Source organism: Pseudobutyrivibrio ruminis HUN009 (assembly GCF_000703005.1).
GTDB classification, from domain to species: domain Bacteria; phylum Bacillota; class Clostridia; order Lachnospirales; family Lachnospiraceae; genus Pseudobutyrivibrio; species Pseudobutyrivibrio ruminis_A.
This window is the reverse complement of sequence record NZ_JNLH01000001.1, coordinates 2,275,414-2,333,084: the sequence shown is the minus strand read 5'-3', so window position 1 is coordinate 2,333,084 and position 57,671 is coordinate 2,275,414. Positions and strand designations below refer to the sequence as shown.

The following is a 57,671-nucleotide window of genomic DNA, read 5'->3' as shown; positions in this document are numbered from 1 at the left end:
TGGCCTTGTAAAAGTAACTGATGTTGAAGCTTATGGCGGAGATCGTCGAGCATTAAAATCTTATGTAAATAACAATAAACTGATGAGAGTCGGTCGAGGACTATATCAGATTACAGATCAATGGGAAGATGATTTATATATTCTTAGCGTAAAATATTCCAAGGGTATAGTGTCTCATGAGACAGCATTATACATTCATGGATTTACAGATCGAACTCCTGCTATATATTCATTTACATTTCCTCAGGGCTATAATGCACCATCTTTAAAAAATGAAAACGTGATTATAAAAAGAGTAGTACAAGAAAAATACTCTTTAGGATTGAGTGATGCACTGTCGTTCAGTGGGAATCCAATTCGAGTCTATAATATAGAAAGAACTTTGTGCGATATTGTTAGGGGCGAAGGTTCTGATATTCAAATTGTTCTTGACGCAATGAAGAGATATGCAAAATATGAAAATAAAAATATCAATCTTTTAATGGATTACGCAGAACAATTACATGTTAAGAAAAAGATTTTGCGATATATGGAGGTACTACTATGAAAAACATCGGCGAAGCCGATTACAATCCTTCCTTACTCGCGTCAGCGAGTGGTCTGTGGAGCTCGGGCAGACCTGGCCCTGGAAGGGCCTGCTAGGAATGGTACAATTATACATGAGGGGGATTTTTTCATGAAAACATTTATTATTTATTATTCCCATGAGGGAAATACAGATTTTGTTGCTAAAAAAATTGCGGATAAGATAGGTGCTGATAAATTAAGATTAGTTCCTGTTAAAAAGTATCCAGAAAAAGGATTTGCAAAATTCTTCTGGGGTGGGAAGAGTGCTGTTATGGCAGAAACTCCTGATTTGGAACCATATTCTATAGATTTAGCTTCTTATGAGCAGATAGTATTTGGTTTTCCGGTTTGGGCTAGCAATATTACTCCACCACTTAGAACATTTATAAAAGAGAACCCTGGGATTAAGGAAAAGAGAATTGCAGCATTTGCATGTCAAAGTGGAGCTGGTGCAGAGAAAGCCTTTGGAAAATTGAAGGAGAGCATTGGGATAGATTCGCTTGCTGCTACACTTATTCTTATTGATCCAAAGGACAAGCCTAGTGATGATAATGATAAAAAAATAGAAGATTTTTGTAAGGAAATCTTTTAAGGTGAAAAATATAGAAAAGCAGTAGAAGGTGAATAGTCTTATGAGCAGTTTAAAATTGATAAATGGATCTTGTGCAGACCAAAAGGTTGATGCAGTTGTTAATGCTGCCAATAGATATTTAGCTGCCGGTGGTGGTATATGTGGTGTTATCTTTAGCAAAGCTGGAATGAGGGAACTATCAGATGCTTGTGATAAATGCAATCCACCTTTAAATGATGGTGAAGCAGCTATTACTCCAGCTTTTAATATGACTAATTGTAAATATATAATTCATGCAGTAGGTCCAAATTTTGGAGCTACTCCAAAAGCATTTAAGGAATTATTTGAAGCTTATTACAATTCGCTGGTTGTTCTTAAGGATAATGGTCTTCATAGTATTTCATTCCCTTTAATAAGTTCAGGAATATTTGGCGGTAGTTTAGCAGATGCTCCTGGAGAGTCAGCTAAACAATGCAAGAGAGCATACGAGAGTTTCACTAAGGATTATCCAGATTATGACGTGGATGTATTACTTTGTGCTTTTACAAGTAGTGAAATGAAATCAGCTGAGGCGCAAATATAGGAAATACGGTAAAATGTCTCAGTAATCATTGCTTTTATTATTGCTATAGTTGAAGTTTTATGAATTATCATGTCAGTGTGGCATAACTTTTTGATTGTTTTTCAAATCCTACGGGCAGACCTGGCCCTGGAAGGTCCTGCTAGGAATGGTACAATTGTTTTTGTTGCTAAAAAAATTGCGGATAAGATAGGTGCTGATACATTAATAGAGGATAAATGGCGGAATAATGCGAAATACAGAATTTGAAAAGAGTCGACGGTTTTACGAGAATCAAGTGGCTCCTATGATACATGAAAAGTTTCCTAAATATGAATCAAGAATAGCGGTAGGCTTAGTTGGCGAGGGATCCGATTGTTTTGGTTATGATGATTACATGTCTCGTGATCATGATTTTGGTACTGGTGTATGCCTATGGCTTACCGACGAGGACTTTGATGAAATAGGATGCCTCTTATCTATAGCATATAATGAGCTTGCTATGCAGTATGGTGGTGAAAAGCTTACAGAACGACTTCAAGAGCGAAGAGGGGTTATGACTATAAGGTCATTTTACTCAAACATTCTTTATATTGATTGCAACACTAAAGACTGTATTCTTACGGAAAATGATTGGCTTAATCTAGAACACAGTTGTCTTGCTACAGCAACAAATGGAGAGGTCTTTAGAGACGATTTGGGGGAATTTACAAGATTCAGGAATCTTCTTTTAAGCTATTATCCAGATAGCATTTGGAGAAGAAGAATAGTAAATGAGCTTCATCAGTTTTCAGCAGCTCTTCAGGTAAATTATGCTAGATGTATGACTAGAAATGATATAGTGGCAGCGGAGCTTTGTAGAGCAAAAGGCCTTGAGGCAGCTATGGAGCTATACTTTTTGCTTAATAGAAAATTTGCGCCATACTATAAATGGACTTATAGAGCATTATCTGAACTAGATAATGACGGTGAGTATGCAATGCTTGTCAAAAAGCTTGCTTCTACTGTAAGTGATGATGCAGCATGGAGATTTAATACATATAATCCTAGAAGCATCAATATGAAAGATAAGGTAATAGCTACTGCTGAAGAAATAGCAAAAGCCATAGTTGAGCTTCTTAAGAATAACGATTTGATAGAAGGTGGCGACTCTTACTTGGAAATATACATCGATGAAATATTAAAGATTTATAAAGGGGAATAAAAGTAGAGGATTAATAGTATGAAAAGATTGGTTATTATCACATTATGTATTGCTTCAATTGGTTTAATGGCATGTAAAGAGGCTGAGCGAGATGAAATAAATGAACCAATTTATTCTCCAACTGAAGAGATAGAGGTTGAGGTACAGGAGCTAGAAGAGCCAGTTCAGGATTACAGCATGTCTTCTTTGATAGTAATGGTTGAAGAAGGGACCACTGAAGAGCAAATCCAAGAGATTTGTAATGCTTATAACCTTGAGGTTATGTATAAGTACGATGTGATATCTGGATATGCATTGTCTATAAAAGATACAATTAATGACCAGCAGTTAGATTCCCTCATTGAATCAATAGAAAGCTATAACTTTGTTACTGCTGTGGAGAAAGATTCGATTATTCAGCTAGATGACATGGAGGAATAATTCAGAAAGGTAATCAATTTACAGGGGAAGAATATGGTAAATAGGAAAAGATGTACGCAAAAAGAAATAGGAATAGTAAAAGAAGTACGGGGTAAAAGCAATCATGTCACCTTAATGACTGTTGCATATTTGATTGATGGCGTAGAGTACGAAATCACAGAAAAGTTAAAATATAAAGGCGAAGCTATAAAAATAGGGCCTATTCCTATTGGACAAAGACGTTTCCCTGTAATAGGAACAAAAAAGGTGTTGGATGAAGTAGAAATTTGCTATAATCCTGAAAATCCTGCCGAGGCTTATATAGTCGGAAACGATGGAATTTGGACAGCTTAAATATGGATATGGAAGTGCACTAGTCAACTAAAAGTAAGACAAAGTGTCTACTTTTAGTTGACTAGTGCATTTAGGTTTAGCGGCAACAGCAAGACTTATTTACTTACTCGAAATAGTATAGAGTCATGATTTATTAAAGTGGAGGATAATTATGGCATTTATTGGAATTGTATTAGTAACATTATTGATGATGGCAGCATTCTTTGCAGTTGTGGGAGTTGTACTGTTTCTCATTGGCCTGGCTATCACAGCTATTATCAGCAGTGCTGTCCTTGCTAACACTGGCAAGCCTCTTAGTGAATCTAAGAGAAAGAAAACCTTAGTTATAGTACTTCTTATTGCTGCTGCGCTGGCGCTGATTCCATCAGGCTTTGTAATCTATCAGTTTGTAGCTATGTTTTTGATGTAGGTGGCTGCCTTAGGGCTTTTGGGCGAGCTGGAGTTGGAAAAAGGTTAAAGAACTTTAAGCATATGGAAGTTAAGTATTATATTGGGTTAGAATGGGGGATATCAAATAAATGCCTAATGAAAATGGTACATGGGTAATGTATGGAGTGGAATGGGATGATCCAGAATGTTTACATACAGTTGATGAAGCAATTGAATATATAAATGAAATCGGATTTCTGCCTCTATTTAAGAATGAAATTCCCGGATTTTCACTAGAAGAGCGCACAGTTCCTGAATATTGGTGGAGTGGCAATCCAACACTTGATCCATGGGAATGGAGAGAAATAATAGCACGTCGTGGTGACATTGCCTATGGTAAGTTTTTCAATAAGAAAGCTGGATTTATTTCAAAGGGATGGTTTCCATATTTTGCTAACTACAGGCGTGATGGCTATGATTTTGATGCTCTATGGGATGATGAAAAAGCTTCAAGACGCCAAAAGAAAGTTATGGATGTTTTAGAAATCTGTGATGAAATATATTCTAATGAATTGAAACAAAAAGCAGGCTTTGGCAAAGGCGGCGAAAAAGGCTTTGATGGTACAATCACTGACCTTCAGATGATGACATATCTTACAGTACGTGATTTTAGGCAACGCAAGAACAAAATAGGCGAAGCTTATGGCTGGCCTATCGCCATATATACTAAGCCTGAAAATATCTATGGGCGTGACCATGTGTCATCTTTATATAGTATGAACCCGGCAGAATCTGGAAAAGCTATAGCTGAGCATATTATGGAAGTATATCCTATAGCCACTGAAAAACAGATTAGAAAGATTTTACGGGGAGTGATAACTATATATAATACATAATCGACGAAAGGGAAAGAGTAATGCGCAAATTAAGATTAGTTTATGCTCTTTTAGCCATTCTTTCAGCATTGTATTCAATTGCTGTATATATGGTGGGAAGTGGTACATTTTCATTTATTATATGGGCCTTTGCAGCTATATTTTTCGGCTTTATGTATCTGATGGACAAGAAAAACTTATGGCCTAAAGTACCTAAAGCGATAAGACTTGCTTTCAGAATTATTGTAGCCACTGGCATCGGCATCTTCATCATATGCCAAGGGTGCATCCTCACTCAGTTTTTTTCAAAAGGAGAGAACGGAGCAGATTACATTATTGTCCTGGGGGCGCAGATGAAAGACTGGGGACCAAGTGTAGTATATAAGGCAAGGCTTGATTCTGCAGTTGATTATTTGAATAGTAATCCTGACACGAAGGTAATTGTTACTGGCGGCCAGGGCGTCAACGAATCCATTTCCGAAGGTGAAGGCGGGAAAATTTATCTTATTGAACAAGGCATATCAGAAGATAGAATAATAGTTGAAAGTGAGTCACGAGATACAGATCAAAATATCAGCAATGCAATGAATCTGGTGGAGGTATCTGATGATATGAAAATCGGAATCGTCACAAACAATTTCCATGTATTCAGAGGAGTGATGATTGCAAGGCGCTACACCGATGCTGATGTGACAGGCATTGCTGCGTTTACGGAGTACCAGTATCTTCCAAACAATATGGTGAGGGAGACCTTTGGGATTTTGAAAGATATTTTTTAGAAGATAGTATATAATCGTTATATTATTAATTTAAAGAAGGAATAGTTTATTATGAATTTATCTATTATACATCATGTGGCTATAATCGTTTCTGATTATGAAAAGTCCAAGGATTTCTATGTTAATAAGCTAGGATTTGAAATCATCAGAGAAAATTTTAGGCCTCAGAAGAACGATTGGAAGTTAGATTTGAGGATAAATGAGTCAACTGAACTGGAAATTTTTGCACCTCAAAATCCGCCTAAAAGACCATCATATCCAGAAGCTTGTGGCCTTAGGCATTTAGCGTTTGCAGTTGATGATATCGTAAATACGGTAAATGGATTGAATGCCATTGGAATCGAATGCGAGCCCATCAGGACTGATGAATTTACAAATAAAAAAATGACATTCTTTTTTGATCCAGATGGATTACCACTAGAATTACATGAATAGATTGAGAGGATAGTTTTATGTATTATGTTCCAGATGGCACAGAATTAGCAGGCTTTTATGAATGCTCTGAATGTGCAAACAGATTTTTATCAGTTCAGGTTGGTCCTAGTTTGGTTTGTCCTTACTGTGGCAAGGAGCCAGATATGGAAATCGGTCCAGATGAGCCAATGCCAGTGGTCAAGGAAACAGCAAAGCTTTTGCAGGTTGTTAGAGGCGAAGAAGAGGTTGAGCGTATGGACGCACTTCTTTCATTAGCTGTCACCGGTGGCGATTATAATTGGATGTAGAAAGAATGGAGATATAAATATTTATGGGATTTTTTTCAGAGATAGATGGAGAGCTTAAGCCATCGGATGAATATTTAACTACTCATAAGCTGGAGGGCTATGAAGACTGCGACATGGAACACGACGACTACGAAGTAGAGGATGACGAAGTGGCCATGTCACTTATGAGGAAATGCAAGGATTGCGGCAAGGCATTTACGTTGGCTGGCGCCATTAAGGAATTTGATTCCTATTTTGATGGCGAGTTTTTCTACATGGAAGAATTCGTCGGCCAGGTTTGTGGCAAATGCGCTATTGCTGATGTAGAACAGGATTTTGATTAGGCGAGGCTGAGGCCTCGCCTTTTTTTCAATCACATCATCCGAATAGATGATGGCAAGGTGGTTTCATCAGATTTCTGTAATTGCGCCATGGATTTACGCATTGATAAGGACTATAATCTAGGTAATAGATTAGAGGAGGATAATGAAAATGCAGTTTGAAACATTACAAAAAGACATGGTTGCAGCAATGAAGGCAAGAGATAAGGCAAGAAAAGATGCCATTTCTTCATTGGTTTCTGATGTAAAGAAGGCCGCTATCGACGCTGGCACTAGAGATAACATTGCAGATGATTTGGTAGATCAGGTTATTCTCAAGTCATTAAAGACAGCAAAGGAGCAGCTCGACACATGCCCAGCTGAGAGAACAGATTTAAAGGAAGAGTACCAGTTTAGATATGATGTAATCAAAGAGTATGCTCCAACAATGATGAGCGAGGATGAGATTCGCGCATTCCTTCAGGCAAACTTCGCAGAGGTGCTTGCTTCAAAGAATAAGGGCGCAATCATGAAGGAAGTAATGCCAGCTCTTAAGGGCAAGGCAGACGGAAAAGCCATCAATATGATTGTTGCTGAGCTTTGCAAATAAGTTTTTTGCTTGGAATTCTTGGGATTTGTTGGGCAAAAGTATTAAATTTGTTATTTTTTTCGTTTTAATACTTGCTGAGATTTTGTTATTATACAATCAATAAATAATGTGGAAGAAAAGATGCCTCTAAGGTATTAAATTCAGTAATTATTGAATTTTAATACTTAGGGGCATTTTGAATATATGCTTTAAAGGGCAATTATGGTATTAAAAATTAAATATAATGTATTTTAATACTTTTGATTTTCAAAAATAGATTTATATCTATGGATTAAGCAGTAAAATAGCTAAATACTTTGAACTACAATGGCGTAAGACATCATTATCTTTGAAATGATACATAACTCCTATTTAATAACTGCGATTATAAAGAAATTATTAAAATTGCAGTTCTCACCTAGAATTATTAGCAATAAAACAGTACTATTGTTATATTAATTGCGTACAATAAAAGGAGGATAATTACTTATGGAGTTTAATACAAACATTTTTGAGCAGTACGATAAAAAGTGGGCATTGCTTACTGCGGGAGATAAAGATAGATTTAATACAATGACAATTAGCTGGGGCGGCCTGGGAACTCTTTGGAATAAGCCAGTTGCTACAGTTTATGTTAGAACATCACGCTACACAAATGAGTTTATGAAAGACAACGATTATTTCACTGTTAGCTTTTATCCAGAAGAATACAAAAAGACTTTGGGTGTTCTTGGATCAAAATCTGGTCGCGATATGGACAAGGTTCATGAATCTGGTCTTACTCCTGAGGAAGTTGAAAATGGAATTACATTTGCAGAAGCAGAAGTTACTCTTGTCTGCAGAAAACTTATTTGCCAGAGACTTGAGACAGATAATATGATTCCTGAAATTGCAAAGCAGTTTTATGAGAATGAAGCTCAGCACGAGATGTATATAGGAGAGGTAGTGGGAATCTTTTAGACTAGATTATTATGAGATTCTTGAGCTTAAAAGTAACTAAATAATATTGCTTTTCTTATTGAGAAAAATGCTCAATAAGGTGAGCTAAATATCCTTGAATATGATAAGGAGTTCTGTTAATCTACTTGTAGTTAGTAAAGGCTAACCATGTGTAAATCATTGCGGAACTCCTTTTTGTATTGTTAAGCGCAGCTGCTACCTGCCTTAACAATATGGAGTTCTAAAAAACAAATTCATGTGAAAGGATGGATAGGTATGGATTACTTAGAAATTGAAAAGGTTATTGGTAGAGAAATCCTCGACTCAAGAGGAAATCCTACTGTTGAATGCGAGGTCACACTTGTTGATGGAACAGTTGGACGCGGAATGGCTCCTTCAGGTGCATCTACAGGAGAGTTTGAGGCACTTGAGCTTCGTGACGGCGATAAAGGAAGATATTTAGGCAAGGGTGTTACTAAGGCAGTTGCAAATATCAATGGACCTATTGCAGATGCAATTTGCGGTTTAGATGCTTCTGATATCTATGCAATCGACGCAGCTATGATTAAGGCAGATGGCACAAAGGATAAGTCAAACCTTGGTGCAAACGCAATCCTTGCAACATCAATTGCTTGTTGTAGAGCTGCAGCTACATCGCTTGATATTCCTCTTTACAGATTCCTTGGTGGTATTCAGGGAACTAAGCTTCCAGTTCCAATGATGAACATTTTGAATGGCGGTGCTCACGCTGATAGCGCGGTTGATACACAGGAGTTCATGATTATGCCTGTTGGAGCTCCTTCATTCAGCGAGTGCTTACGCTGGTGTGCTGAGGTATTCCATGCACTTAAGGCAATCCTTAAGGAGATGGGAGATGTTACAGCTGTAGGTGATGAGGGTGGTTTCGCTCCTAATTCACTTAAGAATGATGATGAAGCTATCGAAGTTATCTTGAAGGCTATCAAGGCTGCAGGCTTTGAACCAGGCAAGGACTTCATGATTGCTATGGATGCTGCATCTAGCGAGTGGAAGTCAGAAAAAGGCAAGGGCTTCTATCATCAGCCAAAGTCAGGTAAGGACTTTACAACAGACGAGCTTATCGATCACTGGGCAGCACTTGTAGACAAGTACCCAATTATCTCTATCGAAGATGGTCTTGATGAGGAGGATTGGGAAGGCTGGAAGAAGATGACAGCCAAGATTGGTGATAAGGTTCAGCTTGTTGGCGATGATCTTTTCGTAACAAACACAGAGCGTCTTTCAAAGGGTATCGAAAACGGATGCGGTAACTCAATCCTTATTAAGCTCAATCAGATTGGTTCAGTTTCAGAGACACTTGAGGCTATCAAGATGGCTCACAAGGCTGGCTACACAGCAATTTCATCACACCGTTCAGGTGAGACAGAAGATACAACAATTGCTGATTTAGCTGTAGCTTTGAACACATGCCAGATTAAGACTGGTGCTCCTTCTAGAACAGAGCGTGTTGCTAAATACAACCAGCTCCTTAGAATTGAAGAGCAACTCGGTGACGCAGCAGTTTACCCAGGAATCAAGGCATTCAATGTAAAATAATTCCTATTTGCATTAAAAAAGCAGGTTTTCTCACTTTCGAGTAAACCTGCTTTTTATTATGACTTCTTGCTGACAGAAAAATGAAATTGTCAGCAAGAATCCTGCTTTGCAGGACAAGAAAATAGATGAATCTATTTTCTTGGTATTTACGATTTCTGTTTTTCTGATGAAAAACAAAAATCTATGCTTTATTGGATTTCTCACAGATGTAATTCCATTCGCAGTCACCACAAATCTTGGTTCTGAGACCAGTATCAATTATCTTTGTTTTTACAGTTGAAATGAAGTCCTGGTATGTCATCTCTGTACCATTTTCTATGCCACATGTCTCTAGCACAGCATTATCGTATTTACGAACTTTATCCTGTGAAGTACAAATGCCAGATTCGTTATTAGGACAGTTCTTGCAGACTATATCAGTCTCAACCTTCAGCGTAATCAGCTGAGCTGGATCATCCTCCATCTCATAAATGATGCGCCCCATATGATCAGTGAAATCCTCGCTATATCCCTTTCCCTCATAGAATTGAAAGCACATTCCATGGTGTGGTCTAAGTATTTTGCTCATGATGCCTCCTCCCTTTAGGATTTCTAGTATAGCACAATGTTAAGGCTTTGGCAGAATTGCCTTTTTTGTTCTTTCAACCTGCAACGCCACAGCATATCAGTCTAAGGCCCAGCATCAAGGCCTTCGGCGCTTCGCCTCTTGACCCTGTTCCTTTGACTGATATGAGGTAGTCAAGCAGGTTTGAAACTGGGACTGTGGCAAAGCCACTAGTACCGGTGAAGGGTCTTGGACACGAAGAATATAGAAAAGGCTGAATCTTCGTGTCTACAAAAAAGCAGAAAGACACGAAGAATTGTGAAATCCTGAGATTTTCGTGTCTGAAAAAGATCGGAAAGACACGAAGAATTGATAAAGCCTGGAATTTTCGGGTCAAAAAAAGAGTATGTAGACACGAAAAAAAGAGTATTTAAGTAATTTACGTGTCGAAGGTAGAGATTTTCGACACGAAGAAATGGAGTATAGAGGAATCTTCGTGTCGGAGCAAGGGACCAGCGACACGCGAAAGTAGGAAAAGTGAAAATCTGCGTGTCTTCTAGAAGGGTGAAAAGCACGCGGAAAAGTGAAAATAATGAAAACGCGTGTCTAACAGAAGAGAGAAAAACACGCGGAAATAGAAAAAATGAGAATCCGCGTGTCTGGTAGAGGAAGAAAAGACACGCCAAAAGAGAGAAAATGTAAAACGTCGTGTTTGGAAAGTGGAAACTTGACACGCGGAATCGAAGTTATGAAGTGGTAACGTAAAAGTAGACACTACACGCATTATGTAGACATCTGTATTTTATAAAGGTAACATCTATTTATAAAAGTATTCTTGTTTACATAATCAAAGACAGTGAGGTGCTATATGCGATACTCTAAAGAACAAAAATTAGACATAGGACGCCAGATTTATAACCATGAATTAACCAGAGCGGAGGCAATGGAAAAATATGGTTGTAAAGGAACTTTTCTGGATACAAGCATCAGAGCTTATAAAGAATCCATTGGGGTTCCTACATCTACAACAATCAATGGAAAAAAATCTAAATGCAGCAATATAACTGAGCTTTCTTCCAAAGAGGCTGATATTGATGCATATATGGCAATGTCTAAAGAAGAACTTATTGATGAACTTATCAAAGCCAAAGCAAATGAACTGCGAGCAAAAAAAGGATACGAAGTGAAAGGAGTTGGTGTAGACAAGGAGTTCATTTCTTTAAACAACAAGAATACGAAATAATTTTTGAACTGTCTGGCAAGTTCCCTGTAAAACATTTATGTAAGGTACTTGATGTTAACCGTAGTGGCTTTTACAAGTGGAAAAAGCGCCTTGAGCATCCTTCTGACAAAATGAAATCATTTGTCAGTGACATGCTTGTGTTCAAAGAATATCATGCTAAGTATCCATCTCACGGATACCGTTGGCTTAATGCAAAAATAAGACTTGATACAGGTCTCATTATGTCTGATCAACGCGCTCACAGGATATGTAAAGCGGCTGGGATAACAAGTATTGCAAAGCATTATAGATACAAAAAGCCAGGAGATCCATACAAAGTATTTCCAAATCTTTTATTAAGTGGCATGAATATCAATGGTCCAATGGAATGTGTTGTAAGCGATATGACCGCATTCTGTCTTGGTGGAGTTTACTATGAGCTAACACTTTATATGGATTTATGGAACAATGAGATTCTTACTTATTCATTGTCATCAAAGCGTGGAGATAGACGAACGTATATCAGCGGCCTTAATGAGCTTATAAATATCAAATCTCAATACCCTGACCTTCAGATGATTCTGCATACCGACCAAGGGTCCGTTTATGCATCTAAAAACTTTAATGAAATACTGCCACTTTATAACATAATTCACTCTATGTCCCGTGCGGGAACTCCTACTGATAATGCTGCTATGGAAGCGATTAATGGTTGGATTAAGGCAGAGATATTTAGTGATCTACATATAACAAGCAATGCCACTATTGAAAAAGACATTGCCAGCTACATAGTGTTCTTCAATGAAGAACGCCCTGCCTACTCTCTGAGTTATCTGACTCCAAAACAGTATCGAGAGTATTACAGTGGAGAAACTATGTGTAAAAACACGTAAACCTGTCTACTTTTGCTTGACTAGTGCAGTTAAAGCTAATTCGCGTGTCTGAGGCCTACAAAAGTGACACGCGAAAATACTGAAAGAACAAATCCGCGTGTCTCAGCTCGGTTAAGTAGAACAGTGGCTTCGCCACAATTCCAGTTTCAAGCCTGCTTGACTAACATGTATCTGCCAAAAGTTATGAAGTCAAGGGAGCGAAGCTCCAAAGGCTTGCCCTTGACTGAAATAACTTGGCAGATATGATGTGTCTAGCAGGTTGAAACAAAAGATGTTCATTTATAAAGTAATGAATTAGAATATCTTTTATAATTGGTTCAATATATTACGGAACAACAGGAGCAACAAATGAACAAAAGCCAAGCGCGTAAAATCCTGGGGCTGGATGGCAGCGAGGATAAGCGCGAAATAAAAAAGAAATATAGAAAGCTGATGCATGAGCATCATCCGGATAATAGCGATTCTGATGATAGTAAGCTGGCGGCGAAAATAAACACAGCCTATGAGCTGATTATGAAGGATTATGCCGACAGCGCAACCAATTCTGGAAAACAAAGCAACAAATCGAATCGCAGCGCCACGAAAAGAACATCTCGCCCACAGCACAGGCCTTGGTCCGCAAAGGAAAACAAGAATGCCTTCTGTGCTAGGCCCATACTACATGAGGTGGAGGATTTCGAAGGGAATAACTTAGGCACTATCGAGATTGCCAGAGGCAAATACATATGGACAAAGGACGAAGAGTTTTCCATGTTTTTGAAAAGCCTTTATGAAACAAGCAAGGAGCTACTTGATAATGCCAGACCATCCTTGTTCTTTGAATTGCCAGAGATAATAAAACAAAAATACCTGGCGGATCTCGCTTACTTGCTGACAGGCCAGTTTATAGATAGCACGTTGACTTTGAATGAACTGGCACTTGTGGATGCAGATTCATATAAAGTAAATGCCATGATAGAGCTGGAATCTGGAGTCACCACGCCAAAGGTAGGCAGCGTGCTTTATCCTGCAGGGGTTTCAAACCACAGATTGTATCTAAGAAATAAAGCAGGAGAGATAGTTGGATATCTTAGCTTCAAAGATGACAGGCTTTACTATGTAGTTATCCCGCTTTTTGAGCAGAAGAAAGCACAGGTGAAAATGATTGTGGCAGACAGTGTTCAGAGGAATCGACGAGGAAATAAGTATGCTGATATAGACCTTTGGATTAGAGTGTTGCCAACAGAAACATCTGAAATTGAAAGCACAAACAATCAGATTAGAGATTTGCTAGAAAAGTATGCTCACGAAGGTTTCTAACATATCGTAAATGCATTAGCCCATATACGCAAACTATCAGAAAAACAAAAATCTATGAAATAATAGTGAACTTTTACTTATACCCCTAGCATGAGATTTTTGTTGTGCTATTATGTTATAAATGATGTACACAATGCTAAATAAATGAGGAGAAATAATATGAAAAATAAGGTATTTACTATACTGACTTGTTCGATGTTATTACTTTCAGCTTGTGGAGCAAACAATACTGATAATAGTGTTGATACTGAAACTGCAGGGGAGGTGGAATCAGCAGAGACACAAACAACAGAGGATGATGCCGCAGTGGCTGAAACAGGAGAGGTTCTTTCAAGTTCACTGTTTTCAATTACAATGCCTGCTGAGCTTGAAGGCGTATATGAGTCAGAAGTTGAAGATCAGCAGATTACTCTTTACCACAAAGAATCAAAAGATGCTGGCTTTAATGGTATGGCATATACGATATGGGCTAGAGAGATGCCACCAGAGTTCTACGGTGGTCCCTACATGAAAAAGGGTGAACTTACTGATGCAGATGGAAAGCAATACGAGGTTGTATTAGGATATGCAACTGAAGTTCAGTGGGACTTTGAAAAGTACACTGAGATGCCAGAGGACTTCGAAAAGCTATACAATACAGCAGAGGATGTTGTTGCTAACATGACAGGCGTCAATGGTGCAACTTTTGAATACTTAGCCGGCACAAAGGGTGAAGATCTTTATGGCGATGTAGTTGCAAAATACCAGACAGCTCTTGATGAGGGATGGGATGCATCGAAATTCGAAGATAACAATATGAGCCCAGAATTCTATAGCATTTCGCTGACTGATGGTGCATCAGGTATCGGAATTGCTTACTATGATACTGATAAAGATGGTGTGGACGAATTGTTCGTTGGAACACTTGTTGATGACGAGCTTAGAGGTTCAATCTACGATATCTACACAATGGTGGATGGAGCACCTGCTCATGTGGCTACTGGAACAGCCCGCAATCGATTCTATGTTTACAGTGAAGGTATGATTGTGAATGAGTATTCAAGCGGTGCACTTGAAAATGGAAAGCTTGTATATTGCATGGAGCCAAACTCTTCTGAACTGATGTATCAATGGGGAACCAAAATCGATGCTTATACAAATGAAGATCAGCCTTGGTTTATAAGTTATACAGAAGATGAATGGGAAAATGTTACCGAGGATGAATTCAATGATAGAGAAGCTGCATCAGAGGATTACACAGACCTTGAGTTTAAGGCTTTATCAGATTTATAAATGATAAAAATTAAGGGTACGTACTTTAATGTACGTACCCTTTTTGTTTTAGTTAAGAATCTTAATTCCACCAAGAATAGGAACTGGTTTTTCTTCGTCATTGCAAGCACCAACTAATGCCATAATCCAAAGAACAACCATAACAATCCACCAAACCCATCCAAGTACTGGAATAGCACATGCGAAGAAGAAGAGGTTGATTACAAGAGCTTGATTGATGTGGAACTTAGCTCCCTCACGATCACCTACAAGAACTGCGATTAAGAATCCAATCCATGTAAGATATGCAACAATACCTGTTGTGTGTGCGCTCATGCTAGCTGATGAGCTTGTTGTGATAGGTGTTGCATTAAGCAAATCAGCTTTTTTCTGCTGGAATTCTTCCTCTGTGATAACTCCCTGGTCAAGCAAATCCTTATACTTTTGGATTTCTTCTGCTGCTGAAAAATTACTCATATCTTTCCTCCCTAATTTAAAATATCTGTCAATTATTGTATCACTCTTTGTATGTTGCGTCAGTAATAATTTAAAATTTTTATCAATCTAAAAATATTCCTTTTTCAACTACTTAAACGTTTACGAAAATCTCACCATTTATTAGAATATAACTAGTTTAATAACATATTAAGGAGAAGGATATTATGAGAAAATTTGATGGTTACATCCATGGAATTAACTTGGGAGGTTGGCTGTCTCAGTGCGTTCACACAAAGGAGCACTATGATTCATTTATTCACGAATCAGATATCGAAACAATCAAGAAATGGGGCATGGACCATTTCAGAGTTCCTGTGGATTACGAGCTTGTAGAACGTGGCGCAGGAGACTATAAGGAAGAGGGCTTCCAGTACATCCAAAATGCAATCGACTGGGCTGGCAAAAATGGCCTGAATATGGTTCTTGATTTGCACAAAACAGCAGGCTTCAGCTTTGATGCAGGTGAGGCAGAGACAGGCTTCTTTGAAAACGAGGATTATCAGGAGCGTTTCTATCTTCTTTGGGAAGAGTTTGCAAAGAGATTTGGCAAATATTCTGACCGCCTCAGCTTTGAGCTTCTTAACGAAGTTACTGAAAAAGAATACTGTGATACATGGAATAGAATTTCACGTACATGTGTAGAGCGTATCAGAAAGTATGCTCCAGACATCAAGATTCTCATCGGCGGATATTACAACAACGCAATCGAATCCCTTAAGGACATTGCGCCACCTTATGATGAAAACATTGTATACAATTTCCATTGCTATGAGCCACTGATATTCACACATCAGGGAGCACATTGGATTCCAACAATGGACAATGATTTCAGAATGCCATTTGATGTTACATACAAGGAGTACAAGCAGAATACTCGAAACAATCTTGAAGGCTTCACTATTAACTTTGATTCTTACAACGAGAATGATAAAATTGGAATAGAGTTCTTTAGAGACTTAGTGAAGGAAGCCGTTCGTGTGGCAGATGAAAGAAACGTGGCTCTTTATTGTGGAGAGTTTGGCGTAATCAATCTTGCATCTCCAGAGGATAGTAAGAAATGGTACGAAATGATTTGCAAGTGCTTCGATGAGTATGGCATCGGCCGTGCAGCATGGAGTTTCAGACAGATGGATTTTGGTATCGAAGATGAACACATGGCTTCCGTTAGAGACGATATTTTGAAAATGATTTAATAGGAGGCTCAATGAAAACAGCACTTATTACAGGAGCAACATCGGGAATCGGCCTTGAGTTTGCAAAGCGACTTGCAGACAGGGGCTACAGATTGATTGTCACAGGACGAAGAGTAGAGCGACTTAATGAACTAGCAGAGCAGGTAAATGTTCCTGTGGAAATAATCTCTGGCGACCTTAGCAAGAAAAAGGAATGCTTCGCCCTTCTTGATAAGCTTAAGGAGGAGCGTATTGATGTATTTATCAATAATGCAGGCTTTGGCGTGGCAGGCTCATTCCTTGAAACAGATATTGATAGAGAAGTTTCTATGATAAAGGTCAATGATGTTGCAATGCACATTCTTTTTAAGGGAATTCTTCAAAAGATGGATGCAGATGGTGCTGGTCAGATTTTAAATGTAGCTTCATCAGCGGGGCTCCTTCCAGGAGGTCCATACATGGCTGGCTACTACGCAAGCAAGGCATATGTCACAAGTCTTACTCGCGCTGTTGCAGTAGAGCTCAAGGAAAAAGGCTCAAAGGTAAAGGTTTCGGCTCTTTGCCCAGGGCCAGTAGATACTGAGTTCAATGACAGAGCAGATGTAGTTTTTGCATTGAAGGGAATCAGCCCTGAAAAATGTGTGGCTGAAGCACTTAAGGGAATGGATAGAGGTAAAACAATTATCGTGCCAGGCTTTGGCATGAGACTTGCCATGGCTTTCCAGCATTTGCTTCCAATTCCAATCCTTGTTAAGCTTACAGGCCATCAGCAGAAAAAGAAACTTGGCTAAAGGGTTGCATTTTTTCAAGTATGGGTTTATCATACAGAGGCTTTAAAAATTAAATAGGACAGTTCGTTTGTACCATCCTGTCCCTAAACAAAACCAGGACTAATTTTTTCTTTATGAAATCAATTAGGCTGTGGGTGCGCATCTACAGCCTTTTCTTTTTGAGAAAATCAGGTCCTGTTTCCGGAGGAAATCAATGTATTATTTAACTGCAGAAGCATCATTCGACGGCGCTCATTTTTTGGCCGGCTACGAAGGCAAGTGTTCTAATCTTCATGGTCATCGCTGGAGAGTGATTCTAAAAATAAAGGCTAGCGAGCTTCAGGCTGAGGGTCAGCAGCGCGGCATGGTTGTAGATTTTGGTGATGTAAAAAATGCTCTCAAAAAAGAGACAGATTTCTTTGATCACACATTTATATATGAAGAAGGATCACTAAAGGAGACAACTGTTGCAGCTCTCAATGAGGAAAACTTCCTTATGAGAGTGGTTCCTTTCAGACCTACAGCAGAAAACTTTTCAAAGTATTTTTATGAGAAGTTTGAGGAATACGGCTTTGAGGTTGCTGAAGTGACTGTATATGAAACTCCAAACAACTGCGCAAGCTATAGCAAGTAGGAGGAGTTATGTCGGTATTTAATGTAGTAGAAAAATTCGTAAGCATAAACGGTGAAGGTCAGCATGCCGGTGAGCTTGCAGTGTTCATCAGGCTTCGTGGCTGCAATCTTAGCTGTAGCTATTGTGACACCAGATGGGCTTGTACAGCAGATGCTCCTGCAGAGGAAATGACAGAAACACAGATTGTGGACTACGTCATCTCTACTGGAGTGAAGCGTGTTACTCTTACAGGCGGTGAGCCACTTCTTTCGCCACATGTTATTGATTTGTTAAAGGCCTTTGCTGCCAACCCTGATATTTTTGTTGAGATAGAAACAAATGGAAGTGTTGATATACATCCATTTGCTTGTATAGATAATCCGCCAGCATTCACTCTTGATTACAAGTTGGCAGGTTCGGGAATGGAAGATAAAATGCTTCTTTCAAACTTTGATGTTCTTACAGCAAAGGACACAGTCAAGTTTGTTTGTTCTGATGTAAGTGAACTTGATAAGGTTTGTGAGATTGTTGATGATTATCGTATTTCCGATAAATGTACTTGCTTGATAAGTCCTGTGTTTGGACGAATTGAGCCAGCAGACATGGTTGATTATCTGATTGACCACAAAAGAAATGATATAAGATTGCAGTTACAACTTCACAAATTCATTTGGGATCCAAATAAACGAGGTGTTTAAGAGAGGTAAATCATGGCTATAAATAAAGAGCTTATTAAAGAAAGCATTAGAAATATTATTATTGCCCTTGGTGATGACCCTGAAAGAGCAGGACTTAAGGAGACTCCTGATAGAGTTGCTCGCATGTACGAAGAAGTTTTTGAGGGCATGAATTACACAAATGAACAGATTGCAGAGATGTTCAACAAGACCTTTGATGAGGATTATTACGATGAAACAAATCAGGATCTTGTTTTTGTAAAGGACATCGAAGTTTTCTCATATTGCGAGCATCATCTTGCGCTTATGTACGATATGAAAGTAAGCGTTGCCTACATTCCAAAGGGCAAGGTCATCGGTCTTTCAAAAATCGCACGTATTGCTGATATGGCTGCGAAGCGTCTTCAGCTTCAGGAACGTATCGGCAACGATATTGCAGAAATCATCCAGATGGTTACAGGCTCTGAGGATGTAGCAGTATTTATTGAGGCAAGTCATAGTTGCATGACTGCCAGAGGAATTAAAAATGCCAGTGCAAAGACCCATACACAGACATTAAGAGGTCGTTTCAAGACTGACAGAGATTTACTTCAGAGATTATTATAAGGAGAATTGAAATGAAAGCTTTAGTACTTGTTAGCGGAGGCTTGGACAGCACAACTTGTCTTGCCTTGGCAGTAAAAGAATATGGACATGAAAACGTGGTGGGACTTTCTATTTTCTATGGTCAGCGTCACGATAAGGAAATCAAAGCAGCGGATGATGTTTGCGAATACTACAAAGTGGAGCATATCACACTTGATTTATCTACAATGTTCCAGTTCAGCGATTGCACATTGCTTCAGCATTCTGACGGAGAAATCCCAGAGGAGTCATATGACAAACAGCTTGAAAAGACAGATGGCAAGCCAGTAAGCACCTATGTGCCTTTCAGAAATGGATTGTTCCTTTCTAGCGCTGCAGCAATTGCACTTTCTAAGGGGTGCTCGAAAATCTATTATGGTGCTCATGCTGATGATGCAGCTGGTAACGCATATCCGGATTGCTCAAGCGATTTCAACAACGCTATGAACACAGCAATCTACGAAGGAAGTGGAAAGCAGCTTTCAATCGAGGCACCGTTTATCAATAAGAATAAAGCTGGTGTTGTAAAGGTTGGCATGGAGCTTGGAGTTCCTTATGAACTCACATGGTCATGCTATGAAGGCCATGACAAGGCATGCGGAAAATGCGGTACATGTATCGACAGAATTGCAGCCTTTGAATTAAATGGAATCAAAGATCCGATTGAGTATGAGAATTAATTAGGAGGTCTACTATGACAGATAGCAGAAAAGAAGAAGGAACACTTACACTTTTAGGAAATAAAAATAACGTATACCCAGACAACTACGCACCAGAGATGCTTCAGACATTCATTAATAAGCATCCTGAGAATGACTATTTTGTAAAATTCAACTGCCCAGAGTTTACATCACTTTGTCCAATCACTGGCCAGCCAGATTTTGCAAACATCATCATCTCTTATGTGCCAGGTGAAAAGATGGTAGAGAGCAAGTCATTAAAGCTTTACTTATTCAGCTTCAGAAATCACGGTGATTTCCATGAGGATTGCGTAAACATCATCATGAAGGATTTAATAAAGCTTATGGATCCTAAGTACATCGAAGTTTGGGGTAAGTTCACTCCAAGAGGAGGAATCTCTATCGACCCATATTGCAACTACGGTAAGCCAGGAACTAAGTGGGAAAAGGTTGCAGAGGACAGACTTTTCAATCATGATATGTATCCAGAAAAAGTAGATAACAGATAATAAATATGATAAATTTAAAGGCAGACAGATAGTCTGTCTTTATTTTATTTCTGGGAGATTTTTATGAGAATATTAATTACAAATGACGACGGTATAAATTCAGATGGAATTATTCGTTTGGCCAGAGCAGCTAAGGAGTTTGGTGAGGTTTGGGTGGTTGCACCTGAAAGCCAAAGAAGTGCAGCAAGCCACAGCATTTCCCTTCATAATTCCATTGATGTTTACCCATGTGAGGAATTTCCTGTAGAGGGTGTTTTTGCATATTCTTGCAGTGGAACACCAGGAGATTGCGTTAGAGTTGGCGGATTGAGCGTTATGCCTGAGCGCCCCGATGTGATTCTTTCAGGAATTAATTTTGGATACAATTGTGCTTCGGATATTCAGTATTCAGCTACCTGCGGAGCAGCCTTTGAGGGAGCCTTCCAAGGGTATCACGCAATAGCTCTTTCGGAAGGAGCTTGTGATTGCCATCAGGTAACTGACAAATATATAAAGCAGGTTTTAAAGAAGCTTTTGGCGGAGCCACTTGCTCCAGGAATGATTCATAATGTCAACTTCCCAGGATGCGAATTATCAGATTGTGGGGGTATTTTATACGACAGAAAAGTTTCCCGAGGAATGTTTTATAAAGACTCCTATGATGTGGTGGAAAACCTTGATGATGGCGGCGTCAGATACATGGTAAATGGCTGCTATACACCGGTTGCAGAGGAGGGCACTGACTTTGATGCAATCCTTAATAACTATGTGTCTGTCGGGGTTGTAAATAATGTAGGTTATTGATATAATTACGATAGTTTTTCTATGATTTTTAGGAGGCAGATATGGCAGAGAACAAGAATTTTGTTATAAATATTAATGGCGATGGCGGTGTAAACATCTCTGAAGAGGTTGTTGGTATTATCGCTGGCCTTGGTGCAGTTGAGGTTGATGGCGTTGAGTCACTTGCAGGCAACCTTACAGCTGAAACTATTTCAAAGGCAGGTCAGGGAAAGCTTGCAAAGGCTATCAGAGTAGTAGACAGCGAGCCAGGCAAAATCTCAGTACACATGGCTATCAATATGAAGTATGGCTACGAAATCCCAAAGGTTTCAGGCATGGTTCAGGAAAAGGTTAAGTCAGCAGTTGAGACTATGACAGGTCTTGAGGTTACAGCTGTAGATATTCGTATCGCAACTGTTAGCGTTGCAGCAAACAATTAATTAGGATTTATTTATTTTTTATGCATATTAATGTATAATTATGGGGTGCTATTTTAAGTAGCACCCTATATTAGTCTAAACTATTAGATTTTCAGGAGTTTGTATTTATGAATAGACATGAAATTAGAAAAGAAGTTTTTAAGGCTGTATTTATGAATGAGTTTCATGATACAGAGGAAATGGATAGCGTAATCAGCACATTCCTTGGCGGCCGTGACAATGCAGAGGCAGAGGATCTTGCTAAAAACAACAAGACAGCTGAGGATGAGGAATACATCAAGACAAAGTCTGAGGATATCATTGCTAAGATTCCAGAAATCGACGAGCTCATCAACAAGTCAGTTGACGGCTGGAAGACATCACGTATGGCAAAGGTTGATTTAACACTTATCAGACTTGCTTTATACGAAATCAAATTCGAGAATCTTCCTGTTGGTGTTGCTATCAATGAGGCAGTTTCACTTGCTGATGAATTCGGTACGGATTCTTCTGCAGGATTCGTTAATGGAGCACTTGCTAAATTAGTATAATGAATAAAAATGTATATAGTGTATCTCAGATAAATACATATATTGAGCGTATGTTTTCTGATGATTTTATGCTTGGAAACCTTTCCTTATCAGGGGAGGTTTCTAATTGCAAATACAATCATACAGGACACATATATTTTACTTTGAAGGATGATAAATCATCTATTTCATGTGTAATGTTTGCTGGCAAGCGAGCAAAGGGGCTGAAGTTCAACATGAAGGATGGCGACCAAATAGTGGTTACCGGATATGTTGGAATCTACGCAGCGGCTGGCAGATATCAAGTGTATGCAAACGAGATAGAGCTGGCGGGAGTTGGCGATTTATATCAGCGTTTCGAAGCATTAAAGCAGGAGCTTGAGGAAAGCGGAATGTTTGATGCTATGTACAAAAAGCCTATTCCAAGTCATGCCATGAGAATCGGTATCATCACAGCTCCTACAGGAGCGGCTGTTCACGATATCATCCGTGTATCAAAGACACGAAATCCTTTTGTAGAATTGATTCTTTATCCAGCACAGGTTCAGGGTGAGGGGGCAGTGCCTTCCATCATCTCTGGAATCAATTGTCTGGATGAGATGAATCTGGATGTTATCATCCTAGGTCGTGGTGGTGGTTCCATCGAAGACCTTTGGGCCTTCAATGAGGAGCCGGTAGCACGAGCTATTTTCAAAGCCAACACACCAATCATATCTGCCGTTGGCCACGAAACGGATTTTACTATTGCAGACTTTGTTGCAGATAAAAGAGCAGCAACGCCTTCTCAGGCTGCAGAGCTTGCAAATTTTGTTTACGAGGATTTTGCAAGGACTTGCGAAAGGTATTCTGACAGACTTAACAGCACATTGGATTTTAAGCTTTCATCCATCACAGCTCAGCTTGAGAATTACAAATTACGATTACAATCTCTCAGGCCAGAGAACAAAATCAAGGCAAATCAGGACAAGCTTAACCACTTGTACGATAGGCTTAATAGTCTGATGAATGCAAAAATAGAACGCTACGAAAGCCGTTTGATAGCAGCTTCAGGTAGATTGGATGGTCTTTCTCCAACCAAGCGATTGGCTTCCGGTTTTGGTTATGTGACAGGCCCAGATGGAAAAAAGGTTGATAGCGTATCAAATCTTTCCATTGGAGATAGCCTTAGTATCAGAGTAAAGGATGGTATGCTGGAGAGTCAAATCACCAGCATTTCCAAGGATAAATAGGAGCACGTATGGCAGAAAAAGAAATAAAAGAGACAACAATCGAAGAAAGCTTTCAGGCTCTCGATGAGATTATCACAAAGATGGAATCAGCAGATGTTACTTTGGATGAATCCTTTGCTTTGTATAAAAGTGGAATGGAAGAGCTTCAAAAAGCTAATTCTAAAATAGAACAGACAAAGAAAGCTGTCATGGCAATCAGCAAAGATGGCGGTCTTGAGGTGTTTGAGGGGGTTGAGTAAAATGGACATTAAAAACGAACTTAGTGTTAGGGCAGAATCAGCACAGGATGTTGTGTGCAGATTTTTGCCAGATGTAGAGGGTTTACAGGGCATTATATTTGATGCCATGGAATATGGGGTAACAGCAGGTGGTAAACGTCTGCGTCCAATCCTTATGAACGAGACATTTCAGCTTTTCGGTGGTAGTGGCGATGTTATCGAGCCATTTATGGCTGCCATTGAAATGATTCATACATATTCGTTGATTCACGATGACTTACCAGCTATGGATAATGATGAGCTTCGTCGTGGAAAGCCTACGGTGCATGTGGCATACGGTGAGGCAATGGGCATACTTGCAGGAGATGCTCTTTTAAACTATGCTTTCGAGACTGCATTAAATGCTTATGATGCAGATGTAGACGTAGTTAGAGTTACTGAGGCAATGCGTATTCTGGCCAGAAAAGCCGGCGTATTTGGTATGATAGGTGGCCAGGTTGTAGATGTAGAAGCAGAAAAGAAGCAATTGGAAATGACAGAAGACAGGCTTCATTTCATCTACGAGCTTAAGACTGGTGCTTTGATTGAGGCATCTATGATGATAGGTGCTGTTTTAGCAGGGGCCAGCGAGGATCAGGTTTCTCTTGTTGAACGAGTTGCCGGTAAAATCGGCATGGCTTTCCAAATTCAGGACGATATCCTTGATATCGAAGGAGATGAAGCAAAGCTTGGTAAGCCAATTGGTTCAGATGAGAAAAATGAAAAATGTACTTACGTTACATTTGCAGGTATAGAAAAATCCAAGGAAGAGGTAAAGCGTCTTACAGATGAGGCGGTTGAGGAACTTAATAGCTTAGACAATCACAACGAGTTTTTAAATGAGCTACTTAAATACCTTGTCTACAGAGACAATTAAGATAGATTATGGTTCTTGAAAAAATAAAGCAACCTAATGATATAAAGAATTTAACAGAGGAAGAAATACAGGCACTTCCAGCTGAAATCAGAAGCTTTCTTATTGAGCATCTTTCAAAGACTGGTGGTCATTTGGCTTCCAATCTTGGAACTGTAGAACTCACAATTGCTCTTCATATGCTTCTTGATTTCCCAAAGGATAAGCTTGTTTGGGATGTAGGTCATCAGGCATACACCCACAAAATTCTTACTGGCAGAGCAAATGAATTTGATCATCTCCGTCAGTACGGCGGAATCAGTGGATTCCCTAAAAGAGTTGAGAGCCCTTGCGACAGTTTTGATACAGGTCACAGTTCCACATCTCTTTCTGCAGCTTTAGGTTATTGCATGGCAAGGGATTTGGCAGGTGATGACTATAAAGTTTGCGCCGTTATTGGTGATGGAGCTCTTACTGGTGGACTTGCTTACGAAGCTTTGAATAATGCTTCTCGTTTAAAGAAGTCCAACTTCCTTATCGTTCTTAATGATAATGAAATGTCCATCTCTAAAAATGTAGGTGGTATGTCTACAAATCTTGAGCGTCTTCGTACTAGCTCAAAATACGTAGGCCTTAAAAATAACGTACTTTCATCTTTGGAAAGTTGGCCAAATGGTGAGCGCATCATCAGAAAGATTCGTAGCACAAAAAATGGTATCAAGTCTTTGATGGTTCCTAACATGGTTTTTGAGGATTTAGGAATCATGTATCTTGGCCCAGTTGATGGCCACGATATTAAGGCGATGATGGAGACATTCAATATGGCTATGGGTATCAACGGCCCAGTGCTTGTTCACGTTATTACTAAAAAGGGTAATGGTTATGAGCCTGCGGAGCGTCATCCATCCAGATTCCATGGTACCGATATTTTCGAAATCGAGACAGGACTTCCAAAACGCAATCCAAATCCTGGTTACACAGATGTATTCTCCACTGTAATGCGTAAGATGGGAGATCGCAACCCAGAGGTTGTAGCTATTACAGCAGCTATGGCTGAGGGCGCTGGATTAAAGCGTTTCAGAAATATGTTCCCAGACCGATTCTTCGATGTGGGAATTGCAGAAGAGCATGCGGTTACATTTGCGGCTGGCTTAGCACTTGGCGGTCGCATTCCTGTATTTGCTGTATATTCATCATTCTTACAGCGTGCATATGATCAAATCCTTGAGGATGTTTGCTTGCAAAATCTTCATGTGATTTTTGCAATTGATAGAGCAGGTCTTGTTGGTGCAGACGGTAGCACACATCAGGGTATATTTGATGTTTCATTCCTTACAGCTATGCCCAATATGACAGTGATGGCTCCAAAGAACAAATGGGAGCTTTCAGATATGATGAAATTTGCAGTGGCTTACGATGGCCCAATCGCCATTAGATATCCTAGAGGTGAAGCATACTGCGGATTAAAGGAGCACAGAGCTGAAATCGTCCTTGGTAAATCCGAGGAGATAAAAGCAGGTTCAAAGGTAATGCTTTTTGCGCTTGGTTCCATGGTGAAAAAGGCAGAGGAAGTGGAAGAGCTTCTAAAGGCCCAGGGAATCGATGCTGGTATCTGCAATGCCAGATTTGCAAAGCCACTTGACCAGGCTTATCTTGATAAAATCAAAAACGAATACGATTTAATTGTTACATTGGAAGAAAACGTTATCACTGGCGGATTCGGTCAGCAGGTTCAGGCTTATCTTGATGATAATGGCTATAATGGTCAGGTTCTTAAGATTGCTGTTCCAGATGAGTTTGTTAGACATGGCAGTGTTACACTTTTGTTTAAGGAGCTTGGCATGGATGCTGAGTCCATTACAAATCGTATTTTAGAAAAATTAGGATAGTAATATGAAAGAAAGACTTGATATAGTATTAGTAGATAGAGGGTTTGCTCCTTCTCGTGAAAAAGCCAAAACCATGATTATGGAAGGTAATGTTTTCGTTAAAGGAAACAGAGAGGATAAAGCAGGCACTAAAATAGATGTAGATGCAGATATCGAAATCCACGGACAGCAGCTGAAATACGTTAGCCGTGGAGGTCTCAAACTTGAAAAGGCTATGACTCACTTTGATATTTCCTTAGATGGAAAGGTTTGTATGGATATCGGCGCATCCACTGGTGGATTTACTGATTGCATGCTTCAAAATGGAGCTACAAAGGTATTCTCTGTAGATGTTGGATATGGACAGTTCGCTTGGAAGCTTCGTCAGGATCCTAGAGTTGTTTGCATGGAAAAGACAAACATCAGATATGTCACTGTAGAGGACATCGGCGAGCAGCTTGATTTCGCTTCAGTTGATGTATCATTTATCAGTCTTACAAAGGTACTTGGCCCAGCAAAGGCACTTCTTAAGGATGATGCAGAAATGGTTTGCCTCATCAAGCCACAGTTTGAAGCTGGACGTGAAAAGGTTGGAAAGAAGGGCGTTGTCCGTGATCCAGCTGTTCACGAAGAAGTTATTAATACAATTATTGATTTTGTAAAAGAAATTGGTTTTTATGTTCTTCATTTGGAATATTCCCCAATCAAGGGACCAGAAGGAAACATAGAATACCTCATTCATATATCAACACAGGAAAAACAGGGGGATGCTATTGATGTTGCTGCAACAGTAGCAGCTGCACATGGTAGCTTAGACAAATAATGAAGAATTTCTTAATTGTTGCAAGGTCTTTTAGTGATTTACATGAAAAATACATCAACATTATTCGTGATTACATTTCTGCACATGGCGGAATGTGCATTCTTGATCTGGACACTTGCCCAGACAGCTCTGAAACACAGGTAACTGTTGGTGATAATATTGAATGTATCATTACTGTCGGTGGCGATGGAACAGTAGTTAGAGTTGCCCAGAATGTTACAAATCGAAAGATTCCTATCGTTGGTCTTAACTGCGGCCATTTGGGCTATCTTTGTGATATGACTGTTGATAATGTAGAGCACTGCTTGGATCAATTACTTAGCGACAATTATAAGATTGATGAGAGAATGATGCTTGAGGGTGATTGTTCTAGTGATGAGGACAATCGTTTTAGAGCGTTAAATGATATTGTAGTTGCATCTGATGCTGCAGGGCTTTATGTGTTAAACCTTACAGTAAAGGTAAATGGAATTCAGCTGTATTCCCACAATTGTGATGGACTTATTGTTTCCACACCTACAGGCTCAACTGCTTATAATCTTTCTGCCAACGGCCCTATTGTTAGCCCTCATGCAGATTGCATTGTTTTGACACCAATCAACCCTCATACACTTAATTCACGAAGCATTATTTTGGCCTCAAATGATGAGGTTGAAGTTAGTATAGAGGCTCGTCATGAAGAGGACGAACCAAAAGCAAACATTATTTACGATGGAACTCTTAGACAAACTCTCAAAAAGGGTGAGGTTTTAAAAATCCATCGTTCAAAGATTACATCCAACATGGTTATGTTAGAAAACGTTAATTTCTTGGAACGTATTCGAGCTAGGATGCAGGAGATTTAAATGAAGATTGAAAGACAGGCAAAGATACTAGAGTTAATAGTAAAAAATGAAATAGGAACTCAGGAGGAGCTTACAGCTCGCCTTGAGGAAGCTGGATTTAACGCCACACAGGCTACAGTTTCCAGAGATATACGCGAAATGAAGCTTACAAAGGTTGCCGATGCAGCTGGAAAGCTACGTTACGTTGCTTACAAGACTACCGAGGATGATATGAATGAAAAGTATATTCGTATTTTCTTGGATGGTTTTGTTTCAATGGACAACGCTCAGAATATTTTAGTTATCAAGACTGTTTCAGGTATGGCTATGGCTGTTGCGGCAGCTTTGGACCATATGGATTTTGCAGAAATAGTTGGCTCAATAGCAGGTGACGATACTATTATGTGCGCTGTCAGAAGCATTGATGATACTGTCGTTTTAATGGGGAAACTAAAACGAATCATCGAGAAATAAAAGGTTGGTGCAAGGATCCTTTTACACAGAAACGCGGGCATAGAAAAGGAGAATTAAATGCTAGCTAGTTTGCACGTTAAAAACTTAGCCCTTATTGATGAAGAGGAGATTATTTTTTCTAAGGGGCTTAATATCTTATCGGGAGAAACCGGAGCAGGTAAATCTATCATTTTGGGAGCACTTCATTTAAGTCTTGGAGACAAGGCATCTAAGGATTTTCTTAGAGATGCTGATTCTGAGGCATTTGTGGAAGCTGTATACCTTATCAATGATGAAAGTACAAAGGAAGCTCTGAGAGAAATGGGAGTGGAGCCATACGATGACGAAGTGATTATGTCTAGAAGAATCACTGAATCTCGCGCCGTTGGAAAGATTAATGGCGAGCAGGTTCCAGCTGCAAAGATGAAAGAAGTTGGGGCGTTGTTACTTGATATCTACGGACAGAAGGAACATCAGTCACTTCTTAATACAAAGCGCCACATGGAGCTTTTAGATGAGTTTGCTAAAAATGAAATTGGCGATTTAAAGGATAAAATCGCTGAATCTTACAAGAATTATAAAACACTTACAGCAGAGCTTGAAGAAGCAAAGCAAAGTGATGTTTCAAAGGAAAGAGAAATTGTTCTTTTGGAGCATGAAATAAACGAAATTGAGTCTGCTAATTTAAAAATAGGTGAGGATGAAGAGCTTGAGGATGAATACAAGCGTCTTTCGAACTTTAGCCGCACCATGGAATATTTTGGTAGAGCTCATGAAGCTATGGCAGGAGATGGCGGTGTTTCTGATGCCATCAGTTCTGCAATATCGGATATACGATATATAGAATCTATCGATGACAGAGCATCAGAATTCCTTTCTATGCTCAACGACGCTGATAGCATTATTTCAGATTTCAACAGAGAGCTTTCAAGCTACATGTCTGACGCATCTTTTGATGCTGGCAGATTCAACGAAGTAGAGCTTCGTCTTAATGAAATCAACAGGCTCAAGGACAAATACGGTTCCACAATCGAAGCTGTTTTACAGGAACTTGCTGCTCGTCAGGAAAAGAAGGCTAAATTCGAATCCTTTGATGAGTACTTGGCAGAATTAAAGCACAAGGTGGATGTTGCTACAAAAGAGCTTGATGATTTATGTCAGAAGCTTTCTGATATTCGCAGAAAGTGTGCAACAGAACTTTCTAAAAAGATGCAGGAAGCAATGAGCGATTTGAACTTCCTTAATTCTGAATTCGAAATGCATCTTACAAAGCTTGATCACTACACAGCAGATGGTTTTGATAGTGGTGAGTTTATGATTTGCACAAACCCAGGTGAACCACTTCGTCCACTTAAGGATATTGCTTCAGGCGGTGAAATGAGCCGTATTATGCTTGCAATTAAGACTGTTCTTGCTTCAGGTGGCGGAATCGATACTCTTATTTTTGATGAGATTGATGCTGGTATTTCTGGTAGAACTGCACAGGCAGTATCAGAAAAGCTTTCTACTGTAGCAGATAAGCATCAGGTTATTTGTATCACACATTTACCTCAGATTGCTGCTATGGCAGATACTCACTTCCTAATTGAAAAGAATGTAGAGCAGGGTCATACAATTTCAGGTATTAAAAAGCTTTACGACGATGATACAATCCAGGAGCTTGCAAGAATGCTTGGCGGTAGTGCAATTACAGATGCGGTTCTTACAAATGCCAGAGAAATGAAGGAATTAGCTAATAGCTATAAAAATAAAGCTTGATTTTAAAATTGAATCTTGATATATTAATATCCGCATGGCAACATGCGGATCATTTTTTCTTTATATAAATCCCAATACTTTTTATATCATATTATTATGATTACTGAAAAATTACATATAGATAGAATTGATTTTGCCCTTATGTTTAAAGACCTTGAGGAGGCAAAAACTCGTATTATATACAAGCTTATGAACAAGGAGAGGAATAAGAAGCTTTTAGAGAAAGTGCCTCACGTTGAATATCTGGATTTGGCCATTGTGTTCTATTATTTATTTCCTAGTGACAATGAGGATGAATTCAAGGGGTTCATGCTTAATAATGAGCACATGCTTATGCTTGATCTTAGCGTGACAGATTTGATGAATGCGGCAAGTGCTAATACTCAGCGTATTCTTGGTTTGAAGTTTCAGGGAATATTTTCTACAATAGCAGAAATTACTGGAGCAGAAGATATGTATGATGCTGCAGCTATAGAGGATGGTTTTATTCCGCTTCAGGTATTATCTAATCGTTTGGGAACATACGGAGCATCAGCTATTTTGTATAAGGATGTAATCAAAGATATCGCTGAAAGAATGAAATCGAATCTTTTCATAATTCCATGTTCTATTCATGAGGTTTTGATTTATAGAGAAATGAAAAACTGCCAGATAGGAATCGATGATCTTAAGGAAATGATTTCGATGGTTAATCAAAATGAAGTTCCTGAAGAAGATATTCTATCTGACAGTTTGTATTATTATTCTTTAAAGAACAATGCTATTTGCATAATTTAATATGCCTTGAGCTTTTTCCAAAGAGTAGTGGTATAGTCCAATGTTTCGTCATCGTAGGCGTTGTACAAATCGCATCGAGCAAGTGTTTCCTTTGTAGGGAATACTGTTTCGTCTGCAAGTGTTTCAGCGTCTTCGTTGTCGGCTACAGTGAGATTAGGGGTAGCATACCAAACATATTCAAAGTTTTCTGTGGCTGCCTCTTCCTCACACATAAAATCAATCCATTTCATTGCCGCATCGTAGTGCTTACATGTACGAGGAACAAACCATGAATCAATCCAAAGGTTGCCACCTTCTTTTGGAACGGTGTAAGCAAGCTTGTCATTGTACTCCATACCCATAGCAGCTTCGCCAGAGTAGCATACAGCCATGGCAGCATCTTCTGAAACCATGCATTCGTATGTTTCATCCATTAGATAAGCGTAAACATACTGCTTTTCGTCACAAAGCATGTCGAATGCTTCATCAAGCTCTGCCTTGCTAGTAGTGTTGATATTGTACTGGAGCAACTTCAGTGGAACCATAAATGCATCACGCTGTGAGTTAATCATAACGATTTGATTTTTGTAGGCTGGGTCCCAAAGGCAGTTCCAACTGCTAACTGTTTCTTCATCAACCTTTTCAGTGTTGTAAAGAATACCTACTGTGCCGTAGAAGTAAGGAACGGTGTATTTGTGAGTAGGGTCGAAGGCTTCTGATGCTTCGATAATGGTTGGGTCAATGTTTTCGTAATACTGAAGTGAGTTGTAATCGATTGGGATTAGCTCACCTTCCTTACGAAGTGTTTCAATCATGTAATCGGAAGTACAGATTACATCGTAATTGATTGAGCCTGCTTTGTATTTAGCGTACATATCCTCAACTGATTCGTATTCTTCGTATTTTACAGTGATGCCGGTTTCCTTCTGGAAACGCTTTAAAACATCGGCCTCGATATATTTTCCGTAATTTAAAACAACTAATGTGTCGTCGCTGGCTGCATCATTACCACAAGCTGTGAATGAAAAGCAACTAGTAAAAGTGAGACACAGGAGGCTACAGATAATAATAAGCTTTTTCTTCATCGTCTAGCTGATACCTCCTTTTTAGAACCTTTAAAGTTTGTAGCAATAAGCATCATGAATGCTAAAAGGAAGAGGAGAGTTGAAAGTGCGTAAAGCTCTGGCTGAATACCTTTTCTAAGCTCTGTGTAAAGCATAGTTGAAAGGGTGTTGACTCCGGCTCCCTTTGTAAAGTATGTGATTGTGAAATCATCAAGTGACATTGTAAATGCCATTAAAAATCCTGAAAGCACGCCAGGAAAAATCTCTGGCCATATTACCTTGTAAAATGCGTACCAAGGTGTAGCACCTAAATCCATAGCAGCTTCATAGCAAGCATCAGACATAGACTGAAGCTTTGGCAATACATTGAAAATGACGTATGGCACTGAAAATGCTATATGAGCAAGTACAACTGAAAACTCTCCAAGTGATGAGAATCGTGTAAACAGAAGCATAAGTGAAATACCTGTAACGATATCTGCATTTAAGAGTGGAATGTTTGTTGCTCCAAGCATTATAGCGGCATGGCGCTTTTTCATGCGGTTGATACCGATAGCTGCAGATGTACCAAGGATTGTAGCAAGGATGCTTGATGAAAGTGTTATCTTGAGTGTAGTGAACAAAGCATCCATGATAGTGTCGTTGGAAGGAAGATTGAGGTACCATTGGATGGTGAATCCTCCCCATACTGTTCGTGACATAGAATTATTGAATGATAAAACTATGAGAACAAGTATTGGTGCATATAAAAATAGGAATATTAATGCTAAGTATAAAGTAGAGGCGCCTTTTTTGATTTTTTTCATAGAAGCATACCTCCATTCTCGGAATCATCGAGCTTGTTCATGATGCTCATTGAAGCAAGAACGAATAGCATAAGGATGATTGATAATCCAGATCCTAAATTCCAGTTTCTAGCGAGAGTAAATTCTTGCTCAATAACATTTCCGATTAATAATACCTTTCCTCCACCAAGTAAGTTGGAAACAACGAAAGATGAGAGGGCAGGTACGAATACCATAATAATTCCAGATATAATTCCATCTCTTGAAAGAGGGATAGTTATTTTAATAAATGTGTTTAGCCAGTTTGAACCAAGGTCCGCAGCTGCTTCAATTACATCGTCACTGATTTTTGAAAGTGAGTTGTAAATAGGAAGTATCATGTATGGCAAAAAGTCATATACCATACCAAGGATAACAGCGGCTTTTGTATAAAGGATGTGCACTGTTGGAAGACCAAGTGCTGTAAGTATGCTGTTTAAAATACCGTTGTTGGAAAGAATATTCTGCCAAGCAAGGATACGAAGCATGAAATTCATCCACATTGGAAGGATAAACAAAAATACAATAAATCCTTTATTTGTGATTTTAAGGTTGTGAAGTATCAAAGCTACTGGGTAAGCCATAATAAGGCAGATAACAGTAGTGATAAAGGCAACCTGAATAGACAGACCGAGTGATTTTAAATGAACTGGATCTGCTATAGCTGTAAGGTTTTCAATTGTTAAGCCTCCATCGCCATTTGTGATGGCATAGCCAAGGATGTAAAACAAAGGAAGGATGGTGCAAATCAACACCCATATTGCATAAGGCATGGCGAGAAAGCTAGTGCGTAGCTTATTAATCATCCTCCTTAAGTACCTCCTCGTCCTCTGATTCAGGTTTGTTCATAATCTGAATGTTGAATGGAATAACGTTTAGTGAAACGTGCTGACCAATTTCGAAGTACTTTGTGGTGTGTACTAACCATTCATACTGGCCACACTGAACATCTAATTCGTAGTGAACACCCTTGAATAAGCAGTCGGTAATGACACCGTCCATGAAACCTTCGCCTGGCTTGCCAAGCTCAACATCCTCTGGACGAATAACAACGTCTACAGGCTTCATAGTACCGAATCCCTTATCAACACATGGAACCTGAACCCCAAGGAATGAAACAAGCTCATCCTTAATCATGATTCCTTCTATAATATTGCTTTCTCCAATGAAATCGGCAACGAAAGCGTTTTCAGGCTCGTTGTAGATGTCCTCTGGAGTACCAATCTGCTGGATGTAGCCCTGGTTCATGACAACAATTGTGTCTGACATGGTAAGGGCTTCTTCCTGGTCATGAGTTACATATATGAATGTAATACCAAGCTCTTGCTTGATTTTCATAAGCTCGTACTGCATGCTCTGACGAAGCTTTAAATCGAGAGCACCAAGTGGCTCATCTAATAGAAGAACCTTTGGTTCGTTAACGATAGCTCGTGCAATGGCAATACGTTGTTGCTGACCACCAGAAAGAGAATCAATTGAACGATTTTCAAATCCATCAAGGTTAACAAGCTTTAATGCATACTTGATTTTGTCGTCGATATATTCTTTTGATTTCTTTTGGATTTTCAATCCGAAGGCAATGTTTTCCTCAATTGTCATGTGAGGGAATAGTGCGTACTTCTGGAAAACCGTGTTGATTGGACGAAGGTTTGCAGGAAGTGCAGTAATATCATTACCATTTAAATAAATCTTACCTGAATCAGGCTTTTCAAAACCACCTAAAAGACGAAGAGTGGTTGTCTTACCGCAGCCGGATGGACCTAAAAGAGTAACAAAAGAGTTCTCCTTAACGGAGAGGTCTAGCTCATCAAGAACTAGCTGCTTACCGTAGCTTTTTGATACGTGATCGAATTGAATAAATTCCAATTAATCATCCTCCTTATACATTCATAACATTTACTTTACCCATAGTAATGTAGGTAAAATAAAAGCTCCGAATCAGACTCGAACTGACGACCCCCTCATTACGAGTGAGGTGCTCTACCAACTGAGCTATCGGAGCTTATGAAAAAAGCCTATATAGCCTTAATCCATGCGAGATTAAGTGTAATATAACGGTTGGAAAAAATCAATTAAAAACTCAATTAAAATGTTGAGAAAATCAATATGTTTTATTATAATGACACTTGTACCAAAATTTATTATTAGTGGGGATTTAAAATGGAAACAAAAAAGAAAAATTTACCTGCATTTAACATTAAGGAGTTCTTCACAAAAGAAAATCTTCCTTTAATTACACTTATAGCCCTTGGAATTTTCGCAATCGTTGCTATCGTAGTTTCACTCGTTGCATTTAAGATTAATGTAGTAGTGGCATGCGTGATGGTTATTTTGGAGGCTGCACTTGCTGCCTGCCTTAATAAAATTCCTATTTGGATTCATGGACTTGTCATCATTGCTCAGATTGTCTGCGGCATCATGGCATCTCAGGTTCCTTTCATGATCCTTATGGCATGTGTTTATATATTTGCAATTGTTTTTTTATATATTTGGTCAAGTTATGATTCGTCAAAATTATCAAAATAAGCTAGATAAATTAATAGAGAACTTAGAAAAAGAAGGCCGAGTGCCTTCTTTATTGTTACATAGCTGTTGTGGTCCATGTAGTAGCTACTGTATAGAGTACTTGTCTCAGTATTTCAATGTTACTGTATTTTACTACAATCCTAATATTTATCCTGATGATGAGTATTATCATCGTGTAAAGGAACAGCAACGCTTTATCAACGAATTTCCAACCAAGCATCCGGTTGCTTTTATTGAGGGAGATTACGATAAAGACAGCTTCTACGAAATAGCAAAGGGTCTTGAAAATGAGCCGGAAAAAGGTGCTAGATGCCACAAGTGTTATGATCTTCGTTTGAGACGTACTGCGATGGTTGCAAAAGAAAAAGGCTTTGACTTTTTCACAACAACGCTTACAATATCACCAATGAAAGATTCCCAGGTGCTTAATGAAATCGGCATGAAAATCGCCGAAGAACTAGAAATACCTTGGCTTCCAAGTGATTTTAAAAAGAGGGAAGGGTATAAGCGAAGCACTGAGCTTTCAAAGGAATACGACATGTATAGGCAGGATTACTGCGGATGTGTCTATTCTTATAGAGACAGACAGTTACAGAAACAACAGGCAAGTATGGAGGATTAGTTATGGCGCAGTTATGGGGTGGAAGATTCACCAAGGCTACAGATCAAATTGTTTACGATTTCAATGCTTCTATCAATTTTGATAAAAAGCTTTTCGAGCAGGATGTAAGAGGCAGCAGAGCACATGTTACTATGTTGGCATCTGTTGGAGTTATCACAGATGATGAGAAAAATCAGATTCTTGCTGGTCTTGATGGAATCGAAGCTGATGTTAAGTCTGGTGCACTTCAGATAACATCTGAGTATGAGGACGTACACAGCTTTGTTGAAGCAAATCTGATTGATAGAATCGGAGATGCTGGAAAGAAGCTCCATACTGGACGTTCCAGAAATGACCAGGTTGCTCTTGATATGAAGCTCTACACAAGAGAGCAGGTCAACTCTACAGCCAAAGCTTTGGAACACCTGTTAAATACAATTCTTGGCATCATGGAAGAAAACATCGACACCATCATGCCAGGCTTCACACATCTTCAAAAGGCTCAGCCTATTACAGTTGCCCATCATATGGGAGCCTACTTCGAAATGTTTAAGAGAGATGTTATGCGCTTGGCTTTCATCAACTCATCAATGTACACTTGTCCATTGGGCTCTGGCGCCTTGGCTGGAACCACATATCCTTTAGATAGAGATATGACAGCAAAGCTTCTTGGCTTTGAGATTCCTACATTGAATTCAATGGACGGTGTTTCCGATAGAGATTATCTTATTGAGTTCTTATCAGCACTTTGTATTATCCAGATGCATCTTTCTCGTTTTTCCGAGGAAATCATCATCTGGAACAGTAATGAATACAGATTTATCGAAATCGATGATGCCTTCTCTACAGGAAGCTCTATTATGCCACAGAAGAAGAATCCTGATATTGCAGAGCTTGTACGTGGAAAGACTGGTCGTGTGTATGGTGCTTTGATGTCACTGCTTACTACAATGAAGGGCATACCTCTTGCTTACAATAAAGACATGCAGGAGGACAAGGAGATGTCCTTTGATGCTATGAAGACAGTGCAGGATTGCATAATTCTGTTCGATGGTATGCTTTCTACAATCAAATTTAACAAAGATGTGATGGCAAAAAGTGCTAGAAACGGCTTTACAAATGCCACTGATGCAGCTGATTATCTTGTAAATAAGGGCGTGCCTTTCAGAGATGCACACGGAATCATTGGTCAAATCGTTTTGGCTTGCATCGATAAGGGGATTGCCATTGATGATATGTCTTTGGAGGAGCTTAGAAGCTATTCTGAAGCTTTCGATGAAGATATCTTCGATGCGATTTCTATGGAGACTTGCGTAAACAAGCGCCTTACCGTTGGCGCTCCAGGGCATGATGTTATGTTAGATGAAATTCAGTTATGCAAGGATTTTATGAAGAATATTCCAGAACATTTTAGTTTTGAGTAATAATTATGCAAGGAGTTGTTAAATTTGTTTAATTTCTCCTTGCATTTATTATATAGTTTGATTATAATCTAGTCTAATGACGGACATTTGTCCGCGACACAAATACAAAAGTAAGGAGAAGTTTGAAATGAGCGAGAAATTAAGAGTCGGAATTCTTGGTGGTACTGGTATGGTTGGTCAGAGATTTATTTCTCTACTTGAGAATCATCCATGGTTCGAGGTTACAACTATTGCAGCTTCACCACGTTCTGCGGGACAGCGTTATGAGGATGCAGTGGGTGGAAGATGGAAGATGGATACTCCAATGCCTGCAGCTGTAAAGGACATCATTGTAAAGAACGTTAATGAGGTTGAAGAAGTAGCTAAAGAAGTAGACTTCGTATTCTCTGCAGTTGATATGTCTAAGGATGAAATCAAGGCAATCGAAGAAGCTTACGCTAAAACTGAGACTCCAGTAGTTTCAAACAACTCAGCACATAGATGGACTCCAGATGTACCTATGGTAGTTCCAGAAATCAATCCTCAGCACATGGAGGTTATCAAGTATCAGAGACAGAGACTTGGTACAACTAGAGGATTCGTCGCAGTTAAGCCTAACTGCTCAATTCAGTCATATGCTCCAGTTCTTACAGCTTGGAAGGAATTTGAGCCATATGAGGTAGTTGTTACAACATATCAGGCTATTTCAGGTGCAGGAAAGACATTTAAGGATTGGCCAGAGATGGAGCACAACATCATCCCATTTATCTCAGGTGAAGAAGAGAAGTCTGAGAAGGAGCCACTTAGAATTTGGGGCGAAATCAAGGACGGTGTTATCGTTCCAGCTGATAATGTAAAGATTACTAGCCAGTGTATCCGTGTTCCAGTTCTTAACGGACATACAGCAGCTGTATTTGTTAAGTTCAAGAAACAGCCTACAAAGCAGCAGCTTATCGATGCTATTAATAATTTCTCTGGCGTTCCACAGGAGCTTAAGCTTCCATCAGCACCAAAGCAGTTCATCAGATACATGGAAGAGGATAACAGACCTCAGGTATCACTTGATGTTGACTATGAGAACGGCATGGGTGTTTCTGTTGGACGTATTCGTGAGGATAGCATCTACGATTGGAAGTTCGTTGGATTGTCACACAACACAGTACGTGGTGCTGCAGGTGGTGCAGTTCTTTGTGCAGAGCTTCTTAAGGCACAGGGTTATATCACAGCTAAATAAGAAATTCCCGATTTTAAGGTAAGCACAGTAGATTGTGCTTACCTTTTTTGTGATATAAATATATTTTATAAATTAAATTCAAATAAAATACTTTTTTAGTGTAGTCTGCTAAAGTGAATTGTGTTATTATAGTACTCGTACTTAGTGAATTGACGTTTTTTTGGGAGAATAATATGACACGAACCAACGAACTTAAGAAGCTAGAAACTATTTACCAAGAGAATAAAAGCAACCTTGTGCTTTTATATGGCAGACGTGGCTGCGGCTGTGAGTCCGTTCTAGATGAATTTACAACTGGCAAGGATTATCTTTATTACCGTAGCCGTCAATGCTCAGACAACAAGCAGCTAAAGTATCTTAATGATCAGATGGCATCTGCTTATGATAAAAAGATGGAATCTGAGTCTTTTGACGAGTGTTTCAAGAACTTCAAATCTAAAGATGGCTCAAAGCTTGTATTTATTATTGATGAAGCTCAGTTTTCTATCAAAAAGAATAATGACTTATTTGCAAGCCTTGTTTCTTTAAAGAATAGAAAGCTTTATCCAGGCAAGATTATGATCATTATCGCTAGTTCTTCAATTGTATGGTCTGAAAATACTTTTGCAGAATTCGCTGGCAATTCTATTAATGAAATTGATGAGACTATCAAGCTTGAGAATCATTCATTCCTTGATATTGTAAGGGCATTTCCTAATTATACTGTTGCTCAGTGTGTTAGCACATACGGTATCATCGGTGGTGTTTCTGATTACCTGGACAGATGGAATGGTAAAAAGAGCATTAAGGCAAATGTCTGTGAAAATATATTATCTCCAACAGGATTTCTTTACTCAGAGGCTGAGGGATACATTTCTTCAGAGCTTAGAGAATTATCTTGTTACAACACAATCTTAGGTTCAATTGCGGCAGGCAATGAAAAGCTTAATGATTTGTTTGAGGATACAGGATATTCAAGAGCAAAGATTTCTGTATATATGAAAAACTTGGCGGCATTTGATGTTATAGATAAGGTTGTTTCCTTTGAGACAGGCGGATGGGACAATACAAAAAAGGGTATCTACAGAATTGTTGAGCCTTACATAAATTTCTGGTTCACATTTGTATATCCTCATTTATCAGAGCTGATTTCACACACACCAGAAGCTTTCTATGACAAGTTCATTGCTCCATATTTGGATGAGTACTTACAGAATTATTTCGTGGATGTTTGTCGTGAATATTTACATCTATTAAATATGGTAGGCCAGCTACCAATCAAGCTTGTAAAAATTGGTACATGGCTTGGTAAAGAAGGAACAATCGATGTAATCGGTCAAAGCTCTAACAGAGAAAATGTTGTTGGTATTTGCAACTGGACAGAGAAGACTATGGGATACGAAACATACGAAAAGCTGCTTGATTCTATGAAGCAGGCTCGTATCACTGCAAACACCATTTTCCTTTTCTCAGCAACTAAGTTTGATAACAAATTAGTTGAGCTTTCAAAAGAAAATAAATCTGTTGTGTTGGTGGACATGACGGAGCTATAAAGTTATAATATTTAGAGCCCCTCGCCTTTGGCTAGGGGCTCTAAATTATTAAAACTAAAATTAATTTTTTACAAGGGAGTTATAAGTTTGGGCAAAAAATTGATTATCACTGAGAAACCATCTGTTGCAAGAGACTTTGCAAGAGTGCTGAAGGTTTCCGGAAATCAAAACGGATTTATTGAGAATAATGAATATGTCATTAGCTGGTGCTATGGCCATTTGGTTCAGATGGTTTATCCAGAGGAGTATGACATTAAATATAAAAACTGGAATCTTGAGGATTTGCCATTTTTGCCTACTGAGTACAAGTACGGTGTTGTTGAATCTGCAAAGGACCAATACAAAGTAGTTAATGGCCTTTTGCACAGAGAGGATATTGATACTGTATATTGGGCAGGTGACTCTGGAAAAGAAGGACAGACAATCGAGGAAAACATCCGTAATTATGGTGGAGTTCGTGATGGCATGACAGAGCTTCGTGTTTGGATTGATTCACAGACTGATGATGAAATCCTCCGCGGTATTAATGAAGCAAAGCCAATGAGCGATTATGCAAAGCTCGGTGCTTCTGGTATTATGCGTACCATCGAGGATTACAGTCTTGGTATCAATTTTTCCCGTGCTTTATCTGTTAAATATGGCCGTTTGATAAACGATGCGGCAGCTACTACAAGCTATGCAGCAATTGCTATTGGTCGAGTTATGACTTGTGTGCTTGGTATGGTAGTTGAGAGAGAAAGAGAGATTAGAAATTTCAACGAGGATCCATTCTTCAAAGTGGTTGGTAAGTTCTCAGATGTTAATTTCCCTGCTGAGTGGAAAGCTATCGATGGCTCCAAGTATTTTGAATCGCCATTGTTATATGGTGACAAAGGGAATGGCTTTAAAACTAAGGATAGCGCGCAGAAGTTAATTGACGATTTAACAAACAAGGATGCGCTCGTTTCTGATAAAGAAACTGGTATTTCTAAGAAGAAAGCACCATTACTTTTCAACTTGGCTGAGCTTCAGTCAGAGTGTTCAAAGCGCTTCAAGATTTCTCCGGCTCAAACCCTTGATATTATTCAGGAGCTTTACGAGAAGAAGTACACCACTTATCCTCGTACAGACGCCAGAGTCCTTACAACAGCAGTTGCAAAGGAAATCAATAAAAATCTGAATAAGCTTCAATCTTACGGACCTACTGCAAAGTATGTTCATGAGATTCTTGCAGATAGAAAATACATCGGCATTGAAAAGACCAGCTATACAGACGATAGCAAGGTTACTGATCACTATGCGATTATTCCTACCGGTCAGTGCAATGGAATAGAAAACCTTTCACCTCTTAGTCAAAAGGTTTACGAGCTTATTGTTCGTCGTTTTCTTTCTATTTTCTATCCACCTGCAGAGTACAAAAATGTAAAAATCACCGTAAAGATAGATTCTGAAAGCTTCTTCGCTGGCGCTAAATTATTGGTGAAGCCTGGATATTTGGAAATCGCAGGTATTCCTAAAAATAAAAAGGATGATGCAGGGGAATCTGATGATGAAAACGAAGATGCAGAGGATGATTTTTCTAAGGAGAAGTTTGCTGCATTTGTAGAGCAGGTCAATATTGGAGATTCCATCAATGCAAATGGCTTCGAATTAAAAGAGGGAAAGACATCACCTCCAAAGAGATATACATCTGGTTCCTTGATTCTTGCAATGGAAAATGCAGGAAAGCTTATTGAGGACGAGGAGCTTCGAGAGCAGATTAAGACTACTGGTATTGGAACATCTGCTACACGAGGCGAAATACTTGAAAAGCTGGTTCGAATCGGATATCTCAATCAAAATAACAAAACTCAGGTTATTACGCCAGAGCGACTTGGCGAGATGATTTACGAGGTAGTTCTTTTGACTGCGCCATCTCTTTTAAAGCCAGAGCAGACTGCCAACTGGGAAAAGGGTTTGGAAGGGATTATTAATGGTTCTGTAGAGTTCGACGATTACCGTAAAGAGCTTGAGGACTATATCCGTACTGAAACAAAGAGCATGATAGATTCCGACCTGACTCAGACTATTGCTCTTAATATTAATCAGTTTACTGGTAAGGATTCAAAGGGCCTTGCTACAAGAAAGCCTCTTGGAATTAATTGCCCGGCCTGTGGCGGCGAGCTTACCACTACATCCTTTGGATATGGCTGCAGTAACTACACTAACGATGAAATTAAATGTAGATTTAGTATCGGTCAGATTGCCGGAGTAGACTTGCCAGAGGAACAATTTAGAAAGCTCATCCTTGAGGGTAAGACAGATTTAATAGAAGGATTTAAGAGTAAATCTAACAAGCCTTTCAAATCTGTGCTTAAGCTAGGCAAAAACGAAGATGGTGAATTCAACGTTAGCTTTGATTTCTCTGAAACACCTACTGAGTATGTTGAGGATTTGAAATGTCCTGTTTGTGGTGGAAGAATCGCAAAGACTGGTTATGGATTTGCATGTGAGCATCGTTTCCAGGAGGAAAATCAGTGCTATTTCTCTGTTGGTGAAATCGCCGGCAGAAAGATTTCATTGGAGGAGCTTACCACACTTCTTAATAATGGAATTACTGATGTGCTTACTGGTTTCAAGTCAAAGACTAATCAGAAGTTCAGCGCCAAGATTCAATTAAAAGAAAACGAAGAGGGCAAGAAGGTACTTAGCTTTAACTTTGATGGAATTGAGGCGGAAAAGCTTCCAGATGTTAAATGCCCTGATTGTGGCGGAGATATTCTTGTTCGTCCTAGTGGATATGGCTGTGCTAATTTTAATGCACAGGATGAAAATTCATGTAAGTTTTATATAGGAAAGACAATCGCTGGCAAGAATATCAGTGCCCAGGTTGTTACTGAGATTCTTAAAGAGGGAAAGTCAGATACACTTAGAGGCTTTAAGGGCAAGACTGGAAAGAAGTTTGATGCAAGGCTTGTTCTTAAAAAGAACGAAGAGACAGGTCGTACAGAGCTTGTATTTGATTTCGATGATGTAGCTCCTAACTATTTGGCAGATGTGGTTTGTCCTGATTGCGGCAATAAAATCATAAAGACAAACTTCGGTTTTGCTTGCGAAAAATACTTTGATAAAGAGAATAAATGTAATTTTGTTATAGGAGAGATTGCTTCTAAAAAGATTGGCGATGGTGATGTAAAAGAGCTTCTTACAGAAGGACACACCAAAACTATTCGTGGCTTCAAAGGCAAATCAGGTAAGAAGTTTGATGCCTGCCTTGTCCTTAAGAAAAACGAAGAAGGCAAATCAGAGGTAACCTTCGATTTTGATAATGTAGAAGCAAAGGATATTAAGGATGTAGTTTGTCCAGTATGTGGTGGCAAAGTTGTTGTTACTCCGTTTGGCTATGGATGCAGCAATTACAAAAAGGATGATCCTGAGAATTCATGCGGCTTTAATATAGGACAGATTGCTGGAGTAAAGCTTAAAGAAGCTCAGGTGAAAGAACTTTTAAAGGATGGTATCACATCCACAATATCCGGATTCAAGTCTAAGAAGGGAACAAAGTTTGATGCTAAGCTTGCTTTGAACAAAGATGAGACTGGTAAGGTATCTGGAATAAAGTTCGTTTTCGAAGACGAAGAAAAGGTAATGGAAGGCTTGAAATGTCCTAAATGTGGCGAGCCTATTTTAAAGAATCACTTTGGCTACAGATGTAAGAACAACATCAGGGACAACGTAGACAGCTGTCAGTTCTATGTAGGCAAGGTTGCTGGTGTTGATATTCCAGAGGACCAATTCAGAAAGCTTATTCTGGAAAAGAAAACTGATGTTATATCTGGATTTTTAAGTAAAAAAGGTTTATTCTTTGATGCGAGACTTAAGCTCAATGACGATTGCAGAACTGAGTTTGAGTTCGATAATTATTCAGATGCAAAGTAATTTACATATAAGAAAGGGAACATTATGGAACAGACAAAAATTAAATCTATGTATAATTTAGACGAAACTATCGCTAAAGACTTGTTTGATGGAAAGGAATATCCATGGGAGGTTCTTCCAGAGATTTCTGAGTTCATCAAAAAGCTTGGCCCAACACTTGATCCAGAGAAGTTCGAGAAAAGAGGAGAGGATGTTTGGGTAGCTAAGTCAGCTAAGGTTTTTGATTCTGCATATCTAAACGGACCTCTTATCATTGATGAGGATGCTGAGGTTCGTCAGTGCGCTTTTATTAGAGGTTCAGCTATCGTTGGAAAGAACTGTGTAGTTGGTAACTCTACAGAGCTTAAAAATGTTGTTCTTTTTAATAACGTACAGGTACCTCATTACAACTATGTTGGTGATTCAGTTCTTGGTTACAAGTCTCATATGGGTGCTGGTTCAATCACATCAAATGTAAAGCAGGACAAGACTCTTGTTGTTGTAAAATCGCGTGATGGAGAGAAAATTGAAACAGGATTAAAGAAATTCGGAGCTATGCTTGGAGACAATGTAGAGGTTGGATGTAACTCAGTTCTCAACCCTGGCACAGTAGTTTGCCCTCGTTCAAATGTTTATCCACTTTCTTCTGTAAGAGGAGTGGTTGAGGCAGATAGCATTTTCAAGAGCCAGGACAACATCGTTAAGAAAAACTAAAAAAGTTAAATTTTTTAAGACCCGTTCTTTAAAGAATGGGTCTTTTTTGTTAAACTAAATAAAGATTATTTTTATTAGGGAGGATTTATAAAAATGGGACTTATTCAAGCAGTTAAAGGCTCAGTGTCTGGTGAACTTGCAAATCAGTGGAAAGAATTATTCGTATCTGATTCAATGGCATCAGATGTACTTGTTAAAAGAGCTGTTCACAAGATGACTGGCCGCGGTACAAACACTCAGGGGGATGTTGATGTTATTTCACATGGCTCTGCAATTATTGTAAACGAAGGTCAGTGTGCTCTTTTAGTTGATAGCGGAAGAATTATTGATGTTGCTGCAGAGGCAGGTGCATATGAATGGGAAGATAATGGTTCTGCTTCTATTTTTGCTGGTGACTTTCTTGATGTATTTAAGGAATTCGGACGTAGATTTACCTTCGGTGGTGAGAAACCAGTTCAACAGAGAGTTTATTTCGTTAACACTAAGGATATTGTTGGTTTGAAGTTTGGTACACCTTCACCAATTCCTTTCAGAATTCTTGATAACAACATTGGATTAGATTTAGATACAACTCTTAAGCTTAACGGTAACTACAGCATGAGAGTATCTGATCCTACTCAGCTTTATGTTAACCTTGCAGGTAACGTAAAGAACGAATACACAGTTGACGATATTCAGGATCAGCTTCGTGCTACATTTATCCAGGCCCTTCAGCCAGCGCTTGGCAAGCTTACAGCTCTTGGCGTTAGACCTTCAGGTATTCCTGCATACACAAAGGAAATCTCTGAGGCAATGAGTGATGAGCTTGATCAGGAATGGACAGATAAGTACGGTCTTGCAATTACATCTGTTCAGATTCTTACAACAGTTATTCCTGATAAGGATGCTGATTTACTTAGAGAGCTTCAGAAGTCTGGTGCACTTCGTTCTCAGGCTATGGCAGGTGCAACACTTGTACAGGCTCAGGCAGAGGCTATGAAGACAGCAGCTGGCAACGCAAACGGCGCAGCTATGGGATTCTTTGGTATGAACATGGCAATGCAGGCAGGTGGTGCAAATGCAGCTGATTTATTAAATGCAGGAGCAGCAGGTATGGCAGCTGGTCAGCAGTTTGCTGGACAGCCAGGTCAGCCAGTACAGCCACAAATGGGCCAGCCTCAGACAGCTCCAGCTCAGGATGCAGGTGCAGCTCAGCCAGGCAGATGGTTCTGCCCAAATTGTGGCAATGAAAACTACGGTAATTTCTGCGTAAATTGCGGAACTAAGAGACCATAGGAAGGAAGTTGGAAAATGGCTACAATGTTCCCTTGCCCAAGTTGTGGAGGGCAACTGAAGTTTTCGCCAGAACGTATGCAAATGCTTTGTAGCTCTTGCGGTCAGTATACAGATCCAAGAGCATACAAAGGTAATGATATTGAAAATGAGGCAGGTATAAATACTACAATTTATACCTGTCCTAATTGTGCTGGGGAAATTCAGGTAATAGATAACGATGGTATGGAGTTTTGTCCATACTGCGGTACTCAGACTACTATGCAGGAGCACTTTTCTAAAAGTGGTGTTCCTAAATATATTCTTCCTTTTAATCTCACAAAAAAGGAAGCTCGTGAAAAATATCTAGAGGAAGTTAAACATATTCATTTTGTTCCTGATGGATTAAATATCGATGACAATATTGACAAGCTTGTTGGACTTTATACTCCATATTATCTCTATGATTATTCGTCAGATGGTGATGTTTCATTTGTTGGTAAAAAAACATCTACAAGTGGAGATTATGAAGTTACAAAAGAAACCCAGTTTAATGTTAGAGTTGACGTGGATGATATGAAGGTTCCATTTGATGCATCACAGACATTCGATGACAATGTTTCTGGTTCAATTAATCCATTTCCACTTAATGAATTGGAAAAGTTTAATCCAAACTTTTTGGCAGGATTTTTCGTTGAAAATTCTACTGTTGATAAGGAAATCTATGTTGAGGATGCATTAGAGGAGGCTAAGAACTCACTTTGTAACAAAGTTAAAGCTAAAGCAGATGGATATGATTTGACTAGCAGAGAAGATGAACGAATTCATAATGATGTTGCTTCGAAGCTACAATATAAGGGATGTGAAGGAGCATATCTTCCTGTCTATTTCATGACTACACGTAATTATGATAGAGTTTCATATTCTGTAATCAATGGCGCTTCAGGTGCTGTTTATTCTGATATGCCTATCGATAAAAGAAAGATGTATGCCACTGCAATTGCTGCTTCTATTGTTATATTTTTAGTTCTTTTTGTGCTGAGCTTGACTTTTAGCTTCACTTATCGCATAAAGAATCTTTGTGGGTTTGCTGCACTTGTTTCTTCATTTATAGCTTACTATGGTGCAAAGATTGCAGATGGTGTCTATAGACGTGACAATCATCTTGATGATAAGGGATATTTTGGCAGCAAGGATATTGTTACCAGCAAAAATATTAAGCCAATTAAAAAGAAAGCGAAAAAGAAGATTACTAAATCGTCAACAAAGGCAGCACTTTCCGGTGCTGGTGCCGTTGTTATATTTTTGCTTTTAAAGGGCGGATATGCATTTATCATAGCAGGTATACTTTATGTTATTGAGAATGGAAGAGCGGTTGCGAATGTGCTCAATGTTATTCTCATGTTAGCTATGTATATTTCTAGTCTTGTGTTCATTATTAAAGGCTTTAATGCTGTTAAAAAGGGGCAGAAGACAGTTCTTTTACTTGGTACTTTAGGATGGATTGCAGCAATTCTTATTAGAATAATCAACCTTCCAAACGATATTATTTATTACATAGCTTTAGCTATCGTGTTTGCGATTATCGTCTTTACTATTGACTGTACTGTTAGAGAGTACAACAGACTTGCAACACGTCCATCACCACAGTTTTTGAAGAAGGGAGGTAAGCTTGAAAATGCGAAAGGCTAAATATTTTATATTCTTATTCGTTGTATGTCTCTTACTTCCAATTCGTGCTGAGGCTAAATCAAATGTAACTATTATCGATGATGCTTATTTGCTTAGCGATGATGAATATGATGAGCTAGAAGAATATCTGGATTCTTTGGATAGTAGCTACAATTATGTTGTAGCAACTACTGATGAGTATAACTATCGTCAGAGTGAGGATTCTATTCTTTTTGACTTCTATACACAGAATTATAATTCTAGAGAAGATGGTGTTGCATTTTTGATTGATATGCACAACAGAGAGTTGTACTTATCAGGATATGGAAAGGCCCAATACGAGATAAAAAGTGCAGATGCATATGATATTACAGATAATGTTTATAGATATGCGTCAAATGGAGAGTACTACGAATGCATTTATGCTGTTTTTGAGCAGTGCAATACATTGATTAATGATGGAATGATCCTTAGACCAATGAGACTTATAGTTACAGCGCTAGTTTCTATAATTCTTGGATTCTTATTTGTTTTCTTAAAAGCAGTAAGAGAGAGAGCAAGGGTTCAGACATTTACTCCTGCAGAAATGCTTCTAATTGGAGCTTCCATTGCAGGAACATCTACTGTACTAAATACAACTCGTAGAAGAATTGCATCAGCTGGAAGCACATACCACGGTGGTGGAGGTGGCTTTTCTGGCGGTGGCGGTGGCTTTTCCGGCGGTGGTGGCGGTGGCCATTCAGGTGGAGGTCACAGCTTCTAAATATTTAGATAATTTTTTAACGAAAATACAAAAGAATACTTTACTAAAACCACAGAAAGTGAGAAAATGTAATCAATAACGCGTTTCTATGCGTTTATATAATTAGGTCATTAATGTAGGTAGCAGTATATTAATGGAATTATAGAAAGGAGTTCTACAATGATTTACACAAAAGAAGTAGAAAACATGTGTCCTGTAGCAAAGGGCGCAAAGCATGAACCAGCTCCTATCCCTGAAGAGGGAAAATGGGTACACGCTAAGCAGATTTCTGATATTAGCGGTTTCACACACGGTGTTGGCTGGTGTGCTCCACAGCAGGGGGCCTGCAAATTATCTTTAAATGTTAAGAATGGTGTTATCGAGGAAGCACTTGTTGAGACAATTGGTTGCTCAGGTATGACACATTCAGCAGCTATGGCTGCAGAGATTCTTCAGGGAAAGACAATCCTTGAGGCTCTTAATACAGACCTTGTTTGCGACGCTATCAACACAGCTATGAGAGAGCTTTTCCTTCAGATCGTTTACGGACGTACACAGTCTGCATTCTCTGATGACGGACTTGCAATCGGTGCTGGTCTTGAGGATCTTGGAAAGGGTCTTCGTTCACAGGTTGGTACAATGTACGCAACAAAGGAAAAGGGTGTTCGTTACCTTGAAATGGCTGAAGGCTATGTAACAGGTATCGCACTTGATGATGATAACGAAGTTATCGGATATCAGTTTGTTTCTCTTGGAAAGATGACAGACTTCATTAAGAAGGGTGATGATCCTAACACAGCATGGGAAAAGGCAAAGGGCCAGTACGGTCGTGTTGACGATGCTGCAAAGATTATCGATCCACGTCAGGAATAATATAGGAAAGGAGAAACAAAAATGGCTTTATTTGAATCATATGAGAGAAGAATTGATCAGATTAACGCAGTTCTTAATAAGTATGGTATCAGCTCAATCGAAGAAGCTGAGAAGATTACTAAGGACGCAGGTCTTGATGTATACGAGCAGGTAAAGAAGATTCAGCCTATCTGCTTCGAGAACGCTTGCTGGGCTTACACTGTAGGTGCTGCAATCGCTATTAAGAAGAATTGCCGCAAGGCTGCTGATGCAGCTGCAGCAATCGGAGAGGGACTTCAGTCTTTCTGTATTCCAGGTTCTGTTGCTGATCACCGTAAGGTTGGTCTTGGACATGGTAACCTTGGAAAGATGCTCCTTGAGGAGGAGACAGAGTGCTTCTGTTTCTTAGCAGGTCACGAGTCATTCGCTGCTGCTGAAGGTGCTATCGGTATCGCTGAGAAGGCTAACAAGGTTCGTAAGAAGCCTCTTAGAGTAATCCTTAACGGTCTTGGAAAGGATGCTGCTCAGATTATTTCTCGTATCAATGGTTTCACATATGTTGAGACAAAGTACGATTACAAGGAAGCTAAGCTTAACATTGTATCAGAGAAGGCATACTCAAATGGTCTTCGTGCTACAGTTAAGTGCTACGGCGCTGATGATGTTCAGGAAGGTGTTGCTATCATGCATCATGAGAACGTAGGTGTATCTATCACAGGTAACTCTACAAACCCAACACGTTTCCAGCATCCAGTAGCTGGTACATACAAGAAGGAGTGCGTTGAACTCGGCAAGAAGTACTTCTCAGTTGCTTCAGGCGGTGGTACAGGACGTACACTTCACCCAGATAACATGGCAGCAGGTCCTGCTTCATACGGTATGACAGATACTCTTGGACGTATGCACTCAGATGCTCAGTTCGCTGGTTCATCTTCAGTTCCTGCACACGTTGAGATGATGGGTCTTATCGGTATGGGTAACAACCCAATGGTAGGTGCAACAGTTGCTGTTGCTGTTTCTGTTGAGGAAGCTGCTACTGCTGGTAAATTTTAATTAAATCGAGCGTAGCGTTATATTAAAGAGCTCTTAGGTTTTGCCTAAGGGCTCTTTTTTGATGAATATTTTAAAATAATATGTTTTTTTTGTGCATTGTATTACACATTATAAAATTCATACTATAATATTTTAAGAGAATTAATGGACGTTTATTTATATAGGGGGTAGTTCTATGGGCAGAGAAGAAAGAAAAGAGGCTATTAGAGAGAGATTAGACCAAAATCTTTCAGAAGAGCAAAAGGAAAACCTTGCAGGAGTAGTAAAGATTGCGGAACACAATAAAGGCAATTTTTTCCAATCAATTACATTTCAAAATATTATTGTTAATGTAGTAATATTAGTTGCATTTATCGTATATGCGATAATATCAAATACTGCAATGCAAAGTGTGAAGTCACAAGCTTTAGTGGCAAGTGAGAATGAGTTGATATGTGCTGAGGAATCAGCTCAATTAAGACAGGATATTATACATATATCTGCAGAAATAAATCGCACTTTAGGTCAATGTGAAGCAGGCAATATAATGAGTGCTTCAGAATTTGATGATATGAACTCATATATAGATGACTTAGAAAATCATCTTACTTATATGGAATCATCAATAATAGTTAGTAATGTATCAGATGGTGAGCAAATAGTTGCGGATTTAAGAACAAATACAGAAGCTTTTGCATCATCTGCTGAAACATTAAAGGGATATATAGCAGCTTCGGATATGGCTGGAGCTATTGGATATGTTTCAACTGAATATGGTACCAATTTGGAGACTGCTTATGCATCACTTGATGCTGTAGATGCTGCTATTACTTCATTGAGTGAAGGTTTTTCAGGATATTTAGATAGCTACATTTCGCAAGTATCAATGAAGGGCTACTTTGTAATGGGAATAGTTGTGGTTCTTATTATAGTTAGCTTCCTGCTTTCATTTATTAGAATTAACAAAACTATTCTTGGTATTTCTTATGAATTACAATCAATTATAAATAATATCAATAGAGGAAAAGGAGACTTAACAGCTCGTATTAATACGAAGACAAAAACTGAACTAGCTATGATATCTGATGGAATCAATGAGTTTCTTGGAACACTTCAAGGTGTTATTAAGGATGTTAAAGAGGGCGCTAGCGTTCTTAGTACATCTTCAGACAGTATGGTTGTTAAGATTCAAAGTGCATCTGATAATGTCACTAATACTTCAGCAGCAATGGAAGAGTTGGCAGCGTCAATGGAGAATGTTTCTACTACAGCAATTGATTTAAATGACAAGGTATTTGAAGTTAGAGAGGCTACGAATGCTATAGATGCCGAGGCAAAAGAAGGCGCTTCTAAAGCAAATGAGATCAAAATGGCAGCTGATGAAATCAAGAAAGAAGCAACTGAGAAGAAGGATAACACTGGAGCTAAGATGGAAGAGTTATCTAGAGTTCTCGAGGTTTCTGTAAAAGAATCTGAGCAGGTCAACCAAATTGGTGATTTGACAAACGAGATTCTGGACATTGCCAGCCAGACAAACTTGCTTGCTCTTAATGCATCTATCGAAGCTGCCAGAGCTGGTGAGGCTGGAAAGGGATTCGCTGTTGTAGCTGATGAGATTAGTAAACTTGCAGCAAACTCAAGAGATACAGCTGGAAATATTCAGGAAATTTCTGCTAAGGTTACAGCGGCTGTTAAAACACTTTCAGATAATGCGGTTCAAGTTATTGAATTCATCAATGAAAATGTTTTGGCTGATTATGATGCCTTCGTAGAAACTGGATCGAAATTTGAAGATACAGCTACAATGATTGATGAAATGTTGGCTACATTCTCAGACAAGGCAGATAATCTAAACAATGTAATGAATGAGATGGCTGATAGAATTGAGACAATTTCTAATTCTGTAAATGAAAGCTCTAATGCTATTGGTATGAGCGCTCAGGCTGCTACGGAAATCGTTGGTGAAATCCAGGGCATCAATGAAGCTATGGATCAAAATAATGATGTTACAAAGCAATTAAATTCAAGTACTCAAAAATTTGAGATAGTTTAGGCTTTTAGAATTTAATATTAGAGCTCTATAGATGTAATCTATAGGGCTCTTTTTATATCTTAAAAAAATACTATAAAACCCAATATATTTATTGTGCTGCTAGTTCCATAATTCTGAATAATGGTGTAGAATACGATTGCTGTGCAAAAATATAATTACTAAAAGGATGAAGGCAATATGAAAAAGAAAAAAGAACTAATGGGTGAGAATATTTCCTTTAAAGAGGAAAAGAAAGGGGGCAGCAATCTAGTTTACTCAATCAAATTTCAAACAATTCTAGTAAATCTATTGATTTTTGTCGCATTTATTATATGTGCATTTTCCGCAATCTTTGCACTATACAAATTAAAATCACAGGCAACACTGGCATGTGAAAGTCAGCTTCAATGCGCAACAGAAGCTTATGAGTTGAAAGCAGATGTAATTCATATTTCAGCAGAGATTAATAGATATTTAGGACAGGCAGAGTCGGGGACGAGAATAACTGAATCAGATTTTGAGGTTATGGACAATTATATTTCTGATATAGATTCTCATTTGAATTATTTGGATGATTGCTTATTAGTTAGTCAATTAGATGGTGGTGCACAGCTTATATCGACAAACAGAGAGAATGTCGAGTCTTATTTAGCAGCAGTAGATAAAATTAGAAATTGTATTATAAAACAGGATATTCCAGGTGCTGTTAAATTTGTATTTGGAGATTATGGTACTGAATTGGACGAAATTAACGAATCATTAAATGCAGTAAATGATGGTATTGTTCAATTACAATCAGGATTCGGTACTTACTTAGATAGTTATGTAAGAGAAGTATCTGTTGGATTCTATATTATAATGGCTCTTGTAATTGTATTAATTGTTGTTTCGTTTGTTCTTACATATGTAAGAGTGAATAAAACAATTATGAAAATGTCAAGTGAGCTTCAGGAGATTATCAGCAATATTGATAATGGAAGAGGTGATTTGACAGCTCGTCTTAATACAAATACAAAGACTGAGCTTAGTCTTATTTCTGACAATATTAACCAGTTTATGGAGACATTACAGAATGTAATTAAGGATGTAAAATTTGGCGCAAATGTTTTGAAGACTTCTGCAGATAGCATGGTTGGAAAGCTTCAGAGTGCTAGCAACAATGTTACAAATACTTCTGCAGCCATGGAAGAATTGGTTGCTTCTATGGAAACAATTACATTCTCAACTGTAGATTTAGAGGACAAACTTAAGATCGCTAAGAAAGCTACTGCAGCTATTAGTGAGGAATCACAAACAGGCTCAGAAAAAGCTAATGAGATTAAGCTTCAGGCTGATGAAATCAAAAAAGAAGCTAATAGCAAGAAAGCTAATACGGGCAGCAAAATTGAAGAGCTTTCATGTGTCCTTGAAGAATCTGTTAAAGAATCAGAGCAGGTTAATCAGATTAGCGATTTGACTAACGATATTCTTGATATTGCTAGTCAGACAAACTTACTTGCACTTAATGCTTCTATTGAAGCTGCTCGTGCTGGTGAAGCTGGTAGAGGTTTTGCGGTAGTAGCAGACGAAATCAGTAAGCTGGCTGCAAACTCTAGAGACACAGCTGGAAATATTCAGGAAATCTCTGAGAAAGTTACTACAGCAGTTCAAGCATTGTCAGACAATGCGGTTCAGGTTATCCAGTTTATTAATGAAAATGTTTTACGTGATTACGATGCATTTGTAGAGACTGGTGATAAGTTTGAAAACACAGCCACTATGATTGAAGAAATGCTTGCTGCATTTTCGGATAAGACAAATAATCTTAACGAAGTTATGGATGAAATGTCTGCAAAGATTCTTACAATTGGAGATTCTATTCAGGAAAGCTCAATGGCGATAAATATGTCTGCTACAGCAGCTACTGATATTGTTAGTGAAATCCAGGGCATTAATGATGATATGGATAAAAACAGTATTGTTACCAAGCAGCTTAATGAAAGCGCTATGAAATTCGAAGTAGTATAATTATTTGCCTATTGCGGAGATAATCTGCAATAGGCTTGTTTTTTTGGTCAGATACGTTTATAATTTACTTTACCACTTTTAATCACTAAAGTAACTGGAGGATGGACAGATGAAAAAGGAAATTTCAAAGCTTTTGGAAGTAAGGGAAAGCGTACGAGTAGTGGATGCTACACTTCGCGATGGAGGCCTTGTAAATGATTTTTATTTCACAGATGAATTTGCTAAAGCTCTTTATCTTACAAATGTAAAGGCTGGAGTTGACTATATGGAAATGGGCTATCGTGCTGATAAAGAGCAGTTCGATGAGAATTCTTTTGGCCCATGGAAGTTTTCATCTGATGAGTATATTAGAAAGATTGTTGGGGACAACAATACTGATTTGAAGCTTGCAATCATGGCGGATGTTGGCCGTTGCAATTACAAGGAGGATATTCATCCTAAGGCAGAAAGCCCTGTGGATCTTATTCGTGTTGCAACATATCTTCATCAGCTTCCTGGGGCAGTACAGATGATTGAGGATGCATATAAGAAAGGTTACGAGACTACTTGTAATATTATGGCTATTTCTACAGCCTCAATGGAGGATATCAAGTCAGCCCTTGATATTGTTTGTCAGACACCTATTTCATGCATTTATATTGTAGATAGCTACGGCTCTCTATATCCAGAGCAGACAGAGCGTATTGCTGATATGTACTATGAAATTGCGTCTAAGTATGGCAAAAAGGTGGGAATGCATGCACATGATAATCAGAAGCTTGCATTCGCAAATACGATAGAGGCTGTTGGTGACAATGTAGATTATTTGGACGCTACATATTGTAGTATGGGACGTGGTGCAGGAAACTGTGCTATGGAGCTTCTTCTTGGCTTCCTTAAGAATCCAAAATATAAGGAGAGATATGCAATTAAGTTTGTAGAGGACTATATGATGCCATTAAAGGAGCAGGGCGTTGTATGGGGATATGATATGCAATACCTTACAACTGGTCTTTTAAATCAGCATCCTAGAACAGCTATCCAATTTACAAAAGAAGGTAGAAAGGATTACTTCGCTTTCTACCAGGAAATGCTTAATTTGGATTAAAGATTTTTTAAAATTAAAGTTGCAATATTAGCCCAGGTGTGATTCGCATTTGCGATATTAAATCCGCCTTGGGCTATTTTTTTCAGCTCATCAGGCTTATCCAGATGTCTATCTACCATTGAAGAAATATCATCCATGTGATTTAAGTCGTAGAAGAGAATGTTTTTATCATGCTGGTATTCTGATAAAAGTAAGGTGGTAGGGTCTGTGAGTGAAACAGCTCCATTAAGCTGGCCTGAGAATACTCGGTCGTGGCTACCTGCTTTAAAATTAGGCATAATATTTACAGATATTTTAGCCTTGGAAAAAACGGTAAATGTAAGATTGAATGGAATCTCACGATGAAGTGTGGCGTGTTTTAAATCTAGCTCTTCCCAAAGTGCTCCAAATATATGGAAGTTGTGACTACATTTATCTAATTCTAATACCAGATTCTTTCTGTTTATACAGCGCACATAAGCGTCAGCTAAATAGAAAGATTGAGTGTGTAATGGTAAATCTGAATTGATGTAGTCATATATTTCATTTCTTGCCAGAGTTTCAACAGCGTCCTCTATAGTAAGGGTGCTGTCTGCTAGCATCATGTCAATCAGTTCGTATACGTTATGTGCCAGAAAATCAGGAATCTTATGGATGGCTGCTTCTAGTCTGGTAGGATCTGTATAGGTGCCTGATAATAGAATATCGTATGGACGTTCAACGTAGCCATCCCAGTTAATTGCGTCATTCCCAAAGGCCAATTCGCCAGTCATTGGCGTTACAGTGACGGATTTGATATGAGGATAGTATTTTAAAATATAGTCCTTGTGCTTTGAATCTAGGCAAACTACATTGAAATTGCTAAGCTTATGCTTTAGTGAATCATGATGATATAGAGGGTGATCCAAAATGACATCAAAAAAAGGCGCATCAACATGATCTAGAAAATAGGAATCATCATCCATAAGTGCACGAGGTAAATCAGAATTGAAATCGATAAGTGCATCGTATTTGGCTCCTACATAGTTTTCTAAATCATCTAAGGCGTCTTCATCTACTTTAAAGTATTCTACTGTATGTCCCTTATCTGTAAGGGCTTTGCCTAATGCGTCCCCAAAGTAAAGGTAAGAATTGTAGCATACAGTTTTCATCTCAAAAATTAAGAATTTCATATAGCCCCCTATAAGAATAGTTCACAAATATTTTATCATATTTAATTTCCACTATGTTATACTTTATGTATACGTTAAAGGGGGAGAATATGATTAAAGCAGCAGCATATAATTGTGAGCCATTACAGAATCCGTTCATATTTGATGAAGTGTACAGCATGATTAGTCCCCAAAGGAGAGAGCATGTTGACGAGGCTAAGACCTTAAAGGGCAAATGTGAGAGATTAGGTGCTGCCCATCTATTAGAAAAACTTCTATGGGAAAATCACATTGAAAGACCATATGTCTATTCATCAACTTCTCAAGGAAAACCCATTTTTATACAGCCGAAAAATGTAGATTTTAGTATTTCACATTCTAATTTTTTTGCAGTAGCGGCAATTTCAGATAAGCCTGTTGGAATAGATGTTGAACGAATCCGTCCATACGATAAGGATTTAGTTGAACGCTTTTTTACAAAGGCTGATTTAGAGTATCTTGAATCTTTAAAGAAAACTGAGGTGAACAAAAAATTTACTGAGGTTTGGACTTTTAAAGAGGCTACCTGCAAAATGATGGATAGACCACTTATGCAGGTCCTTCAGTGGATAGATTTTAGTGAGTATTGCGATTTTGAAAAGGGAAATACTTACTGGACCAAACAGGGATTTGAATTTAGAGATTATTATATTACTTTGTGTTACGAAGATAAGAGACAACCTATTCAAATGGGACTGTATAACCCATACGATGGAAAGTATTACTAAATTTACTAAATTCTGAAATCTTTTTGGTTGACATATAAATTGTTTGTGATAGAATTTGTAATAGTTTCGTACTTCAAAGCATTAAAGTGCAAACGAGATTTTATTTTTAGGAGAGCATTATGGAGTCTAAAAAAGTTCTTTCTATTTTAGTAGAAAACACACCAGGTCTTACAAGCCGCATTTCAGGCTTATTTTCAAGAAGGGGATACAATATCGACAGTTTCTCAGCGGGTGTCACTGC

General features: G+C 38.7%; 62 protein-coding genes and 1 tRNA gene (2 of these 63 only partly in view). 55 read left to right on the top strand and 8 right to left on the bottom strand.

Features of this window, described 5'->3' with window-relative positions; all coding sequences use genetic code 11:
• The 15 genes from BO15_RS0110615 to eno all read left to right on the top strand — a co-directional run.
• On the top strand, positions 1–547 hold the 3' portion of the coding sequence (locus BO15_RS0110615) for a type IV toxin-antitoxin system AbiEi family antitoxin domain-containing protein (RefSeq protein ID WP_033154296.1). Its footprint begins 41 nt before the window's first position; only the last 547 of its 588 coding nucleotides appear in the window; its start codon lies beyond the left edge, outside the window; it ends in the stop codon at positions 545–547.
• A 129-nt stretch (positions 548–676) separates the two neighbouring features.
• On the top strand, positions 677–1,159 hold the full coding sequence (locus BO15_RS0110610) for a flavodoxin family protein (RefSeq protein WP_033154295.1): 483 nt from the start codon (positions 677–679) through the stop codon (positions 1,157–1,159).
• Positions 1,160–1,199: 40 nt separating this feature from the next.
• Positions 1,200–1,721, top strand: coding sequence for a macro domain-containing protein (locus tag BO15_RS0110605; RefSeq protein ID WP_052169891.1), 522 nt, complete (start codon positions 1,200–1,202; stop codon positions 1,719–1,721).
• A 226-nt stretch (positions 1,722–1,947) separates the two neighbouring features.
• Complete coding sequence (locus BO15_RS0110600) at positions 1,948–2,901, top strand: DUF4037 domain-containing protein (RefSeq protein ID WP_081828642.1); 954 nt, start codon at positions 1,948–1,950, stop codon at positions 2,899–2,901.
• A gap of 18 nt (positions 2,902–2,919) precedes the next feature.
• A complete protein-coding gene (locus tag BO15_RS0110595; protein ID WP_033154293.1) occupies positions 2,920–3,321 on the top strand; it encodes a hypothetical protein in 402 nt (133 codons plus the stop codon).
• A 33-nt stretch (positions 3,322–3,354) separates the two neighbouring features.
• Positions 3,355–3,654 carry a hypothetical protein gene (locus BO15_RS0110590; protein ID WP_052169890.1) on the top strand — a complete coding sequence of 100 codons (300 nt, stop codon included), beginning with the start codon at positions 3,355–3,357 and terminating at the stop codon, positions 3,652–3,654.
• A gap of 151 nt (positions 3,655–3,805) precedes the next feature.
• The gene (locus BO15_RS0110585) at positions 3,806–4,063 is read left to right on the top strand and encodes a hypothetical protein (protein WP_033154292.1); all 258 of its coding nucleotides are present in this window, start codon (positions 3,806–3,808) and stop codon (positions 4,061–4,063) included.
• A gap of 109 nt (positions 4,064–4,172) precedes the next feature.
• A complete protein-coding gene (locus BO15_RS0110580) occupies positions 4,173–4,919 on the top strand; it encodes a hypothetical protein (protein ID WP_033154291.1) in 747 nt (248 codons plus the stop codon).
• Positions 4,920–4,939: 20 nt separating this feature from the next.
• A complete protein-coding gene (locus tag BO15_RS0110575; RefSeq protein WP_033154290.1) occupies positions 4,940–5,677 on the top strand; it encodes a YdcF family protein in 738 nt (245 codons plus the stop codon).
• A 51-nt stretch (positions 5,678–5,728) separates the two neighbouring features.
• On the top strand, positions 5,729–6,112 hold the full coding sequence (locus BO15_RS0110570) for a VOC family protein (protein WP_033154289.1): 384 nt from the start codon (positions 5,729–5,731) through the stop codon (positions 6,110–6,112).
• Between the two features lie 17 nt (positions 6,113–6,129).
• Positions 6,130–6,399, top strand: coding sequence for a hypothetical protein (locus tag BO15_RS0110565; RefSeq protein WP_033154288.1), 270 nt, complete (start codon positions 6,130–6,132; stop codon positions 6,397–6,399).
• 23 nt (positions 6,400–6,422) lie between these two features.
• A complete protein-coding gene (locus tag BO15_RS0110560) occupies positions 6,423–6,722 on the top strand; it encodes a hypothetical protein (RefSeq protein ID WP_033154287.1) in 300 nt (99 codons plus the stop codon).
• Between the two features lie 148 nt (positions 6,723–6,870).
• Positions 6,871–7,308, top strand: a complete 438-nt coding sequence (locus BO15_RS0110555) for a GatB/YqeY domain-containing protein (RefSeq protein WP_033154286.1) — start codon at positions 6,871–6,873, stop codon at positions 7,306–7,308.
• Between the two features lie 468 nt (positions 7,309–7,776).
• Positions 7,777–8,247 carry a flavin reductase family protein gene (locus BO15_RS0110550; protein ID WP_033154285.1) on the top strand — a complete coding sequence of 157 codons (471 nt, stop codon included), beginning with the start codon at positions 7,777–7,779 and terminating at the stop codon, positions 8,245–8,247.
• 255 nt (positions 8,248–8,502) lie between these two features.
• The gene (eno, locus tag BO15_RS0110545; protein WP_033154284.1) at positions 8,503–9,801 is read left to right on the top strand and encodes a phosphopyruvate hydratase; all 1,299 of its coding nucleotides are present in this window, start codon (positions 8,503–8,505) and stop codon (positions 9,799–9,801) included.
• A 181-nt stretch (positions 9,802–9,982) separates the two neighbouring features.
• Here eno and BO15_RS0110540 read toward each other — a convergent pair whose 3' ends face one another.
• Positions 9,983–10,369 carry a DUF1284 domain-containing protein gene (locus BO15_RS0110540; protein ID WP_033154283.1) on the bottom strand — a complete coding sequence of 129 codons (387 nt, stop codon included), beginning with the start codon at positions 10,367–10,369 and terminating at the stop codon, positions 9,983–9,985.
• An 844-nt stretch (positions 10,370–11,213) separates the two neighbouring features.
• Here BO15_RS0110540 and BO15_RS0110535 point away from each other — a divergent pair.
• From BO15_RS0110535 to BO15_RS0110520, 4 genes are all read left to right on the top strand, one after another.
• Positions 11,214–11,588 carry a hypothetical protein gene (locus BO15_RS0110535; protein ID WP_033152125.1) on the top strand — a complete coding sequence of 125 codons (375 nt, stop codon included), beginning with the start codon at positions 11,214–11,216 and terminating at the stop codon, positions 11,586–11,588.
• Positions 11,522–12,460, top strand: a complete 939-nt coding sequence (locus BO15_RS0110530; protein ID WP_330372040.1) for an IS3 family transposase — start codon at positions 11,522–11,524, stop codon at positions 12,458–12,460. The genes BO15_RS0110535 and BO15_RS0110530 overlap by 67 nt, the downstream gene beginning before the upstream one ends.
• Positions 12,461–12,808: 348 nt before the next feature.
• Positions 12,809–13,759 carry a DnaJ domain-containing protein gene (locus tag BO15_RS0110525; RefSeq protein ID WP_033154282.1) on the top strand — a complete coding sequence of 317 codons (951 nt, stop codon included), beginning with the start codon at positions 12,809–12,811 and terminating at the stop codon, positions 13,757–13,759.
• Between the two features lie 159 nt (positions 13,760–13,918).
• Positions 13,919–15,031 (top strand): hypothetical protein, encoded by a 1,113-nt coding sequence (locus BO15_RS0110520; protein ID WP_033154281.1) that lies wholly within the window; start codon positions 13,919–13,921, stop codon positions 15,029–15,031.
• Between the two features lie 48 nt (positions 15,032–15,079).
• On the opposite strand, the gene BO15_RS0110515 is transcribed toward BO15_RS0110520, so the two are convergent.
• Complete coding sequence (locus BO15_RS0110515) at positions 15,080–15,487, bottom strand: SHOCT domain-containing protein (protein ID WP_081828640.1); 408 nt, start codon at positions 15,485–15,487, stop codon at positions 15,080–15,082.
• 185 nt (positions 15,488–15,672) lie between these two features.
• Between BO15_RS0110515 and BO15_RS0110510 the strand changes: the two genes are divergently transcribed.
• From BO15_RS0110510 to BO15_RS0110420, 19 genes are all read left to right on the top strand, one after another.
• A complete protein-coding gene (locus tag BO15_RS0110510; protein WP_033154280.1) occupies positions 15,673–16,701 on the top strand; it encodes a glycoside hydrolase family 5 protein in 1,029 nt (342 codons plus the stop codon).
• Positions 16,702–16,712: 11 nt separating this feature from the next.
• The gene (locus BO15_RS0110505; protein WP_033154279.1) at positions 16,713–17,471 is read left to right on the top strand and encodes an SDR family NAD(P)-dependent oxidoreductase; all 759 of its coding nucleotides are present in this window, start codon (positions 16,713–16,715) and stop codon (positions 17,469–17,471) included.
• 193 nt (positions 17,472–17,664) lie between these two features.
• Positions 17,665–18,084: a 6-pyruvoyl trahydropterin synthase family protein gene (locus BO15_RS0110500; protein ID WP_033154278.1), complete on the top strand. Its 420-nt coding sequence runs from the start codon at positions 17,665–17,667 to the stop codon at positions 18,082–18,084.
• A gap of 8 nt (positions 18,085–18,092) precedes the next feature.
• The gene (gene queE, locus BO15_RS0110495) at positions 18,093–18,761 is read left to right on the top strand and encodes a putative 7-carboxy-7-deazaguanine synthase QueE (protein WP_033154277.1); all 669 of its coding nucleotides are present in this window, start codon (positions 18,093–18,095) and stop codon (positions 18,759–18,761) included.
• A gap of 12 nt (positions 18,762–18,773) precedes the next feature.
• Positions 18,774–19,346, top strand: a complete 573-nt coding sequence (gene folE / locus BO15_RS0110490) for a GTP cyclohydrolase I FolE (RefSeq protein ID WP_033154276.1) — start codon at positions 18,774–18,776, stop codon at positions 19,344–19,346.
• 11 nt (positions 19,347–19,357) lie between these two features.
• Complete coding sequence (queC, locus tag BO15_RS0110485) at positions 19,358–20,044, top strand: 7-cyano-7-deazaguanine synthase QueC (RefSeq protein ID WP_033154275.1); 687 nt, start codon at positions 19,358–19,360, stop codon at positions 20,042–20,044.
• Between the two features lie 14 nt (positions 20,045–20,058).
• Positions 20,059–20,553: a preQ(1) synthase gene (gene queF / locus BO15_RS0110480; RefSeq protein WP_033154274.1), complete on the top strand. Its 495-nt coding sequence runs from the start codon at positions 20,059–20,061 to the stop codon at positions 20,551–20,553.
• Between the two features lie 63 nt (positions 20,554–20,616).
• Positions 20,617–21,336, top strand: a complete 720-nt coding sequence (gene surE / locus BO15_RS0110475; protein WP_033154273.1) for a 5'/3'-nucleotidase SurE — start codon at positions 20,617–20,619, stop codon at positions 21,334–21,336.
• Between the two features lie 41 nt (positions 21,337–21,377).
• Entirely contained in the window at positions 21,378–21,755 is a 378-nt protein-coding gene (locus BO15_RS0110470; protein WP_033154272.1) for an Asp23/Gls24 family envelope stress response protein, read from the top strand.
• 107 nt (positions 21,756–21,862) lie between these two features.
• Positions 21,863–22,285: a transcription antitermination factor NusB gene (gene nusB, locus BO15_RS0110465; protein ID WP_033154271.1), complete on the top strand. Its 423-nt coding sequence runs from the start codon at positions 21,863–21,865 to the stop codon at positions 22,283–22,285.
• Entirely contained in the window at positions 22,285–23,493 is a 1,209-nt protein-coding gene (gene xseA / locus BO15_RS0110460) for an exodeoxyribonuclease VII large subunit (RefSeq protein WP_033154270.1), read from the top strand. Before nusB ends, xseA begins: the two co-directional genes overlap by 1 nt.
• An 8-nt stretch (positions 23,494–23,501) precedes the next feature.
• Positions 23,502–23,732, top strand: a complete 231-nt coding sequence (xseB, locus tag BO15_RS0110455; RefSeq protein ID WP_033154269.1) for an exodeoxyribonuclease VII small subunit — start codon at positions 23,502–23,504, stop codon at positions 23,730–23,732.
• Position 23,733: 1 nt separating this feature from the next.
• Positions 23,734–24,627: a polyprenyl synthetase family protein gene (locus BO15_RS0110450; protein ID WP_033154268.1), complete on the top strand. Its 894-nt coding sequence runs from the start codon at positions 23,734–23,736 to the stop codon at positions 24,625–24,627.
• Between the two features lie 8 nt (positions 24,628–24,635).
• Entirely contained in the window at positions 24,636–26,492 is a 1,857-nt protein-coding gene (gene dxs / locus BO15_RS0110445; RefSeq protein ID WP_033154267.1) for a 1-deoxy-D-xylulose-5-phosphate synthase, read from the top strand.
• Positions 26,493–26,496: 4 nt separating this feature from the next.
• On the top strand, positions 26,497–27,294 hold the full coding sequence (locus BO15_RS0110440; RefSeq protein ID WP_033154266.1) for a TlyA family RNA methyltransferase: 798 nt from the start codon (positions 26,497–26,499) through the stop codon (positions 27,292–27,294).
• Positions 27,294–28,139: an NAD(+)/NADH kinase gene (locus BO15_RS0110435; protein WP_033154265.1), complete on the top strand. Its 846-nt coding sequence runs from the start codon at positions 27,294–27,296 to the stop codon at positions 28,137–28,139. The genes BO15_RS0110440 and BO15_RS0110435 overlap by 1 nt, the downstream gene beginning before the upstream one ends.
• On the top strand, positions 28,140–28,592 hold the full coding sequence (argR, locus tag BO15_RS0110430; protein WP_033154264.1) for an arginine repressor: 453 nt from the start codon (positions 28,140–28,142) through the stop codon (positions 28,590–28,592).
• Between the two features lie 57 nt (positions 28,593–28,649).
• On the top strand, positions 28,650–30,329 hold the full coding sequence (recN, locus tag BO15_RS0110425) for a DNA repair protein RecN (protein ID WP_033154263.1): 1,680 nt from the start codon (positions 28,650–28,652) through the stop codon (positions 30,327–30,329).
• A gap of 96 nt (positions 30,330–30,425) precedes the next feature.
• Positions 30,426–31,106 (top strand): DUF5688 family protein, encoded by a 681-nt coding sequence (locus BO15_RS0110420; protein ID WP_157752342.1) that lies wholly within the window; start codon positions 30,426–30,428, stop codon positions 31,104–31,106.
• On the opposite strand, the gene BO15_RS0110415 is transcribed toward BO15_RS0110420, so the two are convergent.
• The 5 genes from BO15_RS0110415 to BO15_RS0110395 form a co-directional block, all read right to left on the bottom strand.
• Positions 31,103–32,170 (bottom strand): ABC transporter substrate-binding protein, encoded by a 1,068-nt coding sequence (locus BO15_RS0110415; protein WP_033154261.1) that lies wholly within the window; start codon positions 32,168–32,170, stop codon positions 31,103–31,105. The two genes, BO15_RS0110420 and BO15_RS0110415, sit on opposite strands and share 4 nt — an antisense overlap.
• Complete coding sequence (locus BO15_RS0110410) at positions 32,167–32,955, bottom strand: ABC transporter permease (protein WP_033154260.1); 789 nt, start codon at positions 32,953–32,955, stop codon at positions 32,167–32,169. Before BO15_RS0110410 ends, BO15_RS0110415 begins: the two co-directional genes overlap by 4 nt.
• Entirely contained in the window at positions 32,952–33,779 is an 828-nt protein-coding gene (locus tag BO15_RS0110405) for an ABC transporter permease (protein ID WP_033154259.1), read from the bottom strand. Before BO15_RS0110405 ends, BO15_RS0110410 begins: the two co-directional genes overlap by 4 nt.
• Positions 33,772–34,839: an ABC transporter ATP-binding protein gene (locus BO15_RS0110400; RefSeq protein ID WP_033154258.1), complete on the bottom strand. Its 1,068-nt coding sequence runs from the start codon at positions 34,837–34,839 to the stop codon at positions 33,772–33,774. The genes BO15_RS0110405 and BO15_RS0110400 overlap by 8 nt, the downstream gene beginning before the upstream one ends.
• Positions 34,840–34,902: 63 nt before the next feature.
• Positions 34,903–34,975 (bottom strand) — tRNA-Thr (locus tag BO15_RS0110395).
• 158 nt (positions 34,976–35,133) lie between these two features.
• Between BO15_RS0110395 and BO15_RS0110390 the strand changes: the two genes are divergently transcribed.
• The 15 genes from BO15_RS0110390 to BO15_RS0110325 all read left to right on the top strand — a co-directional run bounded on the left by BO15_RS0110390 (position 35,134) and on the right by BO15_RS0110325 (position 55,533).
• Positions 35,134–35,499, top strand: coding sequence for a hypothetical protein (locus BO15_RS0110390; RefSeq protein ID WP_052169889.1), 366 nt, complete (start codon positions 35,134–35,136; stop codon positions 35,497–35,499).
• Positions 35,474–36,121: an epoxyqueuosine reductase QueH gene (locus tag BO15_RS0110385; protein ID WP_033154257.1), complete on the top strand. Its 648-nt coding sequence runs from the start codon at positions 35,474–35,476 to the stop codon at positions 36,119–36,121. Before BO15_RS0110390 ends, BO15_RS0110385 begins: the two co-directional genes overlap by 26 nt.
• Before the next feature lie 2 nt (positions 36,122–36,123).
• Positions 36,124–37,524, top strand: coding sequence for an argininosuccinate lyase (gene argH, locus BO15_RS0110380; RefSeq protein WP_033154256.1), 1,401 nt, complete (start codon positions 36,124–36,126; stop codon positions 37,522–37,524).
• A 127-nt stretch (positions 37,525–37,651) separates the two neighbouring features.
• Complete coding sequence (gene asd, locus BO15_RS0110375; protein WP_033154255.1) at positions 37,652–38,737, top strand: aspartate-semialdehyde dehydrogenase; 1,086 nt, start codon at positions 37,652–37,654, stop codon at positions 38,735–38,737.
• Positions 38,738–38,910: 173 nt separating this feature from the next.
• Positions 38,911–40,269, top strand: a complete 1,359-nt coding sequence (locus tag BO15_RS0110370) for an ATP-binding protein (RefSeq protein ID WP_033154254.1) — start codon at positions 38,911–38,913, stop codon at positions 40,267–40,269.
• 87 nt (positions 40,270–40,356) lie between these two features.
• Positions 40,357–44,166, top strand: a complete 3,810-nt coding sequence (locus BO15_RS0110365) for a DNA topoisomerase III (RefSeq protein WP_081828638.1) — start codon at positions 40,357–40,359, stop codon at positions 44,164–44,166.
• A gap of 24 nt (positions 44,167–44,190) precedes the next feature.
• Positions 44,191–44,859, top strand: coding sequence for a UDP-N-acetylglucosamine pyrophosphorylase (locus tag BO15_RS0110360; RefSeq protein ID WP_033154253.1), 669 nt, complete (start codon positions 44,191–44,193; stop codon positions 44,857–44,859).
• A gap of 93 nt (positions 44,860–44,952) precedes the next feature.
• Positions 44,953–46,134 (top strand): SPFH domain-containing protein, encoded by a 1,182-nt coding sequence (locus BO15_RS0110355; RefSeq protein ID WP_033154252.1) that lies wholly within the window; start codon positions 44,953–44,955, stop codon positions 46,132–46,134.
• 15 nt (positions 46,135–46,149) lie between these two features.
• Entirely contained in the window at positions 46,150–47,802 is a 1,653-nt protein-coding gene (locus BO15_RS0110350) for a hypothetical protein (RefSeq protein ID WP_157752341.1), read from the top strand.
• Complete coding sequence (locus BO15_RS13310) at positions 47,789–48,544, top strand: TPM domain-containing protein (RefSeq protein ID WP_052169888.1); 756 nt, start codon at positions 47,789–47,791, stop codon at positions 48,542–48,544. The genes BO15_RS0110350 and BO15_RS13310 overlap by 14 nt, the downstream gene beginning before the upstream one ends.
• 159 nt (positions 48,545–48,703) lie before the next feature.
• Entirely contained in the window at positions 48,704–49,396 is a 693-nt protein-coding gene (locus tag BO15_RS0110345; RefSeq protein ID WP_033154250.1) for an iron-sulfur cluster assembly scaffold protein, read from the top strand.
• Between the two features lie 21 nt (positions 49,397–49,417).
• Positions 49,418–50,428: a GGGtGRT protein gene (locus tag BO15_RS0110340; protein ID WP_033154249.1), complete on the top strand. Its 1,011-nt coding sequence runs from the start codon at positions 49,418–49,420 to the stop codon at positions 50,426–50,428.
• A 175-nt stretch (positions 50,429–50,603) separates the two neighbouring features.
• Positions 50,604–52,460, top strand: a complete 1,857-nt coding sequence (locus tag BO15_RS0110335) for a methyl-accepting chemotaxis protein (protein WP_033154248.1) — start codon at positions 50,604–50,606, stop codon at positions 52,458–52,460.
• A 177-nt stretch (positions 52,461–52,637) separates the two neighbouring features.
• A complete protein-coding gene (locus BO15_RS0110330) occupies positions 52,638–54,446 on the top strand; it encodes a methyl-accepting chemotaxis protein (RefSeq protein WP_033154247.1) in 1,809 nt (602 codons plus the stop codon).
• 109 nt (positions 54,447–54,555) lie between these two features.
• Positions 54,556–55,533, top strand: coding sequence for an aldolase catalytic domain-containing protein (locus BO15_RS0110325; RefSeq protein WP_033154246.1), 978 nt, complete (start codon positions 54,556–54,558; stop codon positions 55,531–55,533).
• Here BO15_RS0110325 and BO15_RS0110320 read toward each other — a convergent pair.
• Positions 55,530–56,684 carry a glycosyltransferase gene (locus tag BO15_RS0110320; protein WP_033154245.1) on the bottom strand — a complete coding sequence of 385 codons (1,155 nt, stop codon included), beginning with the start codon at positions 56,682–56,684 and terminating at the stop codon, positions 55,530–55,532. The two genes, BO15_RS0110325 and BO15_RS0110320, sit on opposite strands and share 4 nt — an antisense overlap.
• A gap of 89 nt (positions 56,685–56,773) precedes the next feature.
• Here BO15_RS0110320 and BO15_RS13305 point away from each other — a divergent pair, with 89 nt between their 5' ends.
• Together BO15_RS13305 and ilvN are read left to right on the top strand one after the other, a co-directional pair.
• A complete protein-coding gene (locus BO15_RS13305; protein WP_052169887.1) occupies positions 56,774–57,430 on the top strand; it encodes a 4'-phosphopantetheinyl transferase family protein in 657 nt (218 codons plus the stop codon).
• A gap of 119 nt (positions 57,431–57,549) precedes the next feature.
• A protein-coding gene (ilvN, locus tag BO15_RS0110310; RefSeq protein WP_033154244.1) for an acetolactate synthase small subunit crosses the window boundary here: on the top strand, positions 57,550–57,671 show its 5' end (the start). It continues 379 nt past the right edge of the window; 122 of the gene's 501 nt are visible here — the first part of the coding sequence; it begins with the start codon at positions 57,550–57,552; its stop codon lies beyond the right edge, outside the window.

Excerpts from the sequence above, each read along its gene's own strand:
- BO15_RS0110610 (WP_033154295.1), top strand. The coding sequence starts at position 677 with ATGAAAACATTTATTATTTATTATTCCCATGAGGGAAATACAGATTTT.
- BO15_RS0110605 (WP_052169891.1), top strand. The coding sequence starts at position 1,200 with ATGAGCAGTTTAAAATTGATAAATGGATCTTGTGCAGACCAAAAGGTT.
- BO15_RS0110600 (WP_081828642.1), top strand. The coding sequence starts at position 1,948 with ATGCGAAATACAGAATTTGAAAAGAGTCGACGGTTTTACGAGAATCAA.
- BO15_RS0110595 (WP_033154293.1), top strand. The coding sequence starts at position 2,920 with ATGAAAAGATTGGTTATTATCACATTATGTATTGCTTCAATTGGTTTA.
- BO15_RS0110590 (WP_052169890.1), top strand. The coding sequence starts at position 3,355 with ATGGTAAATAGGAAAAGATGTACGCAAAAAGAAATAGGAATAGTAAAA.
- BO15_RS0110585 (WP_033154292.1), top strand. The coding sequence starts at position 3,806 with ATGGCATTTATTGGAATTGTATTAGTAACATTATTGATGATGGCAGCA.
- BO15_RS0110580 (WP_033154291.1), top strand. The coding sequence starts at position 4,173 with ATGCCTAATGAAAATGGTACATGGGTAATGTATGGAGTGGAATGGGAT.
- BO15_RS0110575 (WP_033154290.1), top strand. The coding sequence starts at position 4,940 with ATGCGCAAATTAAGATTAGTTTATGCTCTTTTAGCCATTCTTTCAGCA.
- BO15_RS0110570 (WP_033154289.1), top strand. The coding sequence starts at position 5,729 with ATGAATTTATCTATTATACATCATGTGGCTATAATCGTTTCTGATTAT.
- BO15_RS0110565 (WP_033154288.1), top strand. The coding sequence starts at position 6,130 with ATGTATTATGTTCCAGATGGCACAGAATTAGCAGGCTTTTATGAATGC.
- BO15_RS0110560 (WP_033154287.1), top strand. The coding sequence starts at position 6,423 with ATGGGATTTTTTTCAGAGATAGATGGAGAGCTTAAGCCATCGGATGAA.
- BO15_RS0110555 (WP_033154286.1), top strand. The coding sequence starts at position 6,871 with ATGCAGTTTGAAACATTACAAAAAGACATGGTTGCAGCAATGAAGGCA.
- BO15_RS0110550 (WP_033154285.1), top strand. The coding sequence starts at position 7,777 with ATGGAGTTTAATACAAACATTTTTGAGCAGTACGATAAAAAGTGGGCA.
- eno (WP_033154284.1), top strand. The coding sequence starts at position 8,503 with ATGGATTACTTAGAAATTGAAAAGGTTATTGGTAGAGAAATCCTCGAC.
- BO15_RS0110540 (WP_033154283.1), bottom strand. The coding sequence starts at position 10,369 with ATGAGCAAAATACTTAGACCACACCATGGAATGTGCTTTCAATTCTAT.
- BO15_RS0110535 (WP_033152125.1), top strand. The coding sequence starts at position 11,214 with ATGCGATACTCTAAAGAACAAAAATTAGACATAGGACGCCAGATTTAT.
- BO15_RS0110525 (WP_033154282.1), top strand. The coding sequence starts at position 12,809 with ATGAACAAAAGCCAAGCGCGTAAAATCCTGGGGCTGGATGGCAGCGAG.
- BO15_RS0110520 (WP_033154281.1), top strand. The coding sequence starts at position 13,919 with ATGAAAAATAAGGTATTTACTATACTGACTTGTTCGATGTTATTACTT.
- BO15_RS0110515 (WP_081828640.1), bottom strand. The coding sequence starts at position 15,487 with ATGAGTAATTTTTCAGCAGCAGAAGAAATCCAAAAGTATAAGGATTTG.
- BO15_RS0110510 (WP_033154280.1), top strand. The coding sequence starts at position 15,673 with ATGAGAAAATTTGATGGTTACATCCATGGAATTAACTTGGGAGGTTGG.
- BO15_RS0110505 (WP_033154279.1), top strand. The coding sequence starts at position 16,713 with ATGAAAACAGCACTTATTACAGGAGCAACATCGGGAATCGGCCTTGAG.
- BO15_RS0110500 (WP_033154278.1), top strand. The coding sequence starts at position 17,665 with ATGTATTATTTAACTGCAGAAGCATCATTCGACGGCGCTCATTTTTTG.
- queE (WP_033154277.1), top strand. The coding sequence starts at position 18,093 with ATGTCGGTATTTAATGTAGTAGAAAAATTCGTAAGCATAAACGGTGAA.
- folE (WP_033154276.1), top strand. The coding sequence starts at position 18,774 with ATGGCTATAAATAAAGAGCTTATTAAAGAAAGCATTAGAAATATTATT.
- queC (WP_033154275.1), top strand. The coding sequence starts at position 19,358 with ATGAAAGCTTTAGTACTTGTTAGCGGAGGCTTGGACAGCACAACTTGT.
- queF (WP_033154274.1), top strand. The coding sequence starts at position 20,059 with ATGACAGATAGCAGAAAAGAAGAAGGAACACTTACACTTTTAGGAAAT.
- surE (WP_033154273.1), top strand. The coding sequence starts at position 20,617 with ATGAGAATATTAATTACAAATGACGACGGTATAAATTCAGATGGAATT.
- BO15_RS0110470 (WP_033154272.1), top strand. The coding sequence starts at position 21,378 with ATGGCAGAGAACAAGAATTTTGTTATAAATATTAATGGCGATGGCGGT.
- nusB (WP_033154271.1), top strand. The coding sequence starts at position 21,863 with ATGAATAGACATGAAATTAGAAAAGAAGTTTTTAAGGCTGTATTTATG.
- xseA (WP_033154270.1), top strand. The coding sequence starts at position 22,285 with ATGAATAAAAATGTATATAGTGTATCTCAGATAAATACATATATTGAG.
- xseB (WP_033154269.1), top strand. The coding sequence starts at position 23,502 with ATGGCAGAAAAAGAAATAAAAGAGACAACAATCGAAGAAAGCTTTCAG.
- BO15_RS0110450 (WP_033154268.1), top strand. The coding sequence starts at position 23,734 with ATGGACATTAAAAACGAACTTAGTGTTAGGGCAGAATCAGCACAGGAT.
- dxs (WP_033154267.1), top strand. The coding sequence starts at position 24,636 with ATGGTTCTTGAAAAAATAAAGCAACCTAATGATATAAAGAATTTAACA.
- BO15_RS0110440 (WP_033154266.1), top strand. The coding sequence starts at position 26,497 with ATGAAAGAAAGACTTGATATAGTATTAGTAGATAGAGGGTTTGCTCCT.
- BO15_RS0110435 (WP_033154265.1), top strand. The coding sequence starts at position 27,294 with ATGAAGAATTTCTTAATTGTTGCAAGGTCTTTTAGTGATTTACATGAA.
- argR (WP_033154264.1), top strand. The coding sequence starts at position 28,140 with ATGAAGATTGAAAGACAGGCAAAGATACTAGAGTTAATAGTAAAAAAT.
- recN (WP_033154263.1), top strand. The coding sequence starts at position 28,650 with ATGCTAGCTAGTTTGCACGTTAAAAACTTAGCCCTTATTGATGAAGAG.
- BO15_RS0110420 (WP_157752342.1), top strand. The coding sequence starts at position 30,426 with ATGATTACTGAAAAATTACATATAGATAGAATTGATTTTGCCCTTATG.
- BO15_RS0110415 (WP_033154261.1), bottom strand. The coding sequence starts at position 32,170 with ATGAAGAAAAAGCTTATTATTATCTGTAGCCTCCTGTGTCTCACTTTT.
- BO15_RS0110410 (WP_033154260.1), bottom strand. The coding sequence starts at position 32,955 with ATGAAAAAAATCAAAAAAGGCGCCTCTACTTTATACTTAGCATTAATA.
- BO15_RS0110405 (WP_033154259.1), bottom strand. The coding sequence starts at position 33,779 with ATGATTAATAAGCTACGCACTAGCTTTCTCGCCATGCCTTATGCAATA.
- BO15_RS0110390 (WP_052169889.1), top strand. The coding sequence starts at position 35,134 with ATGGAAACAAAAAAGAAAAATTTACCTGCATTTAACATTAAGGAGTTC.
- BO15_RS0110385 (WP_033154257.1), top strand. The coding sequence starts at position 35,474 with ATGATTCGTCAAAATTATCAAAATAAGCTAGATAAATTAATAGAGAAC.
- argH (WP_033154256.1), top strand. The coding sequence starts at position 36,124 with ATGGCGCAGTTATGGGGTGGAAGATTCACCAAGGCTACAGATCAAATT.
- asd (WP_033154255.1), top strand. The coding sequence starts at position 37,652 with ATGAGCGAGAAATTAAGAGTCGGAATTCTTGGTGGTACTGGTATGGTT.
- BO15_RS0110370 (WP_033154254.1), top strand. The coding sequence starts at position 38,911 with ATGACACGAACCAACGAACTTAAGAAGCTAGAAACTATTTACCAAGAG.
- BO15_RS0110360 (WP_033154253.1), top strand. The coding sequence starts at position 44,191 with ATGGAACAGACAAAAATTAAATCTATGTATAATTTAGACGAAACTATC.
- BO15_RS0110355 (WP_033154252.1), top strand. The coding sequence starts at position 44,953 with ATGGGACTTATTCAAGCAGTTAAAGGCTCAGTGTCTGGTGAACTTGCA.
- BO15_RS0110350 (WP_157752341.1), top strand. The coding sequence starts at position 46,150 with ATGGCTACAATGTTCCCTTGCCCAAGTTGTGGAGGGCAACTGAAGTTT.
- BO15_RS13310 (WP_052169888.1), top strand. The coding sequence starts at position 47,789 with ATGCGAAAGGCTAAATATTTTATATTCTTATTCGTTGTATGTCTCTTA.
- BO15_RS0110345 (WP_033154250.1), top strand. The coding sequence starts at position 48,704 with ATGATTTACACAAAAGAAGTAGAAAACATGTGTCCTGTAGCAAAGGGC.
- BO15_RS0110340 (WP_033154249.1), top strand. The coding sequence starts at position 49,418 with ATGGCTTTATTTGAATCATATGAGAGAAGAATTGATCAGATTAACGCA.
- BO15_RS0110335 (WP_033154248.1), top strand. The coding sequence starts at position 50,604 with ATGGGCAGAGAAGAAAGAAAAGAGGCTATTAGAGAGAGATTAGACCAA.
- BO15_RS0110330 (WP_033154247.1), top strand. The coding sequence starts at position 52,638 with ATGAAAAAGAAAAAAGAACTAATGGGTGAGAATATTTCCTTTAAAGAG.
- BO15_RS0110325 (WP_033154246.1), top strand. The coding sequence starts at position 54,556 with ATGAAAAAGGAAATTTCAAAGCTTTTGGAAGTAAGGGAAAGCGTACGA.
- BO15_RS0110320 (WP_033154245.1), bottom strand. The coding sequence starts at position 56,684 with ATGAAATTCTTAATTTTTGAGATGAAAACTGTATGCTACAATTCTTAC.
- BO15_RS13305 (WP_052169887.1), top strand. The coding sequence starts at position 56,774 with ATGATTAAAGCAGCAGCATATAATTGTGAGCCATTACAGAATCCGTTC.